Below are 57,671 nucleotides of genomic sequence, written 5' to 3' on the forward strand. Positions count from 1 at the left end.
GGCGTCCCAAATCGGAATGAATGAGAATGGAGTCTTTCCAAAACAGATTCTTGAAGAAAGAAAAAGGCGCTTCGGAAAGGTTGGTTTGGTAAAAGGAAATGCCTTCGAAATGTTCTTGAGGAAATTCCTTTTTCAGTTGCTGAATCTTGAAAATTCCGTAGAATAATTTGCCTAAACAAAAGACAGAAACCAATCCAATAAGGCAAGCAATAAGTTGAGAATAAGTGAAATCATGACTTAAAGTTTTAGTAGAGTTAAAATTTTGTAACTTGCTATACAATAAATAAATATCTGTATTTACCTCAATTGTAAAATAACTTATTTTAAAAAAGGGTAGTATCATACTCAACATCAAAACTCCCAGCAAATAGAAGCGGTTGTAATGATGAAACGTCTTGTCTTTTAAGAACAACTGATAGTATAAAAATAGTACACCCGAAGCCAAAAAAACTTTCCCGAAATAGATGAGCAGCGCTTCCATTAGTTTTTATTTTTAAGTTCATCGAGAAGCATTTCCAGATCTTCCACACTGAGTTCGTTTTTCTCCACAAGAAACGAAACAGCGTTTTTGTACGATCCTTCAAAGTAATTTTTTACCAAACTGTTCATCGATTTTCCGCTGTAATTTTCTTTGGAAACCAAGGGGAAATATTCGTGTTGTCTGCCGAAAACTTGATAATCAACGAAGTTTTTTTCTTTTAAAACCTTCAAAATGGTAGAAACCGTGTTGGTGTGCGGTTTTGGCTCCGGGAACTGGTCGAGAAGGTCTTTCAGAAAGGCTTTTTCGAGTTCCCAAAGGTATTGCATCACTTGTTCTTCAGCTTTCGTTAGGGAAGGGATTTTCATATCACTATTTGTTTAGTGATACAAATGTAGAAATTAATTCCATTATTACAACTATTTTTTTAGTGATATTTAAAAATAACATTTAACTTGTTGAAAATCAATACAAAATATTTTTGTAAAATTTAAAATTACCATCTTTTTTTCATTAAATAAAATAGGATAAAAATCTTATCTTTGCACACCTATAAAAATAATATATGAAATGTGGAATTGTAGGTTTGCCCAATGTAGGTAAATCAACCCTCTTTAATTGTTTAAGTAACGCCAAAGCGCAATCGGCGAATTATCCTTTCTGTACCATCGAGCCCAATTTGGGAACGGTTTCTGTACCTGATCCCAGATTATTTGAGTTGGAAAAACTGGTAAATCCGGAAAGAGTTTTGCCGGCAGTGGTAGAAATCGTGGATATAGCAGGTTTGGTGAAAGGCGCGAGCAAAGGAGAAGGTTTGGGTAACCAATTTCTCGCTAATATTCGAGAGTGTGAAGCCATTATTCATGTTTTAAGATGTTTCGAAAACGGAAATATTGTTCACGTAGAAGGTTCCGTAGATCCAATGAGAGATAAGGAAATCATCGATATCGAATTGCAATTGAAAGATCTAGAAACCCTTGGAAAAGCGGTTGATAAAGCTAAAAAATTCATTAAATCTGGTAAAAAAGAAGATGTTTTGACTTACGAAACGCTTTCTAATCTTCAGAAATTTGTGGAAGACGGTAAAAATGTGAGAGAATTTCCGATGGATGATTTCGCGGCTTCTGTGATTGGTGAAATTCAGTTGCTGACCAATAAACCAGTTCTTTATGTTTGTAACGTGGATGAAAATTCCATTAAAAACGGTAATGAATGGATTGCCAAAATCGAAGAAATGGCAGCCAATGAAAATGCTGAAGTAGTTGTTTTAGCGGCGCAAATTGAAGCTGACATCAACGAATTGGAAACTTTCGAAGAAAGACAAATGTTTCTTGAAGAACTCGGCCTAGAAGAGCCGGGCGTAAACCGATTGATCAGAAAAGCTTATGATTTATTGAAACTTCAAACCTATTTTACCGCCGGTGTAAAAGAAGTTCGCGCATGGACCATCGGCCAAGGTTGGACCGCGCCGCAAGCAGCAGGAGTGATTCATACCGATTTCGAAAAAGGATTTATCCGTGCGGAAGTTATTGCTTATGATGATTTCGTGAATTTCGGTTCGGAAGCGAAAGTAAAAGAAGCTGGAAAAATGCGCGTAGAAGGAAAAGAATATATCGTGAAAGATGGCGATGTGATGCATTTCCGTTTTAATGTGTAATTCCATAAAATTTAATCATAAAATAAAATCGCTATAATTCATGGCGATTTTTTTATTTCAGATATGTATTAATTTCTTTTTTATATCGTAAAAATTCAATAGATATTAAAATAATTTTCCACAAAATTTTAAAAATCAATTTCGTTTCGCTATTTTTGTGAGTTACTGAATTTTAAAGTAACTCCAAGTTCTATGAGTGAAAATACTACTGTAAATTATTCCGAAGACAACATCAGAACCCTCGATTGGCAGGAGCATATCCGAATTCGCCCGGGAATGTATATTGGGAAGTTGGGCGATGGTTCCTCCGCGGACGACGGTATTTATATTCTTCTCAAGGAAATCATTGATAATTCCATTGACGAATTTGTAATGAAATCCGGAAAGCGCATTGAAATTAAAATCGACGAAGGCAAAGCCATGATCCGAGATTATGGTCGTGGAATCCCTTTAGGGAAAGTAGTTGACGCAGTTTCTAAAATGAATACCGGTGGTAAATATGACTCCAAAGCGTTTAAAAAATCGGTAGGTTTGAACGGGGTGGGTACCAAAGCGGTGAATGCACTTTCTGAATATTTTAAAGTAAAATCTGTTCGAGAAGGCAAAGCAAAAATAGCCGAATTTTCTAAAGGAATTATCACCGCAGATCATTCTGAAATTGATACTTCAGATCGAAACGGAACGGAAATTACCTTTATTCCAGATGCTTCGATTTTTACTCATTATAAATTCAGGAAAGAGTACATCGAAAAGATGCTCAAGAACTACTGCTACCTGAATCCCGGCTTGAAAATTATCTTTAATGGCGAAACTTTCTTCTCAGAAAACGGTTTGAAAGATTTGCTTCAAGAAGAAATTGAAGGCGAAATCCTGTATCCTGTTGTTCACCTGAAAGATGAAGATATCGAAGTGGCAATCACGCATTCCGACAAATCCCAGTCGGAAACGTATTTTTCTTTTGTAAACGGACAAAATACCACGCAGGGTGGAACGCATTTGAATGCTTTTCGGGAAGCTTATGTGAAAACCATTCGCGAATATTTCAATAAAAATTTCGAGGCGGCAGACATCAGAAAATCAATTATTGCAGCGGTTTCCATCAAAGTAATCGAGCCGGTTTTCGAATCGCAAACCAAAACAAAGTTAGGCTCCAACGAAATGGAACCCGGCAAGGAAACGGTGAGAACTTTTATCACCAATTTTCTTAAAAATAAATTGGATAATTTCTTGCATCAAAACCAAGAAATCGCTGAAGCTATTCACCGCAAAATCATCATTTCGGAAAGGGAAAGAAAAGAACTTTCCGGCATACAAAAACTCGCGCGAGAAAGAGCTAAAAAAGTTTCGCTTCATAACAAGAAATTGCGCGATTGCAGACAACATTATAACGACCAAAAAGCCCTGAGAAAAGCCGAAACCATGATCTTCATCACTGAGGGAGATTCTGCTTCCGGTTCCATTACCAAATCCCGTGATGTGGAAACCCAGGCGGTATTTTCACTTAAAGGAAAACCTTTGAACTGCTTTGGTTTAACCAAAAGAGTAGTGTACGAAAACGAAGAATTCAACCTGTTGCAGGCTGCATTAAATATTGAAGATTCATTGGAAGACCTTCGTTACAACCACGTAATCATCGCTACTGATGCTGATGTGGATGGTATGCATATTCGTCTGTTGATGATTACTTTTTTCTTGCAATTTTTCCCGGATTTGATTAAAAATGGACATCTTTATATTTTGCAAACTCCACTTTTCAGAGTCAGAAATAAGAAGGAAACCCGCTATTGCTATTCTGAAGCTGAAAGAATAAAAGCACTGAATGAACTAGGGAAAAATCCAGAAATCACAAGATTTAAGGGATTAGGCGAGATTTCTCCGGATGAATTCAAGCATTTTATCGGAAAAGATATTCGTTTGGAACCTGTAGTTTTAGGAAAGGATCAAACCATACTTCAAATTTTAGAATTTTATATGGGGAAAAATACGCCTGATCGCCAAACATTTATCCTCGAAAATTTGGTGGTGGAAGATCCAGATATCGATAAAAAAGAAATATTAACGGACATGTTAAGCTAAACTAAAGTCAGGAAAACTAATGATATGAGACTCAGTAACCGAAACAAAGCAGGATATTTTCAATTTCTTAGCACGCTTGTCACCGTCGGGCTATTTTTAGGAATTTTTTTGTTTTTTTTGGAGCGGTATCGTTACCACTATTTAGGTTGGTTCGAGTTTCTGTTAATCATTATTCCGATTCTAGGCATTCTGATTTTTTACCTCAGAGGTCGACAGATTTTTGAATATGATAGTGACGGTGAAGCGCTTAATTTCAAGAACAGAAATGTTGTCCTTTTCCTAGACAAAGCATTGAGTGACGAGTTTCCGAAGTATAAACTGAAAAACTATGAAGTCCTGAATGCCATTATTTTAAAAAAATTATACATCACGATTTCAAGTAAAAAAAATCATTCAATCATCTTAAAATATGATATTTCTTATCTTACCAAGAAAGAACTGAATGATTTGAAAATGTCCTTAAGTAAAGTGATTAAAACGAATAAAGAGAGAGAAAATAATTGATGGAAGAACAAGAAAATCACCACGAAGAATCGCTGAAAAAGGTTTCCGGGCTTTACAAGGATTGGTTTTTAGATTACGCGTCCTATGTTATTTTGGATCGGGCGATTCCTTCAATTTTTGATGGTTTCAAACCCGTACAGCGCAGAATCATGCACTCCATGCGAGAGTTGGAAGATGGCCGCTACAACAAAGTGGCGAATATCGTAGGAAATACCATGAAATATCACCCTCACGGTGATGCCTCCATTACCGATGCAATGGTGCAAATTGGGCAAAAGGAACTTCTCATCGATACCCAAGGAAACTGGGGAAATATCTATACTGGAGATTCCGCCGCGGCTGCGAGATATATCGAGGCAAGATTAACGCCTTTCGCTTTGGAAGTCGTTTTCAACCCGAAAACAACGCATTGGTCAAAGTCGTATGACGGACGAAACAACGAACCGGTCGATCTTCCTGTTAAATTTCCGCTCTTGCTTGCATCCGGAGTGGAAGGGATTGGTGTTGGACTTTCTACGAAGATTATGCCTCATAATTTCAATGAGTTGATTAATGCCTCCGTTGCACATTTGAAAGGTAAAAAATTTGAGCTTTATCCGGATTTCCTCACCGGTGGAATGCTCGATGTATCCAATTATAACGATGGTGAACGTGGTGGAAGAATTCGTGCAAGAGCTCGAATTATTCAGAAAGATAAAAATACGCTCTGCATCACAGAACTTCCTTTTGGTAAAAATACCGGCGATTTGATTGATTCCGTTATTAAAGCCAACGAAAAAGGGAAAATAAAAATTAAAAAAATCGAGGACAATACTTCTGATACCGTTGAAATCAATATTCACCTTACCAACGATGTTTCTCCCGATAAGACCATTGATGCGCTGTATGCTTTTACCGATTGCGAGATTCCGATTTCTCCCAATGCATGCGTGATTGTTGGTGATAAACCCGAATTTTTAACTGTTTCGGAAATCCTCAGAAGAAATACCGATCACACGGTTTCTTTATTGAAAAAAGAGCTTGAAATTGAGCTTCATGAGCTGCAAGAAAACTGGCATTTTGCTTCGCTGGAACGAATTTTTATCGAGAACAGAATTTATCACGATATCGAAGAAGTGAAATCTTGGGAAGAAGTAATCGCAACTATTGACAAAGGCCTTAAACCGCATACCAAAAATTTGCTTCGTGCAATAACCGAAGATGATATTTTGAGGTTAACCGAAATTAGAATTAAAAGAATTTCGCGCTTCGATCTTGATAAATTCAAAGAAAATATCCTCGCTCTTGAAGGGAAAATAGAGCAGGTGAAATACCATTTGGATAATCTAATTGCTTATGCGATAGATTATTATACCAACATACAAAAAAAATACGGTAAAGGTAAAGAACGTAGAACAGAATTACGGGTTTTCGATAACATCGATGCGACCAAAGTGGCGGTGGCTAACGAAAAATTCTATGCAAATTTCGAAGAAGGTTTTATCGGAACTTCATTGAAAAAAGATCAGTATTTGTTCGATTGTTCGGATATTGATGATATCATCACGTTCCAAAAAGACGGAACGATGAAAGTGGTAAAAGTGGAAGCCAAAACCTTTATAGGAAAAAATATCGTTCACGTTGCGGTTTGGAAAAAGAACGATAAACGAACGGTCTACAACATGATTTACCGTGAAGGTAGTACAGGACCATATTATATGAAACGATTTTCCGTAACGGGAGTTACCCGAAATACCGACTATAAACTATCATCCGACAAGAAAGGTTCGGAAATGCTTTATTTTTCGGCCAATCCAAATGGTGAAGCAGAATTGGTAACTGTTTTATTGAAGCCCAACGCCAGAGTAAGAAAGAACAAAATTGAAATAGATTTCTCTGATCTTGCGATTAAAGGAAGAGATTCTAAAGGAAATTTGGTGACGAAATATGCGGTAAAAAAAGTAGATTTAAAAGAGGAAGGTCACTCCACTTTGGCGCCGCGAAAAATCTGGTTTGATGAAACCGTGAGGCGTTTGAATGCTGATGCAAGAGGGACATTGCTCGGAAGTTTCAAAGGAGATGATAAAATCCTCACCATCAATTCCCAGGGAGAAGCCAAATTGGTTTCTTTTGACTTAATGAACCGCTTTGATGATGATTATTTGATCCTCGAAAAATGGAAACCGGAGCAACCGATTACTTGTATTTATTTTGATGGCGAAAAAGGAATTTATTTCATCAAGAGATTTTTGCTCGATAATACGACCAATGTGCAACACTTCATGCCTTCGGACCATCCGAAATCTTTTATAGAAAATGTAATCGTGGCTAATAATTCAACGTTAGAACTTGTTTTTGCGAAAGACAAAGACAAGGTGAAAGATCCGGAAACCATTACCACAGACGAGTTTATCGCGGTGAAAGGAATTAAAGCAATTGGAAATCAGTTAACCAAGAATAAACTGAAAAGCATTAACATCACTATTCCGGAGCCGGAGGAAATCAATGAAGGTTTTGATTCGGTGGAATCTACCGAAGGACATATTAGTTTTATTGACCAAGATGTGAGAGACGAAGATTTCCCCGAAGAAGGAGTCATCGGGGAACTTTTTGATCTCGAATAAAAAACTTGTATAGACACAAAAACCGCCTCCATTGGAAGCGGTTTTTTTATATTAATTGTATCATTAAAAAGGATAACCAAAGGCAAAATTGAGCACAGGTTTCAGAGGTTGCCATTTCTGAATCACCCATCGGTCGCCGATGGGTTTGTTGGGATCATAAACTTTGTAAGCTGCGTCCAAACGTAGCGTGATGTACGCCACATTAATCCTTAAACCAATACCGGTTCCGACTCCCATTTGGGAAAGGAATTTATTGAATTTAAACTCGTCACCAAAACCATTGTCCTTTAAACTCCAGATATTTCCGGCATCGATAAAAGCAGCGCCTTCAAACATTTTGGTAAATGGCATTCGATATTCGATATTGGTCGTGAGTTTTACATTGTCCATGATATACGCGCGCACTTTTTCGTCCAATTGAGAATCTGCAGGACCTAATCCACCGAAAACTCGCCACGCCCGAATATCATTGGAACCGCCATTGAAATAAGATCGTACAAAAGGCATGGTAGAAGAGTTTCCATAAGGAATTCCGATTCCGATAAACTGGCGTAAAGCCAAAGTATGTTTATCATTGAAAAAACTAAAATATTTTCTTACATCAAAATCGAATTTCACAAATTGAGAATAGGGAATGTCGAAAATCTTTTTAGAGCTTCCTGAAACCAATCCTGTTACTTCTTCTCTACTATTGAAGATGCTGAAAATATTCCCGGCAGATTCAAATTTAGCATTCAAATAAAAAGGATTTGGCCTGTCTTTTTTCCCGATTTCATTATAAATAAAATTATAAATGACCGAAGAAATCAAGACATCTTGTGTTTGGCGGTCTTTGTTGATTAAAGTTTGAATAAAAGTGGAATACTGGTTTTGCTGATCTGGGTTAAGACTATTTTGAAAATCTAAGTCATTATTAATCGTCTGCGATACTTGGTCGAAAGTGATTTCGCCATTATTCAATTGGGTTTGTATTTCGGGATGCGACTGAAAATAGATTTGATGAACATTGTCTACCGCCAATCGATCGTTCGGGAAGAAATCGTAGTAACGATCTTTGTTTCGGGTTAAACTCAGCTGGCTGTTGAAAAGCGTTAATCGATGGGAAACAATGTCGTTCACATTTGCAAAATAATTTAAACCAGCATTAAAACCAATTCTTCCCAAACCGATATTATCTTGAACCGAAGCTCCCAAAACAATTGATGAAGTAGGAGAGTAGCGTTTGGGAATCACCTTCCAAGATTTGAATGGTAGCAGAAGTCTTGGAAAATTTAAGGAAGCTTGTGCGGAAATTTCGTATGCTAAACTTCGTTTCGTTTCATCTTTTGTATTCACTACCGAACCGAAAATTCCGGAAACACTGGTCGTAAGGTTTTCTGCACCACCAAAAATATTTCTCGTCGTTAAATCAACTGACGGCGAGACTCCAAAATTGAGAATTTGCGAGTAGTTGATATCAGTAGCCACTTTGAAATCGTATTTCGCAAGCGGAGAAAGGTAATAACTCACATCCAAAATACTGTCGTTTCCTTTGCGAAGAGTTTCGTTGTACTTTAAAATGTTGAAGTTGTTCATCGAAGCGATGTTTCTTTTGGTAAGATCCAAGTTTCGCTGATTGTACACTTCACCGGTTTCCAGAATGATTGGTCGCCAAAGTGAGATGGTTTTGTACTGATCATCAAGTTTATAGAAATTTATTCCTAAAAGTGAATCTTTCACTGTTTCTAAAGTATCCGATAATTTTTCGACATAATGAACTTTGATGTCTCCAATCGTTGTGATTCGATAAGGAGTATCCAAAGAATCGCTGTGAATGTCCATGATCAGAGGAACTTGCTTTCTGCTTTGAAGCGTATCCGCAGTGAAAAATATTTCTTCACTGGAATTATTGAACTTATAATATCCACGATCTTTCACCATTTCGTTGATTCTTTTTACCTCATTTTCCAATGTAGTTTGATCCAGGATTTGCTTACCTTTTACCAAACTTTTAGATAATTGCTCTTCATAGATGCTTTTAATCGCTTGGTCGGGAATATTGTAGTAATATTCGCTAATGTAGGTAGGATCTTTATGAGTAATCAAGTAATCGACTTCCGCTTTTTTCGATGCAGAATCTAAATCGTGACTGAATTTCACATCAGTATCCCAATAGCCTTTAAAAACAAAAAATTTTCGGATGGAATTGGCGCTTGTTTCGGTTTTTCCTTGGTCTAAAATTACCGGTGGTTGCCCAATACTGTGCATGAATCTTTCATAAAAAAGACTTTTACCAACATATTCCGGATGATTGTATTTAATGAAAAGCGAATCCCGAAGTTTCTGGTTTCTCATTTCCGAAGGATACGTCATGTATTCATTCAAAATCGAGTCGTATTTCGGATCCGTTGCATTGTACATCCAAAGTCCGATGGGAAACAGGAAGAGATTTTTTTTATTGGGTTTTTGGCTTACGTAATTGGGGATTTGATCTTCAAAAATTTTCCCGTCTTCAAATCTGTAATTGTTTTTTGTAAGAAGAAATTCACCATCGGGAACCTTTTTTGTAGTGCTGCAGGCATATAGAAATGCTATGGTCATTGCAGAAGCAAAAAATAAGTAATACTTTTGGAAATATTTTGATACATGCTTACGGCTCATAAAATAAAAATTTTACAGTCTTTAGACAAAAAGAAGTTCAGACAAAAATACAATTTGTTTTTGGTTGAAGGTAATAAAACCATCAAAGAAATCCCGCTTTCTCGCTATAAAATTCAAGAAATTTTCACAATAAATCCCAGCGAGTTGGGAATTGATGGTGTGAAAATTATAGAAATTTCGGATTCAGAACTCAAAAAAATAAGTTTTTTGCAACATCCGAAAGATTCGGTAGCGGTTTGCGAACTGCTAGAACCTAAATTTTTGGCTGATGTTCCTATCCAATTGGTTTTGGATGGAATTCAGGATCCTGGAAATTTGGGAACAATTATCCGGCTTGCTGATTGGTTTGGAATCGAACAAATAATTTGCAGTGAAGACACGGTGGATTTTTATAATCCGAAAGTGATCCAAGCGAGTATGGGATCGTTTCTCCGCGTGAATATTACTTATCAAAATATCGAAAATTATCTTCAAAATTCCACTGCAGCAATTATCGGAACCGATATGGATGGGGAAAATTTCTATCAGTTTGATTTCCCAGAAAAGTTTAATTTAATCCTCGGAAACGAAGGAAACGGAATTCGTCCGAATATTGAAGAACTTTTAACCCATAAAATCACGATTCCCCGTTTTGGAAAATCAAAATCTACCGAAAGTTTAAACGTTTCTATGGCGGCGGGAATTATTTTAGGCCAGATTTTCTCAGAAAAATAAAAAAAACCGCTTCATTGCGGTTTAAATTTATATCAATTGCTCGAGACTCGAGGCGGTTTTGTTTCTTTGGTAATTTTCCAGTTTTTCTCGAATAAATCTCAAAGCGATTGGCGCTAAATAGATGAGAGCCAAACCGATGATTTTCTTTTTCCAGCTCGCGTTGTAAAGACTTTTTTTAGCATAATTTCCTACAAAAGAAACAGCACCAATTTTTAAGGCATTTTCAACGAGATTCAATCCAGCGTCACTTTTGGCAAATCCGTAAACGGAATTTCTGTTTAGAACTTTATCTTTCACACTGTTCGAAAATTCTTTTACAATTTCGTCGGTGTTAATCGCTAGTTTTTTTTCGCCATCGGGTTGGGTTTTTTCCTGCAAATATTTGTCCGTGAATCCGTTGGTGAACGCACTTAAGCTTTCCTTAGTGTTATCAAAAGTGATCAAATCCTCCATCTCGGCGATTTCTTTTTTCAGAAGCGCTTTTTTTCTTTTCAGCTCGTCTAAGCTATTGTATTTCGATCCCATAATTTAGTCGTTTAATGATTTAATGATCTTATTGGCGATGGAATTTTTGATAGACTTCCGTGCAAGAATTACAATAAGAAGAATTAAAAGATAAAATCCCGACATAATGAGCAATCCGTACGCGTAATTCCCCAAATAGCTTCCGATGAGAAAGCCAAGTCCAAAATTGAGTAAAATAATAAAGAAAAAACCTGAAATTGCGACCATTATCAGAATGGCAAGAGTTCCTGCGGTGATGGATGATTTCTCCGTAGCTTCCATTTTCAGGAGGTCTAATCTTTTCGATGCGTATTCTTTTACAAGGTCGAGCATAATATTTTTTTTAAAATTACAAAAAAAGGAACTTAAGAGAAAGTTCCTTTTTATTTTAAAGAATAAAAACGGAATCTTAAGATTTCAATCCGTCTAATTCGTTTTCTACATCTTTTACAACTTCTGTTGTTTTTGCGATCGCTTGGTCTTTGTATTTATCGTAACCTTCTTTTACTGAAGATACCACTTTATCAGCAGTTTCTTTCACTTGAGAAGAAATATTACCATACTGATCTTTTACTTTTCCGGATACTTCCTGAAATTGCTCTTTTGCTTTTTCTGTAACCTTTCCGTATTGGTCAACTGCTTGATCTTTTAAATCGTTGGCCTTGGTTTTAATTTTTTTTCTAGTTTCTTTTCCTTCCTCAGGTGCGTAAAGCATTCCTAATACTACTCCTGCAGCAGCTCCTGCAAGCAATCCTGCTAATACTCCAGCTGCATTATTTCCTTTTTTAGACATTTTGTTATTTTTTAATAGTTAATAAATTTTTTAATTGCGTTTCCACGACCATAAAGTTACAATTTATATACCAATTAAAATTTTAAAAGTCTTAAAATTTTGTTAAATATCAGAAATAAAAGAAAGCATATAATTAATTGTTTGCTCTTTGGTCATTGAAGAATTATCAACTAAAATTGCATCGTGCGCTTTTTTTAAAGGAGCAATTGCTCTTTCACTATCAATTTTATCGCGTGAAATGAGATTTTCTCTTACTTCATTCTCCGTTGTTTCTATGTTTAAACCCTTTAGTTCCAGAAAACGTCTCTTCGTGCGCTCCTCAATGCTGGCTGTAAGGAAAAATTTGTAATCAGCATCCGGCAAAACTACTGTTCCGATATCTCTACCATCCATTATTACACCTCCTTTTTCGGCAATCGAACGTTGGGTTTCCATCAAATAATCGCGAACTTCTTTTTGGCTAGCTATTAAACTTACATTGGCAGAAACTTGGTTGGTTCGGATTTCTTTTGAAATATCTTTTCCATTGAGAAAAAGAATAAGTTCTTCATCTATTTTCTTGAATTCCAAATGAATCTGATTCAAATTTTTGAAGAGTTTTTCGAGATCAATTTTTTCGTTTTCGTCAGAGCATTCTTTGATTGCGAAGTAGGTAACGCCTCTGTAAAGCGCGCCGGTATCCATATGAATCAGTCCGAGTTTTTTGGCGATGACTTTGGAGATGGAACTTTTTCCGGTGGATGAATAGCCATCAATGGCGATTACGGGTTTTCTCATGACGCAAATTTCATCAATTTTTTTGAATTTGAGAAATGATTAAAAAGGAAAAAGGTAATTTCTGAATTTAATTTTTAGCGACGGTTTCCGCCAACTTCAATCAGATCCAAGGTAAGCCCAAACATATTAACATTCGAAGAATTATGATATCTCATATGGGAATAATCGAAACGGAAAGATGAAATTTTGATTCCAAAACCCGCAGAAAGCCCTGCAAAGCTTCTCTGATCCAGCACTGCAAGCTCATTTCCGCGTTTTACGTTATAGCCAAACCGAATATTGAATGCTTGTTGAGGAAATAATTCCGCACCGAAAGAAAAATGATCAGCAAATTTTCTTGTCCAGTTGATTTCTTGGCCGTTATTGTTATAATCCTGAGAAATATTTAGTTTCTGCAAATCGTGTGCGGTAATCGTAAGAGCGACCGGAAATTCATCGAGAATTTTTGTGTAACCCAAATCTACCCGGAATGCTACATTTTCTCGAACTCCATTGAAAGTTTTAAATTGATAACCAAAATTTCGGAAAACCAAAGCCAAAGTTTCATTGGTTTTGTCGTTATGGTAGGTAATTCCCGCATTTCCCACTACCGCCATCGAAGTATAATTGTCGATTTTTGAACTTACGAAATTGGCGCTTCCGGCAACGGTCCAGTTTTCTTCAAACTGATAAGCGTAACCAACACCTACAGATGCGTCCATCGCCCCGAATTCTCCGTCGATTACGGCGCTTTCATCGGTTCTCGGCATCCTTCCGTAATCCATATATTTTGCATTAAATGAAATCAAATGTCCTTCTTGCAAATCCTTTACATAACTGATCGTTCCGTATTTCGAATCTGCTAAATAAGAAGCGTAATTCAATGAAATCATTTTGTCTTGTTCCAGATTCATCAAACCGGGGTTAGTTGCAACAAAACTTACATCATAATCCCGAATAGAAACCGCATCACCACCCAACGCTGCTTGTCTTGCAGAAACCGGCGTGTTGAGGAATGCATAGACATTGGTTCCTTCCTGAGCCAAAAAAACGGTTGAAATAAGCAGTGCAGAAAAGGCAGTAAGTTTTTTCAAATCTGTATTTATGTTTGCAAAAATAATTTTTTTAATTTTTTTTCAAAATATTTCTCAGTAAATATAAATCTATTAACGGAATTATTTGCGTTTCCTTATATTTGCAGAGCAAAAAAAGTAATACTAGTAAAAAATGAAATACAAACGAATTCTTCTCAAACTTAGTGGCGAAGCTTTAATGGGAAACCGACAGTACGGAATTGATAATGACCGACTGAAAGATTATGCCGCAGAAATAAAAAAAGTTGTCGATAAAGGCTGCCAAGTTGCAATCGTAATCGGTGGCGGAAATATCTTCCGCGGTTTAGCCGGTGCTGCAAAAGGGATGGATAGAGTTCAGGGCGATTACATGGGAATGTTGGCAACCGTAATCAACGGGATGGCGTTGCAAGGAGCTTTGGAAGATGCCGGAATTTTTACAAGATTACAATCTGCAATCGAAATGGACAAAGTAGCAGAGCCTTTCATCAAAAGAAAAGCAACAAGACATTTGGAAAAGGGTAGAGTGGTAATTTTCGGAGCAGGAACGGGGAATCCTTATTTCACTACCGATACAGCAGCTACTTTGAGAGCCATCGAAATTGGTGCTGATGTTATTTTAAAAGGAACCAGAGTGGACGGAATTTACGATTCTGATCCCGAAAAAAACGCAGACGCCGTGAAATTTAATTCCCTTACTTTTGATGAAGTTTTCGAAAAAGGATTGAAAGTAATGGATATGACTGCTTTCACCTTGAGCCATGAAAATAATTTGCCAATTATCGTTTTTGATATGAATAAAGAAGGCAATTTACTGAAAATCGTAGAAGGCGAAAACATTGGTACTTTGGTGAATAGTAATAAATAAAATAAATTTCCCGTTTTATCGATCGGGATCATTCAATTTAAAAATTAAAAAAGTTTATTCACAACAATATATAATAAGGTGAATAAAATTTTCAACCCCAGAAACTAAACATTTATGGAAGAATTAGAACTTATTGTAGACGTGGTGAAGCAGGAAATGGATGCAGCAATCAAGCATTTGGATCACGCTTTTCAGAAAATCAGAGCCGGGCGCGCTTCCACAGCGATGGTTCAGGATGTGATGGTAGAATATTACGGTGCTCCAACGCCTCTTAATCAAGTTGCAAACGTGATGGTTCCCGACGCGATGACGATTTCAATCCAACCTTGGGACAGAACTGCAATTGGTGCCATCGAAAAAGCGATTATCAATTCAAATCTTGGTTTTGCACCGATGAATAATGGTGAAAATATCATTCTTAATGTTCCGCCTTTAACAGAAGAAAGAAGACGCGAACTCGCAAAAACTGCGAAAGTTGAAGCCGAAGCAACTAAAGTAACAGTAAGAAATGCCCGACAAGACGGTATGAAAGAACTGAAAAAACAAGATGGCATTTCGGAAGATTTGATCAAAGATGTGGAAGCGAGAATTCAGGTTCTTACGGATCAGTATGTGAAAGCTTGCGACGATCAGTTGAAAGTGAAAGAAGCAGAAATCATGAAAGTATAACTTTCAAAATGATTTTTTAAAAGATAAAAGCCCTGAATTTTGGGGCTTTTATCTTTTTTTAACCATTGGTTTTTTCTGCAAAACCGAAAATACTTCCGAGTTTTATTTTGGAATAACCGTAAGATTTTATTTTAGAAGAATTAATCATTGCTTGGGCTAAAATATCGGTTGGCAAAGGCTTTTGCTGAGTCAGAATTCCAAATTTATTAGCGAATTTGATAATTTTTCCGCCCAAAACTTCACCGGTTCTTTCGGTGTCCTTTCGATCGAGCATTCCGGGTTGAAAAATTGTTAGTTTGTTGAAATGAAGCGCTTTTATACTTTCTTCCAGCTCGCCTTTCATCCGCGAATAAAAAATCTTCGATTTCGGGCTGGCTCCGTAAGAAGAAACTAAAATAAAATCTTCCACATTGTTTTCTTTTGCCATTTTTGCAAAATTGTATTGATAATTATAATCCACTTTTCGCTGAGCTTCCTTGCTTCCCGCTGCTTTCAAAGTAGTTCCTAGACAAGAAAAAGCAACATCACCTTTTACCAAATCTTTCCATTCTTCGGGTTTATCAAAATCTACAACATGGGTTTTCAGTTTCGGATGCTGTATATTCATCGGTTTCCGAACGAAGATATTTACTTCATCATAATCTTTGTCATTCAATAATTTATAAACCAAATCTTTTCCCGTTGCGCCGGTTGCGCCGATTACAAGTGCTTTCATTTTTATTGAATTATCGTTAATGAATATTTTTCTTTTTTAAAATTACTAAATTTGTTTGAGATAGTTGTTCTAAAAATCAGATTTAATCATTATTTAAAATTATGGATGCCAACGAAATACTGGATTATTGCCTCGCCAAAAAAGGAGTTGAAGAAACTTTTCCCTTTGATAAAGAAACTTTGGTTTTGAGGGTTGGCGGAAAAATGTTTCTATTGATGTCTTTGGAAAAGCAACCATTAAGTATTGCGGTAAAAACCGATCCGGAATGGAGTGAAGAGCTTCGGGAAAAACATCCACAGATTACCGGAGCTTATCACATGAATAAAACCCACTGGAATTCGGTGTTGTGTGAAGGTTTGAAAAGCGATTTAATAAAAAAAATGATTGATCATTCTTATGATTTAATCCTGAATTCTTTAACCAAAAAGAAAAGGGAAGAGGTTTTGAATGCTTAGAAATTGAAATTTTCTGTTAGTTTCTTGTCTTCATCCAATCTTTCGATCAGTTTTTCAAGAGATTCAAATTTAATTTCATCGTGAAGGAAATCTCTGAAATTCACCGAAATTATTTCATCATAAATATCTCCGTTAAAATCCAAAATATAAACTTCCGTGGAAAGCGAATTTCCGTTTACAGTCGGGTTGGTTCCGATGCTTAGCATTCCTTTGTAATGTTTGTTTTTCACAAAAACATCCACAATATAAGCACCTTTTTTTGGCAAAAGTTTCGCTGGATCAGCCGCGATATTTGCTGTAGGATAGCCGATGGTTCTGCCAATTTTTTTTCCATGAACTACTTTTCCTGAAACAGAATAAACGTAGCCCAACATTTCGTTGGCTTCCTTCACATTTCCTTCCAAAAGCGCATTTCTGATTTGAGTGGAGCTGATGTGTTTGTCCTGAGAATCGACTGCTTCTACTTGTTCCACTTCGAAATCGTATTCGGAAGACATTTTTTGTAACAAACTGAAATCGCCGCTTCGGTTTTTGCCAAAAGTATGATCGTGACCGATAATTAAATGTTTCACGTTGAGTTTTTCGACCAAAACTTGTTTTACAAATTCTTCACCTGTTAAATTGCGGAACTCTTCATCAAACTCTTTTAAAAATAAATTCTCCACTCCTTTTTTTTCCAGAAGATAAATTTTTTCTTCGATTGTATTCAAGAATTTTAAATCGTCATCTGGGTTGAAAATCGTTCTCGGGTGTGGCCAAAAGGTAAGAATTGCAGACTCCAGGTTTTTTCTACGAGCAATAGCATTAAGTTTTTTGATGATAGATTGATGTCCGATATGTACGCCATCAAAAATACCAATGGATAATGCAAGAGGCGTTTTAGAAGAATATTGCGATAAATTTTCAGTGATTTTCAAGAGGAAAAATTTGTTTTGCAAATATGATAAAAATCTTTTTTTTAAGCAATTGTAGATTTGGGAACTTTCATTATATTTGCACTCAAGAAAAAAATTAGCAATGGCAAACCAAATTAAAGGAAAAATTTCTCAAATTATCGGTCCGGTAATCGACGTAGTTTTCACAGATGCAGCAGAGCTTCCGAAGATTTACGACGCATTGGAAATCACTAAAGTTGATGGTAACAAGGTAATTCTGGAAGTAGAACAACATATTGGCGAAGATTCAGTAAGATGTATCGCAATGGATGCTACTGATGGTCTTCAGAGAGGTCAGGAAGTAGTTTCTCAAGGCAGACAAATTACTATGCCAACAGGAGAAGGCGTTTACGGAAGACTTTTCAATGTAGTAGGTGATGCGATCGACGGAATTCAAGAAGTTTCTAAGGAAACTGGCGGCTTGCCAATCCACAGAGAGGCACCGAAATTTGATCAACTTTCTACTTCTGCAGAAATTCTTTTCACTGGAATTAAAGTAATCGACCTTGTAGAACCTTATGCAAAAGGAGGGAAAATTGGTTTGTTCGGTGGAGCAGGAGTTGGTAAAACTGTATTGATCCAAGAATTGATTAATAATATCGCAAAAGGCCACGGTGGACTTTCGGTTTTTGCCGGTGTAGGTGAAAGAACCAGAGAAGGGAACGACCTTTTGAGAGAAATGCTAGAATCTGGCATTATTAAATATGGGGATGAATTCATGCACTCTATGGAAAATGGAGGTTGGGATTTATCGAAAGTTGATATGGAAGAAATGAAAGACTCTAAATGTACTTTCGTTTTCGGACAGATGAACGAGCCACCTGGAGCTAGAGCAAGAGTTGCACTTTCAGGTTTGACGATTGCGGAATATTTCCGTGATGGTGACGGACAAGGACAAGGTAGAGACGTTTTGTTCTTCGTTGATAACATTTTCCGTTTTACACAAGCGGGTTCTGAGGTATCTGCACTTCTTGGGCGTATGCCTTCTGCGGTAGGTTACCAACCAACTTTGGCATCTGAAATGGGTGCTATGCAAGAAAGAATTACTTCGACTAAAAACGGTTCAATTACTTCTGTACAAGCGATCTATGTACCTGCGGATGATTTAACTGACCCGGCTCCGGCTACAACATTTGCTCACTTGGATGCAACTACCGTATTGGATAGAAAAATTGCTTCATTAGGTATTTATCCAGCGGTTGATCCTTTGGCTTCAACTTCAAGAATCCTTACTCCTGAAATTTTAGGTGACGAGCATTACGATTGCGCACAAAGAGTAAAAGAAATTCTTCAGAAATACAAAGCATTACAGGATATCATCGCGATTTTGGGTATGGAAGAACTTTCAGAAGAAGATAAACTTTCTGTTTACCGTGCGAGAAAAGTACAACGTTTTCTTTCTCAGCCATTCCACGTTGCAGAGCAATTTACCGGTTTGAAAGGTGCATTGGTTGATATCAAAGATACCATCAAAGGATTTAATATGATCATCGATGGTGAATTGGATCACTTACCAGAAGCGGCTTTCAACCTTAAAGGTACTATTGAAGAAGCGATTGAAGCTGGACAGAAAATGCTTGCTGAAAACGCATAATTAGACACAAGAACTCAGAAAACAGACATTAGACTTTTTGTCTGAAATCTGAAATCTGAAATCTTTAAATCTAAATAGAAATGAATATAAAAATTTTAACCCCGGAATTTGTAGTTTTTGAAGGCGAAGTGAAATCTGTTTTGCTTCCCGGAAAAAATGGCGATTTCCATATCATGAAAGATCACGCCGCGATCGTAGCTTCATTAATTTCTGGTAAAGTAAGAGTTTTTGCCAACGAAATTGATGAGAAATACGGAAAGCATTTCACCAAAGAAAACGAAAGAGAAAGCGTTTTTTCTTTCCCAGTGAAAAGTGGCGTTATTGAATTCAATAATAATAAAGGAATTATTCTTGCTGAATAAACTTCTTTTACTCATAAAAAATCCCGTCTTTGCAACAAAGACGGGATTTTTTTGTCTTTCCTGAAATTCCCATCAATACAAATATTCCCAAAGAATCAAAATATCCCCTCAAAACACAATATGTTATATTTTATTTAACATTTATTTAACATTAAGATTTGAAATTAAAACTTATGATTTTCTTAAATTTGATAAAGGCTTAGTAATTTTCTTGCAATTTTTTGAACAGAAGATTTCATGAGCCACCATTTTTTTTAAAATCAAATCAATAAGCATGGAAATTTCTTTAAAAAACCAAATCGCTATTATCACAGGTTCTTCCAGCGGAATTGGAGCCGGAATTGCAAAATCGATGGCAGAAGCTGGCGCAACAGTCGTCGTCAATTATCCGTTTGCTGGCGCATTAGATCAGGCAAATTTAGTTTTAAAAGAAATTACAGATGCTGGCGGAAAAGGAATTGTTTGCCAATGCGATGTTTCCAAAGAAGAGGAAGTCATCAAAATGTTTCAAGATGTAGTTTCCCAATTTGGAACGGTTGATATTTTAGTCAACAATGCCGGAATCCAAAAAGATGCGAAATTTACTGAAATGACCATTGATCAATGGAATGCTGTGATTGGAGTGAATCTTACTGGGCAGTTTCTTTGTGCAAGAGAAGCCATCAAAGAATTTCTTCGCCGAGGAATCGATCCATCAAAATCTGTAGCATGTGGGAAAATTATTCATATTTCTTCCGTTCACGAAATTATTCCTTGGGCAGGACACGCCAATTATGCTTCCAGCAAAGGCGCAATTCGAATGATGATGCAAACTTTGGCGCAGGAATATGGCGCAGATAAAATTCGGGTGAATTCGATTTGTCCCGGCGCCATTCAAACTCCCATCAATACCAATGCTTGGAACACGCCAGAAGCATTAAATTCTTTGCTCACTTTAATTCCTTACAACCGAATTGGTCAACCGCAAGATATAGGAAATCTGGCGGTATTTCTTGCAAGTGATCTTTCAGATTATATTACCGGCGCAAGTATTTTCATCGATGGCGGAATGACGACTTTCGAAAGTTTTTCTACAGGCGGATAATTTTTTATTCTGTAAAAACTCAATTTTAAATTTAAAAAAAATTCCAAAAATGACCGAAGAAAGTAAACGAATCCCTGATATTTTCTGGAAAAAATGGGGACCTTATGTAAGCAATCGAGAATGGGGTTTGGTTCGCGAAGATTATAGCGCAAATGGCGACGCTTGGAATTTTACTACTCATGACACCGCAGAAGCAAGAACTTATCGATGGGGTGAAGAAGGAATTTGTGGAATTTGCGATGACAAGCAACTCATGGTTTTTTCCCTCGGTCTTTGGAATAAAAAAGACAAAATGGTCAAAGAACGGTTTTTTGGTTTGACCAACGGACAAGGAAATCACGGGGAAGATGTAAAAGAATATTTCTATTATTTAGATAATACTCCCACTCATTCCTATATGAAAATGTTGTACAAATATCCTCAAAATGCTTTTCCTTATGATGAATTAATTCAAAAAAATGCAGACAGAAATAAGCAAGAAGCGGAGTATGAACTTATTGATACAGGTGTTTTCGATCAAAATGAATATTTCGATATTTTTATAGAATATGCCAAAAGTTCGCCCACCGATATTTTAGTAAAAATTACCGTCAATAATAAATCGAAAACCGATTCTCCAATCATTTTACTCCCAACAATTTGGTTTCGAAACACCTGGAATTGGGGTTATGACGATTACAAACCTAATCTGAAATCTGAAAAAACCGACCATATTACAATCGAAAGAGAAAAAGTAGATTTCAAAAATTTTTATGCAAAAAAATCTTCCAAAACGCTCTTTTGCGATAATGAAACCAATGCCGTAAAACTCTATCAGTCACCCAACAAAACCTCATTTCCGAAAGATGGAATTAATAATTTTATCATCTCTGGAAAAGCAGATTTCATCAATGAAAAAAACACAGGAACCAAAGCTTCCTTTCTCATTGATGAGATGATTTCTGCTGAGACTTCACAGGTTTTTGAGTTTCGCCTTTCTGATCAAGACTTAAATGAACCTTTCAAAGATTTTGATGAAATTTTTAATAAAAGAAAAGAAGAAGCAGATGAATTTTATGCCGATATTCAAAATGGAATTAAAAGTGAAGATGAAAAAATGGTGCAGCGACAAGCATTTGCAGGAATGTTGTGGAACAAACAATTTTATCATTATAATGTTTCAAAATGGTTAAAAGGCGATCCAGCTGAAATAAAGCCACCGAAATCTCGAGAGAAAATTCGCAATTTTGAGTGGACTCATCTTAATAATTTCGACATCATTTCCATGCCCGACAAATGGGAATATCCGTGGTATGCGACTTGGGATTTGGCTTTTCATACTTTGAGTTTTTCCTTAATTGATCCCGATTTTGCCAAGCAGCAACTCAAACTTTTTACCCTCGATTGGTATATGCACCCGAACGGGCAACTCCCGGCGTACGAATGGAATTTTTCCGATGTAAACCCGCCGGTTCACGCTTGGGCAGTTTTCAGGATTTTTAAAATTGATGAGGCTTTAAAAGGAAAACCCGATCTCGAGTTTCTGGAAACCGTTTTTCAAAAATTATTATTGAATTTCACTTGGTGGGTCAACAAAAAAGACAGCAACGGAAACAATATTTTTGAAGGCGGATTTTTGGGACTCGATAATGTGGGAATTTTCGATAGAAGCGACACCTTGCCAAACGGGCAAAGGTTGGAACAAGCCGACGGAACAAGTTGGATGGCAATGTTTGCACTGAATATGATGCGAATCTCGATAGAATTGGCGCAGTATAACCACATTTATGAAGAAATGGCGACCAAGTTTTTCGAGCATTTTCTCTACATCGCCAATGCATTGGATAATATGGGAGAATACGATTTTTCGCTTTGGGACGAAGAAGACGAATTTTTCTACGACGCAATATCAACCAATGAAGGCGAGCGCATGTTTTTGAGATTACGAACAATTGTTGGGCTTATTCCGATGTTTGCCGTTGAAGTAATTGAAGACGAAATGCTGGAGAAACTCCCATTATTCAAAGCGCGAATGGATTGGATTATGGAGAACAAACCCGAACTCGCTGCGCTGGTTTCCCACTGGGAAGTGAAAGGGCAAGATTCCAAACATTTGCTCAGTTTGCTTCGTGGCCATCGATTGAAAAGATTGTTAGCACGAATGCTCGATGAAAAGGAATTCCTGAGCGATTATGGCGTTCGTTCGCTCTCCAAAATTTATGAGGATAAACCCTTTCAAATTCATTTGAATGATATTGATTATTCCATAAAATATACGCCAGCAGAAAGCGATAGCGGGCTTTTTGGTGGCAACAGCAATTGGCGCGGACCCATTTGGTTTCCCATCAATTTTTTAATTATCGAAAGTTTGCAGCGGTTTTTCTTTTATTACAGTCCCGATTTTATGATAGAATATCCCACAGGAAGCGGAAATTTTGCCAATTTAGATGAAATTGCAGATGAATTAGGAAGTCGGCTGTCTAAAATATTTTTGAAAGATGAAAATGGAAATCGTGCTTTTAATGGGCAATATCCGAGATTTCAGGAAGATGAAAATTTCAAAGATTATATTTTATTTTACGAATATTTTCATGGTGATAATGGGAGAGGAGTTGGTGCATCTCACCAAACGGGTTGGACGGGATTGATTGCGAAAATCCTGCAGCCAAGATTGAGTAAAATGAAAATGGCAGAAGCCGAAACAGAAACTCCAAACTAAATTATAAAGGAATATTTCTAATTACATTCCGATCCCGAAAACTTTCGGGATCGGAAGGCACAAAAATTTTTATTTTAAGAAAAATAAAATATATTTTAAAGGAAAAAATAAGGTAAGCAAATTTCCTTTTTTCCTTTAGAAAGTAAATGGTTCACACTTATTTTGTGCCTTTTATGGTTTGAGGAAAATTTTAATAAACCAAATATTTATTAATTATTACAAATCGAAATCTCCGGCGGCTTCGGGTTGATAAATAATTTCATCAATAATAATTTTGGTCATTCCGGAAGGAACGAGCCAATCGATTTCATCTTTCACGCTATAACCGATTAATGCCGATGCAACCGGCGAGAAAATAGAGATTTTTTTTGCTTTAATATCGGCTTGATCAGGGTAAACAATTTTGAATTCTGTAACTGTTTTATTGTTTTCAAAATGAATTTTCACTACAGAATTCATGGTCACCACATCAGCGGGAATTTCTTCGGATTCCACAATTTTAGCAGAGTGAAGTTCATTCAATAGTTTTTCAGCATCTTCTTTTTTGATGCTGTTGTTCTGTTTTGCATCGCTGATGGATTTATGAATTCGGGTAAAATCTTGTTTGGTAATCAATATTTGTTTCATGATATTGTGTTTTTTGTTGGGGTATAAAAAAACCGCTTGAATTTTTCAAGCGGTTTATAATTTTATAAATTTCTTTGAAAAATTCTATGATGCTTTAAAGGATAAACCTTTTTCTTCCAATAATTTTTGCTCCTGCTCTTTGTAGAATCCGGAGGTTAATTTATCGTGAATTGCATCGAATGCTTCTAAAGTTTCGTTGATTTCAGCGTCGGTATGAGAAGCTGTTGGAATCAATCTCAAAAGGATCATTCCTTTTGGAATTACCGGGTAAATTACCACAGAAGTGAAGATTCCGTAGTTTTCTCTTAAATCTTTTACAAGAAGAGTTGCTTCAACGGTTGAACCCTGCATCATTACAGGAGTTACGCAAGTATTGGTGTTTCCTAAATTGAATCCTCTTTCTTTAAGACCATTTTGTAATTTGTTTACATTTTCCCAAAGTTTTGCTTTAATTTCCGGTCTTGAACGAAGTAAATCCAATCTTTTCAAACCTCCGATAACCATTGGCATGGTTAAAGATTTAGCAAAAACTTGTGAACGAAGATTGTATTTTAAAATTCGGATAATATCTTTATCACCAGCGATAAATGCACCGAAACCGGCCATTGATTTTGCAAAAGTTGAGAAATAAACGTCGATTTGATCTTGGCAACCTTGTTCTTCACCTGCACCCGCACCAGTTGCTCCTAAAGTTCCGAAACCGTGTGCATCATCAACTAAAAGTCGGAAGTTGAATTTTGATTTTAACTCACAAATTTCTTTGATTTTTCCTTGCATTCCGCGCATTCCGAAAACGCCCTCGGTGATAACCAAGATTCCGCCTCCTTGCTCTTCTGCTACTTTGGTCGCACGGGCAAGATTTTTTTCTAAACTCGCGATATCATTATGTTTAAAGGTAAAGCTTTTACCCATGTGAAGACGCACACCATCTACGATACAAGCGTGTGAATCGGCATCATAAACGATAACATCATGGCGGGAAACCAATGCATCGATGGTAGAAACCATTCCTTGGTAACCAAAATTCAAAAGATAAGCTGATTCTTTACCTACAAATTCTGCGAGCTCTCTTTCCAATTGCTGATGTTGTTCGGTTTCTCCGGACATCGCGCGAGCTCCCATCGGATAAAACATTCCGTATTCGGCAGCAGCTTTGGCATCAGCTTCTAAAACTTCCGGGTGGTTGCAAAGACCTAAATAATCATTCGCACTCCAGAAAACAACTTCTCTTCCTTGAAATCTCATTCTAGGACCGATAGGGCCTTCTAATTTAGGAAAAACGAAATATCCTTCCGCATAATCTGCAAACTGACCGAGCGGTCCAGGGTTTTGTCGTAACCGATCAAAAATATCTGTCATTATGTATTTATTTAAAAATAAAAATTAAGTATTGGCAAAGTTAACAAAATTTGATATGAAAAACCTTTTTGTGTGATACAAAAAGGTTTTCCAATGCTTTTATTAATGAATTATTTGATGATTTCTGTTTTGAAAACTTCATCGTAATTATGTACACAATTATTGATGAATCCTTGTTCTTCCATCCACTTATCACTATAAACTTTGGTGATGTATCTGGAACCGTGATCCGGGAAAATTGCAACTACCACATCATTTTTGGAAAATTCGTGAGAATTGGCATATTGCAAAAGCCCTTGAGTAACTGCACCAGTGGTATAACCGCCCATAATTGCTTCTTTTAAAGCGATTTCTCGGGTTCTGTATGCCGACATTTCATCATTTACTCTTACAAATTCATCTACTTTATCAAAAAGTAAAGCGGCCGGGATTAAATTTTTTCCCATACCTTCGATTTGGTAAGGATGAATTTCATCTTTATTGATTTTCCCTGTTTCGTGGAATCCTTTCAAGATTGATCCCGATGCGTCTACACCGATTACTTTGATGTTAGGATTTTTTTCTTTCAAAAATTTAGCAGATCCTGATAGTGTTCCTCCGGTTCCGGTACAAGCTATAAGGTGGGTGATTTTTCCTTCGGTTTGCTCCCAAATTTCCGGACCTGTTGTTTGGTAATGTGCATCAATATTCAATTCATTAAAATACTGATTGATATAAATCGAGTTTGGGGTTTCTGAAGCAATTCTTTTCGCAACTTCATAATAAGATCTAGGATCGTCTGCCGGAACATTTGCTGGGCAAATATATACTGTTGCTCCTAAAGCTTTTAAATAAGCAATCTTCTCTTTTTTAGTTTTATTGCTTACAGCTAAAATACATTTGTAACCTTTGATGATTGATACCATCGCAATCGAAAAACCGGTATTTCCGGAAGTGGTTTCTACAATTGTAGAGCCAGGTTTCAGAAGGCCTTTTTTTTCGGCAGCTTCTATAATATGGATGGCGATTCGGTCTTTGGTAGAGTGGCCGGGATTATATGATTCTAGTTTGGCATAAACCGTACCAGCAATGTCTTTGGTAACAGTATTTAGTTTTACTAAAGGTGTTTTACCGATTAATCCCAGAATATTATCGTGAACATTAGTCATTTTTCGTCATTTTTCTCTATAAATCCGTCTGCAAAAATACAAAAATAAAATAAAAAAATAACTAAATTAATAGGATATGATTGTTTGGTAGTGATTCTCAACATTTTTTGTAAAATTTTTAGTGAAAATTTGTGGAATTGAAAAACAATTTTTCATTTAAATTTTGTTAAAATCAATTCTTAATAAATTAAAAACCTTATTTTCGCAAGATTGAATTTATATATGAAAAATTGGTCTTTTAAACAATGGAATACCCTTACTGGATGGGTGATGTTCGTAATTGCTTTTATTACTTATCTGTCAACTATTGAGCCTAATTTCAGTTTTTGGGATACCGGAGAATATATTGCTTCGGCTAGCAAACTGGAAGTTACCCATGCTCCAGGCGCGGCTCTTTTCCAGCTGATAGGTGCGGTTGCGGCGATGTTTGCTTTCGGAAATGGTGAAAATTATTCCGTGGTAATCAATGCGATGTCTGCGTTATTCAGTGCGTTGACCGTTCTACTTTTGTTTTGGACGATTACTCATTTGGTGCGAAGACTTCTTAATAAAGATTTTGATCAAATCACTACCCGTCAGGAGATTTCAATTCTTTTTGCCGGAGCTATTGGAGCTTTGTGTTTCACTTTTTCGGATACTTTTTGGTTTTCGGCGGTTGAAGGTGAAGTTTATTCGATGGCTTCATTGTTTATCGCACTTTTGGTTTGGTTGATTACCAAGTGGGAAAACGAATATCATGATGCCGATAACGAAAGATGGATTATCTTAATATTCTTTGTCACAGGCCTATCCGTAGGTGTTCACATGATGGGAATGCTTGCGATCCCGGCAGTTTGTTTGATTTATTATGCTAGAAATTACGAATTTACTTGGAAGAGTTTTATTTGGGCAAATGTATTTACCTTAATCATATTAGCTATTGTTTTCAAAGGAATTTTCCCTTTGATTATGACGCTTTTTGGCAAGACGGAGATTTTCGCGGTAAATGGAATCGGTTTACCTTTCCATTCAGGAACAATTATCGCATTTATTATCCTAATTTCTATGTGTTATTTTGCTTTAAAATATGCTAAGAAATCCGGTAAAAAAATCTATCAAACCATTGCGCTTTCAGTGATTTTTATGATTATTGGTTTCTCCTGTTGGATGGTCATTCCGATTCGTGCAAACGCTAATCCACCGATGAACCTAAACAATCCGGACAACGCAATCGGAATGCTCGATTACTACAACCGTGAGCAGTACGGAGATTGGCCAACTTTCTATGGACAAAATTATACCGCTTATCTTGATGCGAATGGAATTCAGAAAAACGAAGACGGAAGCTATAAAACCAAAAAAACAGGTGATGTTTATGAAAAAGACGCGCAAACAGGAACTTACCGCAAAGTAGGTGAGCGTTTTAATTACGTGTACAGCCCAGATCATGTGAGTTTCATGCCGAGAATGTTTAATGAAGACAAAGCGGTGATGGCAAACTACATTTCGATGTACGGCGCACCCGATTTTTCATTTAATTATGCCAATGATGAGATCGCAGAAAACCCGGAAGCGCAAAAGATTTTTCAAGATTTAAGAAAGAAATATGAAGAAGGAAGTATTACTGCAGATGATTATCTTTCCGTGAAACCTTATAATTTAATCAATGTTCAAAGACCTTCTTTAAGCCAAAATTTAGATTATTTCTTCACTTTCCAAAACGGATATTACTTTGTAAGATACCTGATGTGGAATTTCGTTGGAAGACAAAACGACCTCGAGGGACACATGGAAAATAACCGTGGAAACTGGATTTCCGGGATTCCTTTCATCGATAATGCTTTGTGGGGAGACCAGAGTAAAATGCCCGCGAAATTTAAAAATGAAAGTACGGTTGCGTTTTTCTTTTTACCATTAATTCTTGGGTTGCTTGGTTTCTTTTTCCAGCTTAACAGAGATTTCGGAAGATTTTACGCAATTCTGGCATTATTTATCTTAACCAGCGTCGGAATTATTTTTTATACTGGGGTAAAACCCTTCGAGGTGCGTGAAAGAGATTACGCTATGGTAGGTTCATTTTATGCTTTCGCGATTTGGATCGGTTTAGGAGCAGCCGCGATTTTGTGGTTTATTCAGGAAAAAGTAAAATCGAATGTTGCGAATGTCGTTGCAGGAATTGTATTGTTAGGAGTTCCTTTCATGATGGGTTTTCAGAACTATAATGTACACGACAGAAGCGGAAGACGCGCAGCTTACGATTATGCATACTCAACGCTGAAATCTTTACCTAAAAACGATATTCTTTTTGTTTATGGTGATAATGATACCTACCCAATTTGGGGGTTGCAGGAAACTTCCGGCTTTCGAGATGACGTGAAAGTGGTAAATTTCACGCTACTTTCTACACCGTGGAATATCGACCAAGTGAAAAGAAGAACCTATAATTCTATGCCTGTTCCTTCATCCTTAATGCATGAAGATTATCGCGACGGCACCAATGATCAGATTTACCTGATGAGCCCGGAAGATTGGAAAAACGTCTTTGCCAACCTGAAAGATCAGGGTGCTCCGGAAACTACTTTTGCCGGTTTCCGAAAGTTCCTTGTCCAAGATTCAATGACTTTAAAAGAAGCCATGAATTTCATCAAGACAAAATCTGATGATAAAGATCAAATCCTAAAGATGCTTTTTGGTGAGGCAAAATATGAAAAATTTAATTTCTTGCCTGTTTCTAAATTTGTTTTACCGGTAAACAAAGCCAACGCCGTGAAATCCGGAATTATGAAAGCAAGTGATGCCGCACAAGCGGTGGATCATATCACTATCGATTATAAGAGCAACAGCATGTTCAAAAATAATCTGATGATGCTCGATATTCTGGCAAATTTCGATTGGAAAAGACCTATCAATTTCTCCACCGGCGGAATTTATGATCCTGAAAATATCTTCTATCTCAGCAATTATTTGCAGTATGATGGTTTCAGCTATCGTTTAGTTCCGATTTATACCGAAGAACGCGAAGATGGAGAATTGGGTAGAGTAGATGGAAATTCATTATATAATATTGTTAAAAACTACAAGTGGGGCAATTTCAAGGATTTAAGTACTCATTTTGATGAAACCTGTACCCAGAATATTGTAAGTTACAGAAGTTCAGCAAGTCGTGCAGCAGAAGCGCTTGCACTTTCCGGACAAAAAGCAAAAGCAATAGAAGTTTTAGATTTGGCTTCCAGAGAAATTCCTGTGGCTAAATATGATGATCCTCGCTCGCTGAGTTCAATAGTTTACGGCTACATTGTTTCTGGGCAAGAGCAAAAAGGTCTGCAATTGGCCGAAGAGCTCAAGAAAGGAATATTCACCGAATACGATTATTACAGCAGTCTATCACCAGATGAACAACGATTTGTTGCAAAACAAATGCGCACCAAACCGATGGAATATTCATTGGTGATTGCTGCAGTTTCCGATGCTTACAATAGAATTGGACAAAAAGATAAAGGGTACAATTATTTAGTGAAATCCATCGAACCCATTGATCAGCGCTTTAATGCTTTTACCAAAAATTTGCAGGCGATGGGTAAAGAGAAAGCTTTCAAAGAGGCCGAAAAAGTACAGAAAATTACGCCTTTCTACACTTATCTTTTCGATGTGATGAATCCTTATGATTCCACGTATTCCAAGGAGAAAGAAGAACAGATTACCAATGCGATCATGAAAGCAACTCAGTAAAAGTGAAGTATTGTGCGTTTCTCCGCGGGGTGAATGTCAACGGAACATCTATGAAAATGGCAGAAGTTTGCAAAGTTTTTTCTAATGCCGGAACGAGTGAAGTTTCATCGGTTTTAGCGACCGGAAATCTGATTTTTTCCTCTGATAAATCGGCTGCCGATTTAAAAATTATTTTGGAAAAAGCGATGTCGGAATATTTCAATTACGAAGCATTTCTTTTCATTAAAACCGAAATCGAAGTGAAAGCAATTCTTGAAAATTCTCCGTTTCAGAAATTAGAAGATTCGCATATTTACGCTTTTGTAGGAACCGAAAATTCTGGGAAAATGCTTTTGGAAGAATTCGATCATTCGCAAAAAACAGAAAATGAAAACGCACAAATCGTTGAGCATATTTTCTATTGGCAAGTTCCGAAAGGCAATACTTTGGATTCCGATTTTGGTAAAGTTTTAGGCAAAAAATCTTTGAAAAATAAAATCACTTCCCGAAATTTGAATACTATTGAAAAAATCATGAAGAAATTTTAGTTCTGAAAAAAATAATGATGTAAGGCGGGCTTTAGCTCGCTTTTTTTATTAAGTACAATCAATTGATTTTAGCTGAAACTTAAAAATAGATGCATTGAAAAAATCCGTATTTTTGTAATTCAATTGGTTTTAAACTTTAAAAACTCATTCATGATCCAATATTTAGAAAACATCCATCACAAAGATTCCAAAAACTTCTTTCTAATCGCTGGTCCGTGCATTATTGAAGGTGAAGATATGGCACTGAGAATCGCCGAAAAAGTTGTAGAACTTACCAATAAATTCGAAATTCCGTACATCTTCAAAGGCAGTTTCAAGAAAGCCAACCGAAGCCGCGTTGATTCATTCACGACCATCGGTGAGGAAAAATCTTTGGAAATTCTAAAAAAAGTAGGGGAAACCTTCAATATTCCCACTACGACCGATATCCATGAAAACGAACACGCTGCTTTGGCCGCAAATTATGTAGATGTATTGCAGATTCCTGCGTTTTTGGTTAGGCAAACCGATTTATTGGTCGCTGCTGCAAAAACTGGAAAATGCATCACCTTGAAGAAAGGTCAGTTTCTTTCTCCGGAATCCATGAAATTTGCGGTGGAAAAAGTAGTAGATTCTGGCAACAGCAAAACTGCGATTATCGAACGTGGGAATACCTTTGGTTATACCGATTTAGTGGTGGATTTCCGCGGAATTCCAACGATGAAAAATTATGCGCCGGTGATTTTAGATGTAACGCATTCTTTGCAACAACCGAATCAAAATTCCGGCGTTACAGGTGGTCGTCCGGAATTAATTGAAACCATCGCCAAAGCTGGAATTGCTGTTGGAGCAGACGGACTTTTCCTGGAAACACATCCAACTCCGGCTACCGCACTTTCGGATGGTGCAAATATGTTGCAACTTGACAAATTGGAGGATTTGCTTCAGAAATTAACCAGAGTGAGAGAAGCGATTTTGTAATTTTTTGTTATCTTTAAAATCTAAATCATCCGCATTGAAAAAACTCCATTTACTCCTTGTATTTTTGCCGGCTTTTGCTTTTTCGCAGATCAATCTTAAAGTTCTTGACGAGAATGGAACTCCTGTTTCGCAAGCTAATGTTTCTTATAATAACCAAAATTTCACAACCGATGGAAACGGTTTTGTGAAGATTCCAATTGCCAGTTCAGAGGAAACGCTTTCGGTACAAAAGGAAACTTTCAGAGGTTTTAGTAAAAATATTAAAACCAATCCAAAAGTACAGCATATCAATGTTTTATTTGTAAAATCTGAAAGAGAATCGCAAATTCAGGAGGTGGTTTTTCAGAAAAAAGGGAAACCAAAGATTACAGATTTAACTTCTGTTGAAATTTCCGCGAAAGAAGCACAACAGGTTTCTTCGCTTTCCGGTGGTGTTGAAGGATTGTTGAAGACTTTGCCTTCCGTGAATTCCAATACCGAACTTTCTTCGCAATACATGGTGCGAGGCGGAAACTATGATGAAAACCTTATTTACATCAATGATATTGAAATTTACCGTCCGTTTTTGATTCGAAATTCTTTGCAAGAAGGGATGAGCATCATCAATCCCGATATGGTTCAAGCGATTAATTTTTCCGCCGGCGGTTTTGAAGCGAAATATGGAGACAAAATGTCTTCAGCATTGAATATTTATTACCGCCAACCTACTAAATTTGAGGTTGCTGGTGAGGCGAGTTTAATTGGTGGAAGACTATCAACAGGTTTTGCGTCAAAGAATAAGAAGTTTTCGGCTTTGTTTTCAGGAAGATACAGAAACACCAATTTAGTCCTTAATACTTTGAATGAAGATACCGATTTCAATCCACAATACATGGATTTTCAGTCGAATATCAATTATAAATTGAATGACAAATGGAATATTTCATTCATTGGATATTACAGTAAGAATGATTATGAAATGGTTCCAAAGGTAAAAGAAGTCGATTTCGGAAGTTTGCAAACGCCTTTGAAACTGACTGTTTTCTACGACGGAAAAGAAGATGATGCCTACAAAAACATGATGGGAACTGCATCGATCAACTTTAAACCCAACAATAAATGGTCTTTTACATTAGATAATTTCGCTTACCAAAACCGTGAAAGAGAATATTATTCGATTGCTTCTGCATATCGCTTACAAACTTTCGATCCCATTACCGGCGAGCCTGTAACTTCGTATGATGTAGGAGGACAAATCGATCACGCGAGAAACGATTTATTGGTAAAAACCTTCGGAACACAACTGAAATCCCGTTTTTCTCCTGATGTAAATACCGATTTTGAAGTAGGAGTGAAATTCGAAAAAGAAAATCTAAAAGACCTTACTAATGAATGGCAACTTGTGGATTCATTGGGATATAGCACCCCGATTGATTACACGACGCCGGGAACTTTGAATGCTGATGATTTGCGTTTGAAATTCAATATTGCAGGTTCCAATCATATTCAGCCGAGCAGACTTTCCGGGTATGCACAGTTTTCTAAAAAATTCTATTGGGGAACCAACAGAGTTTTCGTCAACGCCGGTGTGAGGGCTTCTCACTGGGATTTCAACGACGAAACCATTATTTCACCGAGAGCGCAATTCGCCATAAAACCAGATTGGGATATGGATATGCTTTTCAAAATTGCAGGTGGAATTTATTACCAATCGCCTTTCTATAAAGAGATTAAAGATTTGGATGGAAATTTCAATTCGGAAATTAAATCCCAACGTTCGATGCAGGTTATTCTGTCCAATGATTTTGAATTCCGAATGGTCGATAGACCTTTCAAACTTACTACGGAAGCGTATTACAAGAAAATGGATAACTTAATTCCGTATTATTTGGACAATGTGAGAATTCGCTATTCCGGTAAAAATAATTCGGAAGGGTATGCGTATGGAGTGGATGCGAGGTTATTCGGAGAGTTTGTTCCCGGAGTTGATTCATGGGTTTCTGCGAGCTATGCAAGAGTTTATGAAAATATCGATGGAAAAGGATATATTCCACGACCGACGGATCCGCGTTTCCGATTCTCGATGTTTTATCAGGATTATATGCCTAAATTCCCTTCAATGCGCGTAAATCTTACCTTAACTTACGCTAACGGATTGCCTTCCGGAACCCCAATTTCTTTGGATGAAAACGGAAAACCCGATTTTGAAGCGCCTTATCAATACCAAAGAACTTTGCCTTCTTATAAAAGAGTTGATATTGGTTTGTCCAAAGTTTTTATCGATCAAAAAGACAATAAAGTGAACGGCGGTTTCTGGGGGAATTTCAAGGAATTGACTTTGGGGGTGCAGATTTTCAATGCATTTAATATCAGTAATACCGTTGCAAACCAGTGGATTAATGATGTTTCTACCAATTACAATTATCCGGTTCCGGTTCGTTTGACAGGTCGATTCTTCAATGTAAAACTCGATTTTAAACTGTAATAATTTAAACTTTAAACATAAAAAATCCCGAAATTAAAAACTTCGGGATTTTTCTTTTATTCTGCTTCCGTATTGAGATTGACAGTGTCGTACAGGTCTCTTCTTCGATCCGACATTGTTCGAACTGCGCCGTAATGATGAAGTTCTTTCAATAAATTCAAATCTACATCCACAATGAGTGTAGTTTCGGTATTCGGCGTCGCTTCTCCCTTTATCGCATTTGAAGGAAACGCAAAATCTGAAGGTGTGAAAACCGCCGCTTGACCAAACTGGATGTCCATATTATTCACCCCGGGCAAATTTCCTACACAACCCGCGATGGCCACATAACATTCATTTTCAATGGCTCTTGCTGCTGCGCAATGACGAACTCGGGTATAAGCATTCTGCGTGTCGGTAAGGTAAGGAACAAAGAGAATTTTCATTCCTTGATCTGCCAAAATCCTCGGTAATTCCGGGAATTCAACGTCGTAACAAATCACCAAACCAACTTTTCCGCAATCGGTATCAATCACCTTTATTTCGTTTCCACCTTTCATTCCGTAATATTTCTTTTCGTTCGGTGTGATGTGGATTTTTCTATGTTCATCGATTTTACCATCGCGGTGCAGCAAATAACTGATGTTATACAGCTCTCCATTATCCACAATAGGCATGCTTCCGGCGATAATATTGATGTTGTAACCGATTGCAAATTCCGAAAGTTTCAGTTTGATTTCTTCGGTGAGTTCAGCCAATTTAAACATACTTTCTCTTTCCGAAAGATGGTTGAAAGGCGCAAGCAAAGGTGTGTTGAAAAGTTCCGGGAACAAAATAAAATCCGATTTGTAATCTGCCATTACATTCACGAAAAATTCCACTTGCTCATAAAAGGCATCGATGGTTTTGAAATGTCGCATTTGCCATTGTACTAACCCAAGTCGGATTACCGAATCCTGCATGGTATTGGGTTTTTTGCTGTAATAAATGTTGTTCCATTGCAGCAAAACCGCATTCTCTTCTGAATGTACATCTTCCGGAAGATAGTTTTTTAAAATTCTTACCGGCAAAAAATTATTGGCCAATTGAAAACTCAAAACAGGATCGTAAATTTCCTTATTTCTCACCTTTTGGATGTACGCTCTCGGCGAAAGTTCAGCGCTGTGAAGGTGATAATTTGGAATTCTTCCACCCACCATAATCGATTTTAAATTTAAGGTTTCGCAGAGCTCTTTTCTCACATCATAAAGTCTGCGCGCCAAACGCAATTTTCGGTATTCTGGATCCACAAAAACTTCGATTCCGTATAGCACATTTCCGGTGTCGGAATGTGTGTTGAACGTATAATTTCCTGTAATCTCTTTGTAGGTATGATCGTCTCCGTACAGTTCGTATTGAACAATTAAAGAAAGTGCAACTGCAGCAATTTTCCCATCAACCGTGATGCAGATTTGTCCGTCTCGGAAGATTTTCAGTAGTTTTTGGATGCTTTTTTTCGACCAAATACTTTCCGACATCGTGGGATAAGCTTTTTGCATCGTTTCTTTCAGTTCGTCATAATCGTCGATCGATAATTTTCTGATATCTATTTGCATAAATTTTTATTTTTAAGTTAAATGACTATTCCGGAAGAATGATTTTCGGAACTTCCTGTTGCTGAACTCAATACATTTATTTCATTATTAAGTCTTAAAACTCCCATCAATGCGAAGATTAAAGCTTCTTTGAAATCAATAATTCTTTTGTCGGGAACAATGATTTCGGTTTCAGTTTTGAGTTTTATTTTCTCCAGCAAAAAGGAATTATATGTTCCGCCGCCGGTAAAAAATACGTTTTTCAATTGATAATCATTGAAAACAGTTGCAATTTGATCCGCAATATGTTCGGTAAAAGTTGCCAAAATATTTTCTGGAGTTTCATCAAATAATTTCGGGAAAATATTTTCATTCACCCACTCAATTCCTAAAGATTTTGGTGGTGTTTTTTGATAAAATTCAATGGAATTTAATGTTGCTAAAATCTCTTCATTGATAATTCCATTTTTGGCGATATTTCCGTATTCATCATACTTTTGGTGAAGAAGTTGTGCAAATTTATTCAAAACAATATTCACGGGACAAATATCAAAAGCGATTCTTTTTCCATCTTTTTTAAAAGAAATATTCGAAAATCCACCGAGATTTATGCACGCGTCAAAATCTGAAAAAAGCAATTCATCGCCAATAGGAACTAGTGGAGCCCCGTTTCCGCCCATCAATACATCCTGACTTCTGAAATCGTAGACAACCGGAATTTTATTTAAAAGTTTTATCGCTTTTCCGTCACCGATCTGAAGCGTAAATTTTTTTTCAGGTTGATGAAAAACAGTATGACCGTGAGATGCGATTAAATCTATATTTTTTAAAGAATTATTGGTGATGAATTCCTTTACTTTTTCACCCAAATAAAATCCGTATTCTGAATTTAAAGCCAAAAGAGCTTCCGCATTTAAATGAATGGCATTTCGAAGTGATTCCTCCCAAAAATCCGAATAAGGAAGGGTTTCCGCATGCTGAATGTTGAATTTCCACCGGGAATTTTCTTTGGTGAAGGTTGCGCAACAAATATCAAGCCCGTCAAGGCTTGTTCCCGACATTAAGCCGATTGCGTTGAAGGTCATAGAAAAAGATTTTTCCGAATGTACGAAAAATTATTTTCCTTTTTCAGGGATTTTCTTTGCGTTGATATTCCCGGAATTGTTGTAGAACGTGTATGCCGAGAAATCGTCTTTTGCACGCATTCCGTTGGCGCCAACAAGTGTGGAACCGTCTTTATCGGTTACAAAAACGGTATCGGAGGTGTAAATTTCTTTTTTTATTTGATCCCAATACACTGATTGCATGGCGAAAATCTGGTTTTCGTTGGTGATGATTCTCACATTTCCTTTTGCTTCGTAGAACTTCTTTTTCTCGTCGAATTTAGCGTATTTGGCATTGATTTTCCCAGGAACTGTAGGTTTTTTCTTGTCGTAAAAAAGAATGTTGATTCCTTTTTTTGCTACGATGTAGGGCGAGTCGATAAACTCGTATTTTTCAATTAATGGTGCGGTAGCACGCAGCTTTACCATCCCGGAATCGCGTTGTACAATCTTTGCATTATTAATGATTTGCGAAGGGAAATTGGTGTTTTTGTTTTTATTGACCTGAGTAAGGTCTTCGTCGCATGAAATTAAACCAAAAAATATAGCACAACCTAGGAAGGCGGCTATATTTTTAGATATTATTTGCTTATAAAATTTCATTTTTTAATCATAAAGACGTTTCACAAACCATTTATCGGCAAAGTTGATTCCGACTTTTAGGTTGATGAAATTTTGGCGGATCAAATTGTTATCCAAAGTTCCTCTTTTCCCGATTTCAACTCCCAAATCGATGCCGCTCATTCTGCTTGCACTTCTGTTTTCGAAAGGCAAAGTAACGCCTCCGGTTAAAGCAAACTGATTGATATTGGTTCCGTTGATTGCTAGATTTCCTTTTTCGTAATAAGCTCCGTAACGGTAAGTAACTCTGGAAAAATAGTTTCGGAAGTTGTTGTAATTTGGTAAAAACCAACCACCTGCAGCAATTCTGTAAGAATTTTCATTAGCAAAAGGTTGTCCCAAGAATTGAATAGTTTCCCCTTTTTTGAAGTCGAACTGAGTTCCTATAAACCATTTTGTATCGCGACCATAACCGGCTCCCAATGAGAATTCCATAGGAATTAGGTTTTTGTCTGAACTGAAATCTTCGTCGATAATGCTTACGTTATATTTGGTAACACCATCGGTATAATAATAGGTACTGTTGGTATAATTGGTTTCCATTTTCCCGGTAGTACCAAAAGTATAAGTTGCTCCTAAAGTCAATTTTTTATCAGTGCCGTATTTTTTCTGATAAGCAGAACCAAGGGTAAAATTAAAGGTTTTAATTTTATTTTTGGTCTCGTAACCATTGATCAACTCGGCGTTGCTATAGGTAAGTTCGTTGATATCATAAAGATTTCCAAAGTAGAAATTGGTTCTAAGACCAAATCCTAATTCCGGAGAAGCCTGATAAGAAAATGCAGCTTGCACAGTGCTCAAAGTTCCTTCACCACGGAAAAGATTCGCTTTGATGGTTTCATCGGCTAACGTTTCTTGGGTAAGAACCGAATATTTTTTGGAGCTGTAAGGTTGGTAACCCAAACCAAATTTTACTTTGCTAGAAATAGGGAATGCTATTGTAATATTCGATAGATAGGTAGAATGTTTGGTAACATTCATGTTATCGTAATTCGATTTGAAGAAATTATTCTCGTTAGTCGCTTCTACTTTTACAGTGGTAAGTTCCAAATTTTTATTCGCAGCAGGGTTACTGAAATTGAAATTATTATTGAAGTCCCAAATATAAGCAGTAGAAATGCCGCCCATCGCATTCACATCAGTTGTGTTATCATACTTCACATCCCCAATTCCGAAGGCAGCGTAAGGAGAATTACCAATCGATTGCGCATTGAGGAAAAATCCTGTTGCGATCAGCGGTAATACAAAAATTCTTTTCATTCTCTATTTTTAAAAATAATGCGCAAATATCCTAAATATTACTGAATTGAGGAAATTTACTTTGGTTAAAGTTTGTTAAGGGCTTCTAGAACGGATTTTTCATTTGAAAAGATACCAAAATTCAAAAAAAAATTAAAAATTAATCTATAATTATTTGAATGAATAGAGAAAAATAATTGAAAATCTTGTCATAATAGAAGCATTAACTAAACGATTATGCTCATTAAAACGCTATGAATTGCTTCTAAAAATTATTTATCTTTGAAAAATGAATTGGGAACAAATCGTCGGTCAGGAGAAACTCAAAAACCTCCTTATAGAAAGTATTGAAGACAAGAGAGTGGGTCATGCGCAGCTCTTCGTAGGTAAAGCTGGTTATGGAACTTTGCCGTTGGCAATGGCATTTTCTAAAGAGATTTTCCGAAGAGAAAACGAACTATCTTCCTCCAAAGTAGAACACCTCAACCATTTAGATTTGCATATAAGTTTTCCAGTTTTCAAAGAAAAAAACAGCGGACTTACCGATCCGTTCCGGCAAAGTTTTCGGGAAATGATCCTCGAACATCCGTATGCCAACGATGAAGATTGGAGCGGAATTTTGGAATCTCAGAACAAGCAACTCACCATTTATGCCGATGAAATCGACGAATTGAATAAAAAATTTGCCCTCAAAAGCTTCGAAGGTGGCAGCAAGATTCTCATTGTTTGGCAAGCCGACAAAATGAATAATGTTGCAGCCAATAAATTCCTGAAATTTCTAGAAGAACCACCGAAAGATACCTACATCATCCTCACTGCCGAGAATATCGATAATATTTTGCCTACCATTCTTTCGCGAACTCAGCTGGTTGAAATCCCAAGAATTCAGGATGAGGCGATGGAATCTTTTATTCAAAATCAATATAAAATCAGTGCAGAAAAACTTCGCGAAATCGTTTTTCAAGCGCAAGGAAATTGGAACATCGCTCAAAAGCTTTTGAACACGGAAAACACAGATAGCGAGTTCGAGCAGCTGTTTATCAACTGGGTTCGCGAAGCATTTCAGGTGAAAAAGAAACCCGAATTCCTTAAAAATATTGTATTCTGGGCAAAAAATATCGCCGACTGGAACCGCGAAAAACAGAAAAACTTCCTGGATTATTGTTCAGAAATGTTTCGATTGGCTCTGCTCCAAAATTACGGAAGCGAAAATTTAGTCTATAAAAAAATAGATTCTGGCGGTTTTAAATGGGAAGGGTTCTCGAGATATATCCACGGGGCCAATATTGAAGCCATTTTAGAAGAAATTTCAGTCGCCGATTATCATTTAGGAAGAAATGCAAATCCCAAAATTGTGTGGACCGATTTGGGAATCAAACTCTCCCGATACATCCATAAATCCGCTTAATTACCGAGTTCATTCCATTATTTCTATTCTTTTTTTTACCATTAATAAAAAAAGGGTTATTTCACCTTTTTGCAATTAGATGATTTTTAGTAACTTAGTCAAAACAAAAAATGATGAAAAAGAATATTACAATTTATGGAAACCATCAGTTTCTTCTAGAATTAATGAGGGATTTCCTCGACGCAAATGGATTTTCTAAATTACATCCTATTTATTTAGTCTCTTCTAATCAGGAGATTGAGCAAATTGATGTAGCAAAAATTGATTTTTTAATACTGAATTTAACTGCAGAAAACATTAATGAAAAATTCGAATTGATCGATAAATTGTTACTGCTAAATAGTGAAATGAAAATCATTGTACTTTCCGGAAATTCTGATGTGAAAATAATTAAGAGACTTTTTGATAAAGGAATAAAAGCATATTTGGGCAAAAATACCGACTCCGAAGAGTTCCTGAAATCCATACAATCTGCTAAAAAAGGATTGGTTTATATTAATGAAGATACTAAAAACGATCTCTTCAATTACATTTGCAGCGTAAACGATCCGGATCGGGAAAAACCTTCAGGAGCTGACGAATTGACTGCCCGAGAAATGGATGTGTTGAGTCTTATTTGCGAAGGATTGCGGACTAAAGAGATTGCTGAGAAGCTTTTTATCAGTGTTCACACCGTAGAATCTCACAGACGTAATATTATGCTGAAGCTGAATATTAATAATTCATCACGATTGGTGAAATACGCTATAGACCATAGTTTGGTGAAATAAATTTATTTTATAATATCAAAAAAAAGCAGAATTGAAAAATTCTGCTTTTTTATTTTAAAGTTTTTGACTATTCCCAATCTGGCATTTCTCCGTTGCTGAAAAGATTTGCTCTTTCAGATTCCGAGTCAGAAGAAATAGAAATAACCATAATGTTTTTCACAGAAATTCCGTCATTTGAGGTATTTGTGAAAATAATTTGCGAATTATTGGGTGAAAATCTTGGGTCCAAATCATTGGTTCCATTTTCTTTTTCACTTTCTACGGAAAGGTCACGGGCAGTGTTGGTGGTAAGATTGTACAAGAAAATATGCGAATCCAGTTGTCGGTAATGATCATCTTGATATCCAGAAACATCATGACAATACACTAAATAATTACCATCTACCGAAAAATTAAGACCTCCTGAAGCCCCGTTTGCGTCTGATAAAATGGTTTTTAGGGTATTTCCGAGCATATCGATCACGATAATTTTAGAATTGTAACCATGCAGATCATTTGTTTTTAGAGCTATTTTACTTCCATCGTAACTCCAGTCGCATTCTGATATCAAGCTTCCATCGGTGGTCGTGTATAGTAATTCCTGGCCGCTACCGTCTTTATTGATTTTATACAATTTATTAAAATTCGGATAAATGAATTTTTCGCCATTGGTACTCCAAGCAAAGTCGAGTTCGGTATTATTAAATCCAGCAACAGGAATTCCAGTAACTTTAAAAACTTCGGTTCCGTCGGGTTTTGCCGTGAAAATGTGAGAATTTCCACCTTCTGTTCTCAGAAAAGCAATCAAACCGGCGTTGTTGTTCTTTCGCGGTCGCCAACTGTTGAATGAATTGGAGGTGAGATTGAAACTAGTTCCTATTTCATCACTCGAAATGATGTAGGAATTTCCGTTTTGTTTTCTTACAAAATGATAGCGATTTTGCGGAACTTTATTCGTGGTGAATTTATAAACAGGGCTATAAACGTCGTTGTGAATCCCATCGTTTACCACCACTTGCCAGAAATAATTTGCACCGTGAACCAAATCTTCTAAGGTATAAGTGGTTTCTTCCAAATCCTTTACTTCCAGAACATTGGTGTTGAAATTGTTTTTTACGATCAATCGATATTTTAAAACATCCAATGAATCAGGATCCGTAGATCTCCAGGAAAGTTGTACGGTGAGCGGTTGATTTTCTGCGTTGTCAGTTGGGCTCAATAATTCCGGAATTGAAGGAGCTGTATTTAAAGATTCATCATCATCCATTTCAAAGGCGAGAGTAACTGCTTGACCGGAGTTTTTTAAATTAGCAGATTGAAAATTATTGAGATATCCGGAAACTTCTGCTTTTACAGAATAATCCCCCATGGGAACTTCTGTAATTTCAAAACTTCCGTCAGCTGCTGTAAAAACTGTATTGGTGGACGGTGAAGTCGTTATTTTTACGTTTTTTAGAGGAGTATTCATTCCTCTTGTTACCACTTTTCCTTTGATGGAACCAGTTTGAACTTGATCCACAATTTCTTCTTTACAGGAAAAAAGCGTGAGCGAAAATAAACCGATTAGTAGGTAAGTATATAAAGTTTTCATGAGTTTCTATTTTTGTTGATTACCGAAATAATAGTTAATTCCAAGACCTATCCGCATGATATTATCATTTTGTTTTCCACTGACGAAACCGTCTAATTTGTCTTTAAAACCAAAATCATATTGAAAATAGGTTCTTGCAGAGAAATTGTCGCTAATTAGGTAATCCAACCCACCGCCTAAATTGGCTTTGATAAATGGATCATTGTCGGAAAACAATGCACCGAAACCAGCATAGACAAATGGTGTAAATTTGAACTGAGGCAAAAAGAGATATTGAATATTAAACTCAGGTCCGAAATAATCTCTTTCTATGATGCCGGTATTTTTTATTTTAACGGTATTTACGCTGGCTTCCAAATTGATGTTTTTATTAAGAAAAAAGCCAATTCCAACCTTACTTCCGATGGTATTTGCAGCATTTTTGTAATCACCATTAATTTGTTGACCTTCTACATTGAGGGTGATGAAGTTTGATTTTCTTACTGCATTTTCAACTTTATTTCCAAGAAGTCTTTGTTTATTTACTTCTTTTTCTTCTTTATATCCGGAAATGAGATTATTGTAAGGAACTTTATTTTTATCGATTCCGTTTCCCCAAATATCATTTTGCAGACCTTCGATGATAAGGGTTTTTACAGCTTTTTCAATGGCTTCGGTTACAGCGAGCTGTACCGGTTCGTTTTGTGTAAAACCGACTTCCGATTCTAACAATCTTTCGGTATCGATATATTTAAAAAAATTTCCACTAACGCCTGTAGATAGGATGTTTTTAGAAACATAAACTGTTTTCAGTATTTCTCCGTTCAGCGTTGAAACTGCTCTAAGATAAACGGTTATTCGATCTTGTCGGTACTGGGTAGAACCACCGATTCCGAAATAGCGGGCTCCAACGCCGCCAGTCATCACATTACTATCATAAGAAATGATTCCGCCTTCCAACAAAATCCCGGCATAGAGTAGAGGTGGAAGCATTTGCGGATTTTTATCACCATCTTTTGCATATTCTTGTCTGGTTGATCGGATGATCTGTCTTTCGTTCAATAAATTGGCTATATTTTCCCTTTCGATGGGGATAAACCATTTGCTGTCTTCTAATGCTTTGATAAGGATTGTAGTGGTTCCTTGGGGAACGGCGGTGCTCCAGTTACTCCCGGTTTCAGAAGGTTTGTATTGCCCGGTTTGATCTCTGAATTTATAAACTCCCACAACGATTTTGTCTTTTGGTGGCGGAATTTCCTTCAACTCTGTTGTTAAATTTGTTACTTCTCCTAAAGTAGATTTTTCTCCGTTTGCGGGCAGATTAAATAATGTACTGCAACTTTGCAACGAAAAAACAATAGGCAGAAAGTATAAAATTTCCTTTCTGAAATGAATTTGTATTTTCATGGTAGGAGTTTTTTTTGATTATCGAGGAATGATGATTTGCGACTGCTCGCCGGTTTGGGTATCGAGAATGTTGATAACTAAACCTTGTGAGGCCTCTGAAACATCAAGAAAAAGCGATCCGAACATATATTTTCCGGGAGTCATACCGCCACTGCTACCAAATTTATCATCGATTAGTTTACCTGAAAGTTGGCTTAATAGTTGGCGGTTGAGACTTTGGGTAAAACTATCCATAGAATCGAAATCTTTTAACAGATCACTATATTTATTATCTCCGTCATCAAATTGATTTTGGGCATTTGCAGAACTCAGCATCCATTGATAATTGAAAGTATCGCCTCCAAAAGCAGGATTGATGGGCTTGTAAACCAATTGCTGACCGAAAAAATAAGTCGTAGCAAAGCAGAAGATTAAAGGAATAAAAAAAGTTTTCATGGTGTGTTTTTTTTAATATCGGAACTCATTTTTGAGCAAGCTGGTCTTGCGGTGATAATCTAGAATAATCTTAATACACACGTTAGCTTGTTCTGTGAGGTATTCGTCGTTTGGATTAGCCGCAAAGCTGTACAACGTTCTGTCATCCACTTCTACAGAAATTTGGCTGCCTCTTCCCATAGTGGGCAATTCTCCAATGGTAACAGCTGTGTTTATTTTTTCAGGTAATTTGCTGTATTCAAGGTAAAAAAGATCGTAGAAATCTTTACCAGTTTTGGTTTTTGTTTGGTCAATGGTAAGACCTTTCAATTCGAAAATTTCATTTTCATTAACGTTGCTTACTTTGCGAGTAAAAGTTTTGGCGTTGATTTCGAGACTGTCTTTGGAAATCAGTTGGCCGGTTTGTTCATCTTTAATAAAAAGAAAAACCTTCAAAGCATCATTTTTCTGTATATTCACACTTATTTGAGAAAGTGTTTTGGTCTCTTCAGGTTTTAGTGTGAACTTCCCGGATTGCTTATTATTGGAAAGATTCCCAGAATTGCCTTTTTTTATGGAAACGAATAGGTAATTAAGTTCAGAATAAGTGTCTGAAGGATTAGTCGCAGTTGCTTTTAAGGTTAATTGGCCTTCCACGAAACTGCTTTCGATTTTTGAAGTAATCGTTTTTTTTTCTTGCTGTGCAAACGTTAATTGTACTGCGAAAAATAGGATAAAGGAAATGTAAAGTAGCGTTTTCATTTTAATGGATATTTAATAGTTCCTCATAAATATCGTCATATTGTCACCTTTCACATGAAACTGAATTTTTTCTGAAATACTGTTGCTTCCCGTAATGTCGATGATGTTGTTATTTCCTTGCGTACTAATTGTAGGGTTTGCAGATTTTTTGTTGAATGCATTGTTGAAATTCAAATAATTATAATCTCCAATTTGTATCGTTGACAAGTCCGTTTTGCTATTGGTGTAAATTTCAGAAAAGTTGTGATTTCCATACTGATAGTTGATGCTTTCTGAATGAGTGCCTTCCTGAGGTGTTGGTTGTAATTGCGTAATAATAGCCAGAGCGTTATTACTATTGACGTTCTCAAAATAAATTTGTTGAGCAGAAGCGAAGAACGCAACTACCAACAAGAAAATAGTTGATATTCTGGTTATAGTTTTCATGATTAGTTTGATAAAATTACTTATTAATAGTGACCTGATTATCACCTTAAACACTAGTTTTGAATTTGGTTATTTTTAATTACGACTATGGGGTGTAAAAACCCTTTTTAAGAAAAATTTTATATGAAATAATATTTTTTATTAAAAAAAATAGGAGAAACTAAAGTTTCCCCTATAATCATTTCAGTTTGATCCGCTATTAGTTAGATTGGAATGTAAATAAAGTGTTGCCATTACCAACTTGAGTTCCTAAGTGGAAATGATTTGTTCCTAATTGAAGTACAGATGTGTAGTTGCTGCTACCGATCTGTAAATCGATTGCTGTATTGTCATTACCAAATTGCCATTGGTGTAATTCATTATCACTTCCAACTTGCAAACCTGTGGTGCTGTTACGATTTCCAACTTGCCAAGAATCAGCTACGTTGTCGTTACCCAATTGTATATGACTAGCCTCGTTTCTGTTTCCATCTTGTGTTTGCCAAATAAAGTTATCCGAACCTACTTGCAATGCGTAAGCCTCGTTTCTATTACCCCATTGTTCCTGTATTACATCATTATTGACACCTAATTGTATAGAAGAAGCCTCGTTTCTGTTACCAATTTGTTCTTGGTCAGATTCGTTTAATGCACCAACTTGTAGCGTACTAGCTTCATTTCGGTTTCCCTGTTGGTATTGGCTTGCAACATTTAGCATCCCTAATTGTGTAGAAGAAGCAACATTTCGATTTCCAATTTGCATTTGAGAAGTAGCATTAGCTAAACCAACTTGGAGTGTAGAAGCTTCGTTTCTATTTCCGTACTGTTCAACTTGATTCATGTTAAGAATACCATATTGATCAACATCAATTACATTTCGGTTTCCATCGCTCAATGCAAAATTCATATTACCGGCACCTACCTGATCGATAGTGGCAAAATTAAGATTCCCATCCTGTGTAAGGAAGTTCATGTTCACGAAACCGGTTTGGTTTACATAGGCCTCGTTTAAATTACCTAACTGAGTAGATACATCAATGTTCGCTTGTGAGTAAGCAAATCCGAAAGACATAAGTGCGCAGGCACTTGCAAATAATTTTTTCATGGTTAAAAAATTTTATTGGTTAGTTTGTGATACAAATGTAGAACGATTATAAAGTAAAAGAATCACGAATAACGTCTATATTATAAAAATCCATGTAAATTATGAGAGGCATAGTAAAATCACCCTTTTTGTTTTTCATTTTTGGCTATCCTTTAATGACCTATTAAAATTTTTTCATAGAAAAAACATTCATGGAAAGGGAAAATATTTAAAATAAACTAGGAAACTTTTTTTGTTTTAAGTTTTCTTTTGTAACTTCGCAGCCGAAATTTGTAATAATGGATGTAAAATTTTTAGAAAAAGTAGCTGATTTGTTTGTCGTAAACGGTGCAAAAACTTTGACAATGGATGATATTGCGAAAGAATTCGGGATGTCTAAAAAAACACTTTATCAAAAATACACCAACAAAGAAGCTCTTTTAAGCGATGTTCTTCAGTTCAAATTAAAAGAAGTCATCGAAAAACTCAACGAACTGGATATTAAAATTGAAAATGCCATCGAAAGAATGTTCTGCCGTGATGAACAGATCGAAAAGGCAGTGCAAACCAATAGATCATTATTTATTCGACAGCTAATTAAGTATTATCCGACGATCTTTAATCAACATATGATGCATTTTTCTGAAAAATTTACCGAGGTAATCATTCATAACATAAAAAGAGGTAGAGAACAAGGGTATTATCGGGACGATTTTGATGAGAAATTATACGGTAAGATGTTTTTTCAACTTATCATGTCCTACGATAGTTCACCATTTTTCAATACTGAAGAAATCGATAGAACACACTTTAATAATGAAGCGATGAAATTTTTCATGTATGCCATCACCATTGAAAAAGGCAAAAATTACTTAAAAAATATAGTCTGCAAATCCGAAACGGTTTGATTACCATAAAATTTTTAACAAATAATAACTCAATATACAATGACCAACTGGAGAAACATGGCGCTCGGTGCGCTGCTCTTTGCCTTCTCGATTACCGAGTTGCAGGCACAGGAAACCGTTACCCTGAAACAAGCCATCGAGTATGCGCTGCAAAATAAGGCAGAAGCACTGAATGCCAAACTAGATGTCCGCAATGGTGATTATCAAATCATGGAAGCAAAAGCGGGGGCTCTTCCGAAGATTAACGGTGTAGCCAACCTAACTTATAACCCAATTTTGCAAACTACTGCATTAGATGCAGGTGCATTCAGCGGGGGTCCAAGTAATATTCAACTGATCACAATGGGCCAAAAATGGAATGCCGGAGCGGGAGTCCAGCTTTCTCAGGCATTGTTTAACCAGCAGGTTTTCATTGGGTTGAAAGCTGCGAAATCAACCAAAGAATTTTATCAGCTTAACGCACAGCTCACTGAAGAACAAATCATCGAAAGGGTTTCTAATGCTTATTTTCAAGTTTTTACAATTCAGCAAAAGAAAGAAACTTTAGAAAATAGCTATGCAAGCACAGAAAAGGTCAGAAATATTATTAAAAGCTTATTTGATAACGGTCTTGCAAAAAAGGTAGATTTGGACAGAACCAATGTGAACCTCACCAACATCAGTACGGTTTTAAAGCAACAGCAAAACGCCATAAACCAAGCAGAAAACGCATTGAAATTCTATATGGGAATGCCGATTGAGAACGAAATAGAGCTGGTAAAAGCCGATATGGAAATCACACCTCATTTGCTGGATGAAACAGTGGGAACCGACAGCAGATCGGAAATTAAAATATTAAACAAGCAAAGAGAACTTTTGCAATACAATAAAAAAGCGGTAGAAGCAGCGTATTACCCGATAGTAAACCTCAATGCCAATTACAGCTGGCAAGGATTGGGTAATAAGTTTCCTTTAACCAATGGTGAAAAAAATGGCGTTTATTGGGCCGATTATTCAGCGATTACTTTGGGCGTGAATATTCCTATTTTTAATGGTTTCGCAACAAAAGCTCGTGTAGAAATGGCGCAAATAGAATTGGATAAACTGGACGTAAGCATTAAAGACACTAAACTGAGCTTGGATTTATCTTATCAAAATGCAAAATCGCAAATCGAGAACAGTCTTTTGGCCTTAGAAAACCAAAAAGCCAACGTTAGTCTTGCTGAAACCGTAACTTCAAATACCAAACATAATTATCAGTACGGTTTGGCGACGCTGACAGAATTATTGGAAGCGGAAAACGCATTGGTAGAAGCCAAAAACAACTACAGCAATGCTATTTTGGAATACAAAATCGCAGAAATACAATATTACAAAGCAAAAGGAGAACTTAAAACTTATTTAAAATAAACTATCATGAAAAAATCTTTAATATATATCATCGTTGCAGCACTACTTATCGGTTGGGGAGCTTACACTATTGTGGGAAACAAAACCAAACAAGAAAAAGAAGTTGCTGAGGTAGCGAAACAAGTCGATAAAATCAACGTGAATGTAGTTACCGCAAACCGGGAAAACATCAATACCGATTATTATGCAAACGGAACTTTCGTCCCGAAACAGGAAAGCAATCAGTCTGCGGATATTTCCGGTCGTGTGGTGAGTGTTTATGTAAAAGAAGGTTCTCGCGTAGGAGCCGGACAAGTGTTGGCAAGTATAAAGAGAGATGCAATTGAAGTAGATGTTACCCAAGCTCAAAATAATTTACAAAATGCCATTATCGACAACCAACGTTACGAAAACGCTTACAAAACAGGTGGTGTTACCAAGCAACAATTAGATAATTCCAGACTCCAGCTGAAAAATGCACAAGCTGCTGTGAGATCGCAAAGCGTAAGAATGAACGATACCAAAGTAAGAGCCGGGATCAGCGGAACGATCAATAAGAAAATGGTAGAGCCGGGAGCTGTAGTATCCCCGGGAACGCCATTGTTTGAAATCGTGAACATCAACAGTTTGAAACTCGCTGTTTTGGTGGATGAAAGCCAAGTCGGGAGAATCCAACTCGGGCAGCAAGTGGCTATTAATGTTAATGTTTTGCCTGATGAAAATTTCAGCGGTAGAATTTCTTTTATCGCTCCAAAGAGTGATGCTTCCCTCAATTTCCCTGTAGAGATAGAAGTTGCTAATAATGGAAAACTGAAAGCTGGGATGTATGCCACCGCCATATTCAAAACCAATTATGGTGCTGAAAATCAAAATATGCTCGTGATACCCGCAGAAGCTTTCGTAAATGGAGTTAGTTCAGGTCAGATATTCATCGTTCAAAATGATACTGCTAAACTCGTGAAAGTACAGACAGGAAAAGTATATGGCGATAAAGTGCAAATTATCAGTGGTTTGAATGGTGGTGAACAAGTAATTACCAGCGGACAAATCAACTTAGAAAACGGATCAAAAATTAATATCGTAAAGTAGTACAATGAAATTAGCAGAAATAGCCATTAAAAGACCGTCGCTGGTTATCGTATTATTTACGATTCTGACGCTAGGAGGTTTGTTGAGTTACTCTATGATGGGGTACGAATTGATTCCGAAGATTGAAACCAATATGGTGACGATTTCTACGGTTTATCCAGGAGCTTCGCCAAGCGAGGTGGAAACGTCGGTAACCAGAAAAATTGAAGATGCCGTTGGTTCTTTGGAAAACGTGAAGAAAGTAGAATCATCTTCTTACGAGAGTTTATCGGTGGTGATGATAGAGCTGAATGCAGGTGCGGATGTAAACTACGCGCTGAATGATGCACAAAGAAAAGTGAATGCCATCTTGGCAGACCTTCCGGATGATGCAGATCCACCTTCTTTACAGAAATTCTCATTGGATGATCTTCCAATTATGACATTGAGTATCACTAGTGATAAACTGAATAATAAAGAACTCTATGACCTTCTTGACAAGAAAATCGAGCCAATTTTTTCCCGTGTAAACGGTGTTGCTCAGGTTGACCTTGTTGGTGGACAGGAAAGAGAGATCCAAGTAAGTTTAGACGAAAAGAAGATGCAAGGTTATGGTCTTGCGATTGCAGATGTACAACAAGCGATTCTTTCTTCAAACTTAGATTTCCCCACGGGAGCTTTGAAAACGAGAACTTCGCGTTCTACCATCAGACTTTCTGGGAAATATAGAGATGTGGCAGAAATGAACAATTTGGTGGTTTCCAACAAAAACGGGGCACAGGTTCGTTTGTCTGATATTGCAACGGTTTTAGATACTCAGAAAGATGTCGAGAAAGTAGCACGATACAACCAGAATTCTACCATTTTGATGCAGATCAAAAAGCAATCTGATGCCAACGCAGTTTCGGTTTCGGAATTGGTTCAGAAGACGATTGCTCAGGTTCAGGACAATTATAAAACCCAGGGAGTTAAAGTCAATATAGTAGATGACACCACAGATTTTACTCTGGAAGCGGCAGATCACGTAATTTTCGATTTGTTCTTAGCGATTATTTTGGTGGCTGTGGTAATGTTATTGTTCCTTCATAACATCAGAAACGCATTCATCGTAATGGTTTCCATTCCTGTATCGTTGATCGCGACTTTCATTGGAATGTATTTAATGGGATATACGCTGAACTTGATGAGCTTACTTGGGCTTTCCTTGGTAGTAGGTATTCTTGTGGATGATGCGATTGTGGTTTTAGAAAACGTTTATCGTCACATGGAAATGGGCAAAAGCCGTATTCGTGCGGCCTACGACGGGGCTTCCGAAATTGGATTTACCGTAACGGCGATTACCTTGGTAATTGTAGTGGTATTTTTACCAATCGCGATGAGTACCGGTTTGGTACCTAATATTTTGGCGCAGTTCTGTGTCACGGTAGTTATTGCGACGATGTTATCATTGTTGTCCTCCTTTACCATTATTCCTTGGTTGTCCTCAAGATTTGGGAAAGTGGTACATCTTACCGGTAAAAATCCTTTTGAGAAATTTATTCTTTGGTTTGAAAAACAATTGGAGAAATTTACGCACTGGATCAGTGGAATCTTAGAATGGTGTTTGAAAACAGGTCTTAGAAGAATTATGACGGTAATTGTAACCTTTGTTGTTTTGATTTCATCAATGCTATTGGTAGTTTTCGGATTTATTGGAGGTGAATTCTTACCGAAAGTGGATCGTGGACAGTTCCTCGTGCAAATGGAATTGCCTAAAGATGCTACCATCGAGAAAACCAATCAGGTTACCCTTCAGGTTGAAAAATATTTGAGAGATAACCCGAATGTAGTAAATTTAATTACCACCGTCGGGCAGCAATCTACCGGTTTTGGTGGAGCACAAGCAACGGCTTACCAATCTGAAGTTCAGGTGATTCTGACGGACAAATCCGAGCGTTCTGAAAGTACCGATATTATGGCGGCGAAGATCAAAAGGGATTTGGAAGAAAAATTTACCGGAGTGGAATTTAAAACTGCACCAATCGGCTTGATGGGAGCTGATAATGCCCCAATCAAATTGGTGGTAACCGCACCAGATAACGAAACAGCGAACAAAGAAGCTGCAAGAATCCTCCAGTTACTGAAAAAAGTTCCTGGATCAGTAGATGCCGAATTATCTACTGATACCGGAAGCCCAGAGGTAAAGGTGAATATTGACCGAGATAAAATGTCTGCGTTAGGTTTAAATCTTTCAAGCGTGGGACAAGCGATGCAAACAGCATTTAATGGAAATACGGATGGAAAATTCCGTGCAGGGGAGTACGAATATGATATCAACATTCGTTTTGCAGATAACAACAGAAAATCGATTGATGATGTAAGAAACCTAATGTTCACCAATAATAAAGGCGAACAAATCCGACTCAGCCAGTTTGCGAATGTAGACATGAGTTCAGGACCTAGTTTGCTGCAACGTAGAGACAAATCACCTTCCGTGAAAGTCCTTTCCAAAGTGGTAGGTCGCCCCGTAGGAGATGTCGCAAATGAATGGTCGGCGATGTTTATGGATAACGAAAAAACAAAACCTGCAGGCGTGAACTACATCTGGAGCGGTGATATGGAAAACCAAACAGAAGGTTTCGGAACCTTGGGAATCGCTTTATTGGCGGCAATTATTTTGGTTTATCTGGTAATGGTTTCGCTTTATGACAGTTTTGTGTATCCTTTCGTGGTATTGTTTTCAATTCCGTTAGCATTGATCGGAGTAATGGTAATTCTTGCCCTTACAGGAAATTCACTGAATATCTTTACCATGCTCGGAATGATTATGTTGATTGGTTTGGTTGCTAAAAACGCGATTATGATTGTCGATTTCGCTAACATGAGAAAAGCCGCAGGAGCAAGTACTCATGACGCACTTATCCAAGCGAATCATGCTCGTCTTCGTCCGATTTTGATGACCACCATTGCGATGATCTTTGGGATGCTTCCGATTGCATTGGCAAAAGGAGCAGGAGCCGAAATGAACAACGGATTAGCGTGGGTAGTAATCGGTGGTTTGATATCTTCATTGTTCCTTACATTGATTATCGTTCCGGTAGTGTATTCCCTGTTCGATTCATTACTTAGAAGAATGGGTAAACATGAAAAAATCGATTATGAAGCTGAAATGAAAGCCGAGTATGAGCACCAGGAATTAAGTGACGACGGGTTTACCCCGAAACATATCGTATAAATTATAGTTTTTTTATTGTTAAGAGAAAGCCGTTTCATTCATTTGAAGCGGCTTTTTTTATTTAATTGGTTGATGATAATTAATGATTTCATTAAAAAGAACTTAACAGTGAATTTAAAAGATTCAGCAATGAGTTAAAAAGGCTCAATGTTGAATTAAAAAGGTTCAACGATGAATTAAAAAGGCTCAACGATGAATTAAAAAGGTTCGATGGTGAATTGAAAATATTCAACGATGAATTGAAAAGGCTCAAAATTGAATTAAAAAGGTTCAAAATTGAATTAAAAAGGTTCAACGATGAGGTGAAATGGTTCGTAAATAGGAAAATAAAATTTGACTAAAGCCGATTGTTTTGGTTAATTGATAAACGGGCAAAAGTCCGTTCCTATTAATATCATTAATTTTCAGTAAGAAATATTTAAACAAAAAAAAGAGTTTGAAGCCAATATTCAAACTCTGATTTTTTTTAAATCTTGATGAATTCCGAAAGATAACTATGCAAGTTTGTGGTTTTCGAAAGCATTAATTTTCTTTTGAGAAAGGGTAAGGAACCTCATTACCAAAAGAACCGCGGAAATGGTAAGTCCTAATCCTAAAGCGATCCACATTCCGAATGCTCCCATTTTCAAGGTTACACATAGAATGTATCCCAACGGAATGGCAATAATCCAATACGCGATAAAGGTTATAAATGATGGGATTTTCACATCCTGAATTCCGCGTAAACTACCTAAAGCTACTACTTGGATTCCATCTGAAAGCTGAAAAAGCGCCGCAATAATCATCAATTGAGCGGCCAGTTGAATTACTTCTACATCTTCTGCTTTGGTGAAAAAGGTAGGCAAAATATGTCTGCCAAAAATGAAAACCAATCCACATGCGAGCATGAAGATGAAAACAATTTTTAAATTATTGATTCCTACTTGTTTTAATCCAAAATAATCTTGCTCACCCAGCTTTCTTCCTATTAAAACCGTAGATGCAACGCTGAATCCGACACAAAGATTAAAGGTGAAAGAGGCCATAGAAAGTGCGATTTGATGCGCTGCGATGTCCTTCGCAGAAATTAATCCGCAGATAAAAGCTGCTCCGGCAAAAGCGGTTACTTCAAAAAACATTTGCAAAGCCGTAGGAAAACCGATTTTCAACATTTTGGTGAACATCGCCTTTGAAAACTCTGAAACTTTCAATGAAAAATCTTTAATATATCTTCTTGTTTTTTCTTCTTTTAATAATACATAATAAAGAAAAATCATCATGAAAATTCTAGCAATTAAGCTCGCAAGAGCCGAACCTTCCACGCCCATCGGTGAAATGCCGAACATCCCCTTAATGAAAACATAATTCAAGACCACATTGATTACATTAGCGATAATGGTTGCTTTTGTAACTCCGATGGTGTAAGACAAACCTTCGGATACTTCGCGCAACGTTTGAAACGCCATAAACGGAATAATGCTGAGTGTCATAATACTCAAAAATCCAATGGTATCGGGGATGATTTCCTTTGGCTGATCCATGTGATAGAGCAGTGGCATGAGCAAAAATAGCAATAACATGAGTAGAATCCCAATTCCTATGTTGATAATAAAACCATGGCGAAAAACCGAGTTAATCGTGTCGTGTTTCTCCTGAGAATGCGCCTCGGAAACCAAAGGTGGAATGGCAAATGAAAACCCTAATGCGAATACAAAAATGGAGAAAAATACGGCATTTCCTAAGGAAACGGAAGCCAAAGCCTGTGCGCCCAAAAGTTTTCCGACAATGATATTATCGAATAAATTAACAGAAACCTGGCCCACCTGCGTGATCATTACCGGAAGTGCGAGCGTGAGGCAAGCTTTGGTGTATTCTTTATTAAGTATTTTCATAAAAAAAAGTTTGCGGCAAAAATACAGCAAACTTCTTCGATTTCGGTTAAAATTAAGACAATTATTTTCTCACAAAACTCGCTACATCTTCTGCGGAAACGGGATTCGATCCCAAAATAATCAACCTTTCTACTACGTTTCTCAATTCTCGGATATTTCCGGTCCAGCTGAAATCTTCGAGTGCCTTGATGGCTTTTTCGTCGAATTCTTTTTTGGCAGTTCCGTGTTCATCGGAAATCGTTTTAGCGAAATGCTCCACCAAAAGTTTGATGTCTTCTTTTCTCTCATCCAAAGGAGGTACATAAATTTCAATTACAGAAAGGCGGTGATAAAGGTCCTCACGGAATCTTCCTTCGGCGATTTCTTTCTGCATATTTTTATTGGTAGCTGCCAAAACTCTTACATCTACCTTGATTTCTTTCTCGCTTCCCACCGGCGAAACTTTGCTTTCTTGAAGTGCACGAAGGACTTTTGCCTGAGCAATCAGACTCATGTCACCAATTTCATCCAGGAAAATAGTTCCGTTATGTGCAAGTTCGAATTTTCCTTGTTTGTCTTTAATAGCTCCGGTAAAACTCCCTTTCACGTGACCGAAAAGTTCAGATTCAATTAATTCAGAAGGAATTGCGGCGCAGTTTACTTCAATCATCGCTCCTTTACTACGGTCGCTTTGGGAGTGAATGGCATGAGCTACTAACTCTTTTCCAGCCCCATTTGGACCTGTGATCAGCACTCGAGCATCAGAAGTAGCTACTTTTTCGATCATATCCTGAATTTTTTTCAAAGCAGGAGAGCTACCAATCATTTGGTATTTTTTGTTGACTTTCTTTTTTAATGTTGAATTTTCAACATTGAGAACCTGGTTGGTTTTCTGAAGATTTTTTTTATCTAAAGCATTTTTAACACTGATAATCAATCGGTTGATATCGATGGGTTTTGAAATAAAATCATAAGCGCCTTCTTTCAGGCAGGCAACAGCGGTATCGATATCCGCGTGGCCGGAAATCATTACAAAAGTGGTGTCGGGTTTAATTTGTAGTGCTTGTTTCAGCAATTCAGTGCCGGAAAGTTTCGGCATTTTAATATCTGATATTACTAGAGCGAAATCTTCTTTTTCAATATTTTTATAGCCCTCCAGTCCGTCCTCGGCAATCGCGAATTCGTATTCAGGCAGTTCATCGGATAAAATACTTTGGAGTACACCCGAAATGGCTTTTTCATCTTCTACAATTAAGATCTTTTGCATTAATTAGAAATTTATGGATTTAATAAAAATTCAGTTTAAAATTTGCAGATCATTCAGCAATAATCATACCTAAATAAGCTTATACGCCATATTGTCTGCTACCGAAAATAGCCGAACCAATCCTCACGGAATTGGCTCCACAAGCTATTGCTTCTTTGTAATCACCGCTCATTCCCATGGAAAGCGTGTCGAGTTTTTTGAGTAGCGAAAGCTTATCGAAAATCTGCTTGAGCAGGGTAAATTCTTTGGTGACTTGGTTTTTGTCATCCGTGAAAGTTGCCATTCCCATCAAACCCGTAATTTCGATATTGGGGTATTTTCCGTTGAGATCATCTTGGAAGATTTCTTTGGCTTCATGAATTTCAAGCCCGAATTTGGTTTCTTCTTCGGCGATTTTCACTTGCAACAAAACTTTTATTTTTCTTTGAAATTTTGCGGCTTGTCTATCGATTTCTTCTAAAAGTTTTTCGGAATCTACACTCTGAATAGTGTCGATAAATTCAGCAATATATTTTACTTTATTGGTTTGCAGATGGCCAATGAGATGCCATTGAATATCTTTGGGAAGTTGTGGATATTTTTCTGCGAGTTCCTGAACTTTATTTTCACCAAAAATACGTTGCCCCAAATTGTACACATGCTGTATATGTTCTATCGGATGGGTTTTCGATACAGCTACGAGTTGCACATTTTGGGGTAAATCATTAATTGTTTTTTGGTAATTGCTTGAAATATTATCTAAAGACATTTGAAAAAAAAATGAAAATTTGTATAAAAAAGGGTGTTTTCACCTGAAATTGTTTCCAAATATACAGTAATTTTGATTAAATATTAAAAACCATGAAATTAAAATTACCTACCTCCGTGCCTGCAATGTTATTGTGTATAATTTTTTTGACGATTTCTTGTGGTGAAAAACCCAACCTGATGAACGAAAATTTCAAAGAGAAATTGATTGATAAAAAATTAATGACCGAACTCGATAATACTTATGCTTCAAATAATTACTTGATTATCAATTCTGCACGCGGAGATGGAAGCAAAGATTCTCGGGAATATTGGTATTCTATTGAGGATTTAGAAGGCTATATTGCTTTTGTAAAAAAAGAAGCGGCGCTGAAAAATCATAATGTTTTAGGAATAAAAATTAAAATGGGACAATACCCAATAAATGGGAAATTTGATCCGAGATTAAATCCTAAATATGCTGGCTATCAAGCGGTTTATCTCGTTCCAACAGGCCTTCAGGTTGGTGGAGATCTTCCGGAACAGAGAGAAAAAAAGACACAAGATTCGGTAGCTAGAGGCCAGGAAATCAACGGGATTCCAGGGATGGATCTCTCATTGATACATCCACCTTATTAATTGGGTAAATTATGGAAATTAATAGGATATTGCTTTCTAGTATTTTGATTTTTATTTATTTTTTAATCATCTTATTTCAATAGCGTCCTAAATAAAAAAAATAAGAAGGAATTAGAGTAACTCAAAGTACCTTTGAGGTTGCACAACAAAAAAACCTTCTTATGGACTCAAAATTAACATTATTTTCTCAGATTATTTCAAAAATAGACCGAGTAATTTTCAAAAAAATAGTCAAAGAAAGAAAGACCGATTACCGAAATAAAGGATTCGATAGTTGGACCCATTTAGTTTCTATGCTTTTCTGTCATTTTGCGAAAAGCACCTCGGTACGGGATATTTCCAATG

Annotated in this window: 50 protein-coding genes (2 of these 50 running past the window's edge); 24 read left to right on the forward strand and 26 right to left on the reverse strand. The window is 36.8% G+C overall.

The features are described from left to right. Together H0S70_RS03365 and H0S70_RS03370 are read right to left on the reverse strand one after the other, a co-directional pair. Nucleotides 1–481, reverse strand: partial view of a M56 family metallopeptidase gene (locus H0S70_RS03365; RefSeq protein WP_188321696.1) — the 5' end (the start) only. The gene continues 1,337 nt to the left of window position 1, outside the view; only the first 481 of its 1,818 coding nucleotides appear in the window; the start codon lies at nt 479–481; the stop codon falls past the left edge of the window. After that, entirely contained in the window at nt 481–846 is a 366-nt protein-coding gene (locus H0S70_RS03370; protein ID WP_188321697.1) for a BlaI/MecI/CopY family transcriptional regulator, read from the reverse strand. Before H0S70_RS03370 ends, H0S70_RS03365 begins: the two co-directional genes overlap by 1 nt. A 197-nt stretch (nt 847–1,043) precedes the next feature. Between H0S70_RS03370 and ychF the strand changes: the two genes are divergently transcribed. The 4 genes from ychF (at nt 1,044) to H0S70_RS03390 (ending at nt 7,318) form a co-directional block, all read left to right on the forward strand. Continuing rightward, a complete protein-coding gene (gene ychF / locus H0S70_RS03375; protein ID WP_031502796.1) occupies nt 1,044–2,135 on the forward strand; it encodes a redox-regulated ATPase YchF in 1,092 nt (363 codons plus the stop codon). A gap of 192 nt (nt 2,136–2,327) precedes the next feature. Continuing rightward, on the forward strand, nt 2,328–4,211 hold the full coding sequence (locus tag H0S70_RS03380) for a DNA topoisomerase IV subunit B (RefSeq protein WP_123247800.1): 1,884 nt from the start codon (nt 2,328–2,330) through the stop codon (nt 4,209–4,211). Between the two features lie 24 nt (nt 4,212–4,235). Then, entirely contained in the window at nt 4,236–4,715 is a 480-nt protein-coding gene (locus H0S70_RS03385) for a hypothetical protein (protein WP_188321698.1), read from the forward strand. Then, complete coding sequence (locus H0S70_RS03390; RefSeq protein ID WP_188321699.1) at nt 4,715–7,318, forward strand: DNA gyrase/topoisomerase IV subunit A; 2,604 nt, start codon at nt 4,715–4,717, stop codon at nt 7,316–7,318. The genes H0S70_RS03385 and H0S70_RS03390 overlap by 1 nt, the downstream gene beginning before the upstream one ends. 63 nt (nt 7,319–7,381) lie before the next feature. Here the strand turns inward: H0S70_RS03390 and tamL are convergent, their stop codons facing one another. Further along, on the reverse strand, nt 7,382–9,958 hold the full coding sequence (gene tamL, locus H0S70_RS03395) for a translocation and assembly module lipoprotein TamL (protein WP_188321700.1): 2,577 nt from the start codon (nt 9,956–9,958) through the stop codon (nt 7,382–7,384). Here tamL and H0S70_RS03400 point away from each other — a divergent pair. After that, entirely contained in the window at nt 9,944–10,672 is a 729-nt protein-coding gene (locus tag H0S70_RS03400) for a TrmH family RNA methyltransferase (protein ID WP_188321701.1), read from the forward strand. The two genes, tamL and H0S70_RS03400, sit on opposite strands and share 15 nt — an antisense overlap. Before the next feature lie 27 nt (nt 10,673–10,699). Here the strand turns inward: H0S70_RS03400 and H0S70_RS03405 are convergent, their stop codons facing one another. From H0S70_RS03405 to porQ, 5 genes are all read right to left on the reverse strand, one after another. Further along, nucleotides 10,700–11,197, reverse strand: coding sequence for a phosphoribosyl-ATP pyrophosphatase (locus tag H0S70_RS03405; RefSeq protein ID WP_188321702.1), 498 nt, complete (start codon nt 11,195–11,197; stop codon nt 10,700–10,702). Between the two features lie 3 nt (nt 11,198–11,200). Further along, nucleotides 11,201–11,509 (reverse strand): phage holin family protein, encoded by a 309-nt coding sequence (locus tag H0S70_RS03410; RefSeq protein WP_188321703.1) that lies wholly within the window; start codon nt 11,507–11,509, stop codon nt 11,201–11,203. Nucleotides 11,510–11,585: 76 nt separating this feature from the next. Then, a complete protein-coding gene (locus tag H0S70_RS03415) occupies nt 11,586–11,969 on the reverse strand; it encodes a YtxH domain-containing protein (protein WP_123247793.1) in 384 nt (127 codons plus the stop codon). A 102-nt stretch (nt 11,970–12,071) separates the two neighbouring features. Continuing rightward, nucleotides 12,072–12,746, reverse strand: coding sequence for a (d)CMP kinase (cmk, locus tag H0S70_RS03420; RefSeq protein WP_188321704.1), 675 nt, complete (start codon nt 12,744–12,746; stop codon nt 12,072–12,074). A gap of 74 nt (nt 12,747–12,820) precedes the next feature. After that, nucleotides 12,821–13,819, reverse strand: a complete 999-nt coding sequence (gene porQ, locus H0S70_RS03425; protein WP_188321705.1) for a type IX secretion system protein PorQ — start codon at nt 13,817–13,819, stop codon at nt 12,821–12,823. A 133-nt stretch (nt 13,820–13,952) separates the two neighbouring features. Between porQ and pyrH the strand changes: the two genes are divergently transcribed. Both pyrH and frr read left to right on the forward strand, forming a co-directional pair. Beyond that, nucleotides 13,953–14,666 (forward strand): UMP kinase, encoded by a 714-nt coding sequence (gene pyrH / locus H0S70_RS03430; protein ID WP_188321706.1) that lies wholly within the window; start codon nt 13,953–13,955, stop codon nt 14,664–14,666. Between the two features lie 114 nt (nt 14,667–14,780). Beyond that, on the forward strand, nt 14,781–15,335 hold the full coding sequence (gene frr / locus H0S70_RS03435) for a ribosome recycling factor (RefSeq protein WP_188321707.1): 555 nt from the start codon (nt 14,781–14,783) through the stop codon (nt 15,333–15,335). 58 nt (nt 15,336–15,393) lie between these two features. Here frr and H0S70_RS03440 read toward each other — a convergent pair whose 3' ends face one another. Continuing rightward, a complete protein-coding gene (locus H0S70_RS03440; protein WP_188321708.1) occupies nt 15,394–16,050 on the reverse strand; it encodes an NAD(P)H-binding protein in 657 nt (218 codons plus the stop codon). A gap of 101 nt (nt 16,051–16,151) precedes the next feature. On the opposite strand from H0S70_RS03440, the gene H0S70_RS03445 reads away from it, so the two are divergent. Continuing rightward, on the forward strand, nt 16,152–16,505 hold the full coding sequence (locus H0S70_RS03445) for an MmcQ/YjbR family DNA-binding protein (protein WP_188321709.1): 354 nt from the start codon (nt 16,152–16,154) through the stop codon (nt 16,503–16,505). Here the strand turns inward: H0S70_RS03445 and H0S70_RS03450 are convergent. After that, nucleotides 16,502–17,422 (reverse strand): bifunctional riboflavin kinase/FAD synthetase, encoded by a 921-nt coding sequence (locus H0S70_RS03450; protein WP_188321710.1) that lies wholly within the window; start codon nt 17,420–17,422, stop codon nt 16,502–16,504. The genes H0S70_RS03445 and H0S70_RS03450 overlap by 4 nt on opposite strands. Nucleotides 17,423–17,522: 100 nt before the next feature. Here H0S70_RS03450 and atpD point away from each other — a divergent pair, with 100 nt between their 5' ends. From atpD to H0S70_RS03470, 4 genes are all read left to right on the forward strand, one after another. Then, on the forward strand, nt 17,523–19,034 hold the full coding sequence (gene atpD, locus H0S70_RS03455) for a F0F1 ATP synthase subunit beta (RefSeq protein ID WP_188321711.1): 1,512 nt from the start codon (nt 17,523–17,525) through the stop codon (nt 19,032–19,034). 80 nt (nt 19,035–19,114) lie between these two features. Then, nucleotides 19,115–19,396: a FoF1 ATP synthase subunit delta/epsilon gene (locus tag H0S70_RS03460; protein ID WP_188321712.1), complete on the forward strand. Its 282-nt coding sequence runs from the start codon at nt 19,115–19,117 to the stop codon at nt 19,394–19,396. A 274-nt stretch (nt 19,397–19,670) separates the two neighbouring features. Beyond that, nucleotides 19,671–20,480, forward strand: coding sequence for a glucose 1-dehydrogenase (locus H0S70_RS03465; RefSeq protein WP_188321713.1), 810 nt, complete (start codon nt 19,671–19,673; stop codon nt 20,478–20,480). Between the two features lie 49 nt (nt 20,481–20,529). After that, the gene (locus H0S70_RS03470; protein ID WP_188321714.1) at nt 20,530–23,178 is read left to right on the forward strand and encodes an MGH1-like glycoside hydrolase domain-containing protein; all 2,649 of its coding nucleotides are present in this window, start codon (nt 20,530–20,532) and stop codon (nt 23,176–23,178) included. Nucleotides 23,179–23,394: 216 nt separating this feature from the next. Here H0S70_RS03470 and rnk read toward each other — a convergent pair whose 3' ends face one another. From rnk to H0S70_RS03485, 3 genes are all read right to left on the reverse strand, one after another. Continuing rightward, entirely contained in the window at nt 23,395–23,805 is a 411-nt protein-coding gene (gene rnk, locus H0S70_RS03475) for a nucleoside diphosphate kinase regulator (RefSeq protein WP_188321715.1), read from the reverse strand. An 84-nt stretch (nt 23,806–23,889) separates the two neighbouring features. After that, complete coding sequence (locus tag H0S70_RS03480; protein ID WP_188321716.1) at nt 23,890–25,164, reverse strand: aminotransferase class I/II-fold pyridoxal phosphate-dependent enzyme; 1,275 nt, start codon at nt 25,162–25,164, stop codon at nt 23,890–23,892. A gap of 110 nt (nt 25,165–25,274) precedes the next feature. Then, nucleotides 25,275–26,312, reverse strand: a complete 1,038-nt coding sequence (locus H0S70_RS03485; protein ID WP_188321717.1) for a PLP-dependent cysteine synthase family protein — start codon at nt 26,310–26,312, stop codon at nt 25,275–25,277. A gap of 222 nt (nt 26,313–26,534) precedes the next feature. Between H0S70_RS03485 and H0S70_RS03490 the strand changes: the two genes are divergently transcribed. The 4 genes from H0S70_RS03490 to H0S70_RS03505 all read left to right on the forward strand — a co-directional run bounded on the left by H0S70_RS03490 (nt 26,535) and on the right by H0S70_RS03505 (nt 33,971). Beyond that, complete coding sequence (locus tag H0S70_RS03490; protein WP_188321718.1) at nt 26,535–30,020, forward strand: glycosyltransferase family 117 protein; 3,486 nt, start codon at nt 26,535–26,537, stop codon at nt 30,018–30,020. Nucleotides 30,021–30,022: 2 nt separating this feature from the next. Further along, nucleotides 30,023–30,547 carry a DUF1697 domain-containing protein gene (locus H0S70_RS03495; protein ID WP_188321719.1) on the forward strand — a complete coding sequence of 175 codons (525 nt, stop codon included), beginning with the start codon at nt 30,023–30,025 and terminating at the stop codon, nt 30,545–30,547. Between the two features lie 150 nt (nt 30,548–30,697). Further along, nucleotides 30,698–31,507: a 3-deoxy-8-phosphooctulonate synthase gene (gene kdsA / locus H0S70_RS03500; protein WP_188321720.1), complete on the forward strand. Its 810-nt coding sequence runs from the start codon at nt 30,698–30,700 to the stop codon at nt 31,505–31,507. A 286-nt stretch (nt 31,508–31,793) separates the two neighbouring features. Further along, nucleotides 31,794–33,971: a TonB-dependent receptor plug domain-containing protein gene (locus tag H0S70_RS03505; RefSeq protein WP_228453828.1), complete on the forward strand. Its 2,178-nt coding sequence runs from the start codon at nt 31,794–31,796 to the stop codon at nt 33,969–33,971. A gap of 56 nt (nt 33,972–34,027) precedes the next feature. Here H0S70_RS03505 and H0S70_RS03510 read toward each other — a convergent pair whose 3' ends face one another. The 4 genes from H0S70_RS03510 to H0S70_RS03525 are packed head-to-tail and all read right to left on the reverse strand — an operon-like array spanning nt 34,028 to nt 38,508. Further along, a complete protein-coding gene (locus H0S70_RS03510; protein WP_188321721.1) occupies nt 34,028–35,545 on the reverse strand; it encodes a carbon-nitrogen hydrolase family protein in 1,518 nt (505 codons plus the stop codon). 17 nt (nt 35,546–35,562) lie between these two features. Next, nucleotides 35,563–36,609, reverse strand: a complete 1,047-nt coding sequence (locus H0S70_RS03515) for an anhydro-N-acetylmuramic acid kinase (protein ID WP_188321722.1) — start codon at nt 36,607–36,609, stop codon at nt 35,563–35,565. A 30-nt stretch (nt 36,610–36,639) separates the two neighbouring features. Continuing rightward, nucleotides 36,640–37,230: an LPS export ABC transporter periplasmic protein LptC gene (gene lptC / locus H0S70_RS03520; protein ID WP_123904749.1), complete on the reverse strand. Its 591-nt coding sequence runs from the start codon at nt 37,228–37,230 to the stop codon at nt 36,640–36,642. 3 nt (nt 37,231–37,233) lie between these two features. Further along, a complete protein-coding gene (locus H0S70_RS03525) occupies nt 37,234–38,508 on the reverse strand; it encodes a hypothetical protein (RefSeq protein ID WP_188321723.1) in 1,275 nt (424 codons plus the stop codon). 268 nt (nt 38,509–38,776) lie between these two features. Here H0S70_RS03525 and H0S70_RS03530 point away from each other — a divergent pair, with 268 nt between their 5' ends. Together H0S70_RS03530 and H0S70_RS03535 are read left to right on the forward strand one after the other, a co-directional pair. Then, nucleotides 38,777–39,895, forward strand: coding sequence for a DNA polymerase III subunit (locus H0S70_RS03530; protein WP_188321724.1), 1,119 nt, complete (start codon nt 38,777–38,779; stop codon nt 39,893–39,895). A gap of 110 nt (nt 39,896–40,005) precedes the next feature. Continuing rightward, on the forward strand, nt 40,006–40,665 hold the full coding sequence (locus H0S70_RS03535; RefSeq protein ID WP_123904752.1) for a LuxR C-terminal-related transcriptional regulator: 660 nt from the start codon (nt 40,006–40,008) through the stop codon (nt 40,663–40,665). Between the two features lie 67 nt (nt 40,666–40,732). Here H0S70_RS03535 and H0S70_RS03540 read toward each other — a convergent pair whose 3' ends face one another. The 6 genes from H0S70_RS03540 to H0S70_RS03565 all read right to left on the reverse strand — a co-directional run bounded on the left by H0S70_RS03540 (nt 40,733) and on the right by H0S70_RS03565 (nt 46,307). Beyond that, the gene (locus H0S70_RS03540; RefSeq protein ID WP_188321725.1) at nt 40,733–42,235 is read right to left on the reverse strand and encodes a carboxypeptidase-like regulatory domain-containing protein; all 1,503 of its coding nucleotides are present in this window, start codon (nt 42,233–42,235) and stop codon (nt 40,733–40,735) included. Nucleotides 42,236–42,241: 6 nt separating this feature from the next. Further along, nucleotides 42,242–43,621 carry a CsgG/HfaB family protein gene (locus tag H0S70_RS03545; RefSeq protein WP_188321726.1) on the reverse strand — a complete coding sequence of 460 codons (1,380 nt, stop codon included), beginning with the start codon at nt 43,619–43,621 and terminating at the stop codon, nt 42,242–42,244. A gap of 18 nt (nt 43,622–43,639) precedes the next feature. Next, nucleotides 43,640–44,056 (reverse strand): curli assembly protein CsgF, encoded by a 417-nt coding sequence (locus H0S70_RS03550; RefSeq protein ID WP_188321727.1) that lies wholly within the window; start codon nt 44,054–44,056, stop codon nt 43,640–43,642. 12 nt (nt 44,057–44,068) lie between these two features. After that, nucleotides 44,069–44,797: a curli-like amyloid fiber formation chaperone CsgH gene (gene csgH, locus H0S70_RS03555; protein WP_188321728.1), complete on the reverse strand. Its 729-nt coding sequence runs from the start codon at nt 44,795–44,797 to the stop codon at nt 44,069–44,071. A gap of 12 nt (nt 44,798–44,809) precedes the next feature. Further along, complete coding sequence (locus H0S70_RS03560) at nt 44,810–45,223, reverse strand: hypothetical protein (RefSeq protein ID WP_188321729.1); 414 nt, start codon at nt 45,221–45,223, stop codon at nt 44,810–44,812. Between the two features lie 199 nt (nt 45,224–45,422). Next, nucleotides 45,423–46,307: a hypothetical protein gene (locus H0S70_RS03565; RefSeq protein ID WP_051872658.1), complete on the reverse strand. Its 885-nt coding sequence runs from the start codon at nt 46,305–46,307 to the stop codon at nt 45,423–45,425. A 278-nt stretch (nt 46,308–46,585) separates the two neighbouring features. Here H0S70_RS03565 and H0S70_RS03570 point away from each other — a divergent pair, with 278 nt between their 5' ends. Genes H0S70_RS03570 through H0S70_RS03585 form a run of 4 tightly spaced genes read left to right on the forward strand, consistent with a single transcriptional unit; the run spans nt 46,586 to nt 52,844 of the window. After that, nucleotides 46,586–47,194, forward strand: a complete 609-nt coding sequence (locus H0S70_RS03570) for a TetR/AcrR family transcriptional regulator (protein ID WP_123247809.1) — start codon at nt 46,586–46,588, stop codon at nt 47,192–47,194. Between the two features lie 39 nt (nt 47,195–47,233). Continuing rightward, nucleotides 47,234–48,583: a TolC family protein gene (locus H0S70_RS03575; RefSeq protein ID WP_394367305.1), complete on the forward strand. Its 1,350-nt coding sequence runs from the start codon at nt 47,234–47,236 to the stop codon at nt 48,581–48,583. 6 nt (nt 48,584–48,589) lie between these two features. Continuing rightward, nucleotides 48,590–49,651: an efflux RND transporter periplasmic adaptor subunit gene (locus H0S70_RS03580; RefSeq protein WP_188321730.1), complete on the forward strand. Its 1,062-nt coding sequence runs from the start codon at nt 48,590–48,592 to the stop codon at nt 49,649–49,651. Nucleotides 49,652–49,655: 4 nt separating this feature from the next. Continuing rightward, nucleotides 49,656–52,844 (forward strand): efflux RND transporter permease subunit, encoded by a 3,189-nt coding sequence (locus H0S70_RS03585; RefSeq protein ID WP_188321731.1) that lies wholly within the window; start codon nt 49,656–49,658, stop codon nt 52,842–52,844. A 494-nt stretch (nt 52,845–53,338) separates the two neighbouring features. On the opposite strand, the gene H0S70_RS03590 is transcribed toward H0S70_RS03585, so the two are convergent. The 3 genes from H0S70_RS03590 to H0S70_RS03600 all read right to left on the reverse strand — a co-directional run bounded on the left by H0S70_RS03590 (nt 53,339) and on the right by H0S70_RS03600 (nt 56,709). Continuing rightward, the gene (locus tag H0S70_RS03590; protein ID WP_123247805.1) at nt 53,339–54,715 is read right to left on the reverse strand and encodes an MATE family efflux transporter; all 1,377 of its coding nucleotides are present in this window, start codon (nt 54,713–54,715) and stop codon (nt 53,339–53,341) included. A gap of 61 nt (nt 54,716–54,776) precedes the next feature. Continuing rightward, on the reverse strand, nt 54,777–55,961 hold the full coding sequence (locus H0S70_RS03595) for a sigma-54-dependent transcriptional regulator (RefSeq protein ID WP_188321732.1): 1,185 nt from the start codon (nt 55,959–55,961) through the stop codon (nt 54,777–54,779). A 79-nt stretch (nt 55,962–56,040) separates the two neighbouring features. Continuing rightward, nucleotides 56,041–56,709 carry a YggS family pyridoxal phosphate-dependent enzyme gene (locus tag H0S70_RS03600; RefSeq protein WP_188321733.1) on the reverse strand — a complete coding sequence of 223 codons (669 nt, stop codon included), beginning with the start codon at nt 56,707–56,709 and terminating at the stop codon, nt 56,041–56,043. 92 nt (nt 56,710–56,801) lie between these two features. Between H0S70_RS03600 and H0S70_RS03605 the strand changes: the two genes are divergently transcribed. Next, a complete protein-coding gene (locus H0S70_RS03605; RefSeq protein WP_188321734.1) occupies nt 56,802–57,326 on the forward strand; it encodes a hypothetical protein in 525 nt (174 codons plus the stop codon). A 161-nt stretch (nt 57,327–57,487) separates the two neighbouring features. Beyond that, nucleotides 57,488–57,671 carry the beginning of an IS4 family transposase gene (locus H0S70_RS03610; protein WP_188321076.1) on the forward strand. 998 nt of this gene lie beyond the right edge of the window, so the window shows 184 of its 1,182 coding nt (coding positions 1–184); the start codon lies at nt 57,488–57,490; the stop codon falls past the right edge of the window.

It is taken from the genome of Chryseobacterium manosquense (assembly GCF_014623485.1).
Classification (GTDB): Bacteria; Bacteroidota; Bacteroidia; order Flavobacteriales; family Weeksellaceae; genus Kaistella; species Kaistella haifensis.

Bases quoted from the DNA above. Each gene is read 5' to 3' on its own strand.
- H0S70_RS03370 (WP_188321697.1), bottom strand. From the start codon at position 846: ATGAAAATCCCTTCCCTAACGAAAGCTGAAGAACAAGTGATGCAATAC.
- ychF (WP_031502796.1), top strand. From the start codon at position 1,044: ATGAAATGTGGAATTGTAGGTTTGCCCAATGTAGGTAAATCAACCCTC.
- H0S70_RS03380 (WP_123247800.1), top strand. From the start codon at position 2,328: ATGAGTGAAAATACTACTGTAAATTATTCCGAAGACAACATCAGAACC.
- H0S70_RS03385 (WP_188321698.1), top strand. From the start codon at position 4,236: ATGAGACTCAGTAACCGAAACAAAGCAGGATATTTTCAATTTCTTAGC.
- H0S70_RS03390 (WP_188321699.1), top strand. From the start codon at position 4,715: ATGGAAGAACAAGAAAATCACCACGAAGAATCGCTGAAAAAGGTTTCC.
- H0S70_RS03400 (WP_188321701.1), top strand. From the start codon at position 9,944: ATGCTTACGGCTCATAAAATAAAAATTTTACAGTCTTTAGACAAAAAG.
- tamL (WP_188321700.1), bottom strand. From the start codon at position 9,958: ATGAGCCGTAAGCATGTATCAAAATATTTCCAAAAGTATTACTTATTT.
- H0S70_RS03405 (WP_188321702.1), bottom strand. From the start codon at position 11,197: ATGGGATCGAAATACAATAGCTTAGACGAGCTGAAAAGAAAAAAAGCG.
- H0S70_RS03410 (WP_188321703.1), bottom strand. From the start codon at position 11,509: ATGCTCGACCTTGTAAAAGAATACGCATCGAAAAGATTAGACCTCCTG.
- H0S70_RS03415 (WP_123247793.1), bottom strand. From the start codon at position 11,969: ATGTCTAAAAAAGGAAATAATGCAGCTGGAGTATTAGCAGGATTGCTT.
- cmk (WP_188321704.1), bottom strand. From the start codon at position 12,746: ATGAGAAAACCCGTAATCGCCATTGATGGCTATTCATCCACCGGAAAA.
- pyrH (WP_188321706.1), top strand. From the start codon at position 13,953: ATGAAATACAAACGAATTCTTCTCAAACTTAGTGGCGAAGCTTTAATG.
- frr (WP_188321707.1), top strand. From the start codon at position 14,781: ATGGAAGAATTAGAACTTATTGTAGACGTGGTGAAGCAGGAAATGGAT.
- H0S70_RS03440 (WP_188321708.1), bottom strand. From the start codon at position 16,050: ATGAAAGCACTTGTAATCGGCGCAACCGGCGCAACGGGAAAAGATTTG.
- H0S70_RS03445 (WP_188321709.1), top strand. From the start codon at position 16,152: ATGGATGCCAACGAAATACTGGATTATTGCCTCGCCAAAAAAGGAGTT.
- atpD (WP_188321711.1), top strand. From the start codon at position 17,523: ATGGCAAACCAAATTAAAGGAAAAATTTCTCAAATTATCGGTCCGGTA.
- H0S70_RS03460 (WP_188321712.1), top strand. From the start codon at position 19,115: ATGAATATAAAAATTTTAACCCCGGAATTTGTAGTTTTTGAAGGCGAA.
- H0S70_RS03465 (WP_188321713.1), top strand. From the start codon at position 19,671: ATGGAAATTTCTTTAAAAAACCAAATCGCTATTATCACAGGTTCTTCC.
- H0S70_RS03470 (WP_188321714.1), top strand. From the start codon at position 20,530: ATGACCGAAGAAAGTAAACGAATCCCTGATATTTTCTGGAAAAAATGG.
- rnk (WP_188321715.1), bottom strand. From the start codon at position 23,805: ATGAAACAAATATTGATTACCAAACAAGATTTTACCCGAATTCATAAA.
- H0S70_RS03480 (WP_188321716.1), bottom strand. From the start codon at position 25,164: ATGACAGATATTTTTGATCGGTTACGACAAAACCCTGGACCGCTCGGT.
- H0S70_RS03485 (WP_188321717.1), bottom strand. From the start codon at position 26,312: ATGACTAATGTTCACGATAATATTCTGGGATTAATCGGTAAAACACCT.
- H0S70_RS03490 (WP_188321718.1), top strand. From the start codon at position 26,535: ATGAAAAATTGGTCTTTTAAACAATGGAATACCCTTACTGGATGGGTG.
- kdsA (WP_188321720.1), top strand. From the start codon at position 30,698: ATGATCCAATATTTAGAAAACATCCATCACAAAGATTCCAAAAACTTC.
- H0S70_RS03510 (WP_188321721.1), bottom strand. From the start codon at position 35,545: ATGCAAATAGATATCAGAAAATTATCGATCGACGATTATGACGAACTG.
- H0S70_RS03515 (WP_188321722.1), bottom strand. From the start codon at position 36,609: ATGACCTTCAACGCAATCGGCTTAATGTCGGGAACAAGCCTTGACGGG.
- lptC (WP_123904749.1), bottom strand. From the start codon at position 37,230: ATGAAATTTTATAAGCAAATAATATCTAAAAATATAGCCGCCTTCCTA.
- H0S70_RS03525 (WP_188321723.1), bottom strand. From the start codon at position 38,508: ATGAAAAGAATTTTTGTATTACCGCTGATCGCAACAGGATTTTTCCTC.
- H0S70_RS03530 (WP_188321724.1), top strand. From the start codon at position 38,777: ATGAATTGGGAACAAATCGTCGGTCAGGAGAAACTCAAAAACCTCCTT.
- H0S70_RS03535 (WP_123904752.1), top strand. From the start codon at position 40,006: ATGATGAAAAAGAATATTACAATTTATGGAAACCATCAGTTTCTTCTA.
- H0S70_RS03540 (WP_188321725.1), bottom strand. From the start codon at position 42,235: ATGAAAACTTTATATACTTACCTACTAATCGGTTTATTTTCGCTCACG.
- H0S70_RS03545 (WP_188321726.1), bottom strand. From the start codon at position 43,621: ATGAAAATACAAATTCATTTCAGAAAGGAAATTTTATACTTTCTGCCT.
- H0S70_RS03550 (WP_188321727.1), bottom strand. From the start codon at position 44,056: ATGAAAACTTTTTTTATTCCTTTAATCTTCTGCTTTGCTACGACTTAT.
- csgH (WP_188321728.1), bottom strand. From the start codon at position 44,797: ATGAAAACGCTACTTTACATTTCCTTTATCCTATTTTTCGCAGTACAA.
- H0S70_RS03560 (WP_188321729.1), bottom strand. From the start codon at position 45,223: ATGAAAACTATAACCAGAATATCAACTATTTTCTTGTTGGTAGTTGCG.
- H0S70_RS03565 (WP_051872658.1), bottom strand. From the start codon at position 46,307: ATGAAAAAATTATTTGCAAGTGCCTGCGCACTTATGTCTTTCGGATTT.
- H0S70_RS03570 (WP_123247809.1), top strand. From the start codon at position 46,586: ATGGATGTAAAATTTTTAGAAAAAGTAGCTGATTTGTTTGTCGTAAAC.
- H0S70_RS03575 (WP_394367305.1), top strand. From the start codon at position 47,234: ATGACCAACTGGAGAAACATGGCGCTCGGTGCGCTGCTCTTTGCCTTC.
- H0S70_RS03580 (WP_188321730.1), top strand. From the start codon at position 48,590: ATGAAAAAATCTTTAATATATATCATCGTTGCAGCACTACTTATCGGT.
- H0S70_RS03585 (WP_188321731.1), top strand. From the start codon at position 49,656: ATGAAATTAGCAGAAATAGCCATTAAAAGACCGTCGCTGGTTATCGTA.
- H0S70_RS03590 (WP_123247805.1), bottom strand. From the start codon at position 54,715: ATGAAAATACTTAATAAAGAATACACCAAAGCTTGCCTCACGCTCGCA.
- H0S70_RS03595 (WP_188321732.1), bottom strand. From the start codon at position 55,961: ATGCAAAAGATCTTAATTGTAGAAGATGAAAAAGCCATTTCGGGTGTA.
- H0S70_RS03600 (WP_188321733.1), bottom strand. From the start codon at position 56,709: ATGTCTTTAGATAATATTTCAAGCAATTACCAAAAAACAATTAATGAT.
- H0S70_RS03605 (WP_188321734.1), top strand. From the start codon at position 56,802: ATGAAATTAAAATTACCTACCTCCGTGCCTGCAATGTTATTGTGTATA.